Consider the following 57,671-nt stretch of genomic DNA (forward strand, 5'->3'; position numbering starts at 1 on the left):
AGTCGCCGGTGCGCCCGGGAGGGCAGCCCGACTGAAAGCTGTGCGGGCTCTCGCGGCACGTGTATCTGTGCGGTCCGCCGGCAAGGTCGATTATCCTAAGTGCTGGCACACGTCATGAGCGAAAACCAGAGCACAGCCCCCGTACCCACCGTCGCCACCATCGCCTCCCTGGCCCAGCACGAAGGCCAGACCGTCACCCTGCGCGGATGGCTGTACAACATCCGCTCCTCGGGCAAGCTGCTGTTCCCGACCTTTCGCGACGGCACGGGAACCATCCAGGGCATCGTTCCCAAAGCCGCGGTTTCGGAGCAGGTCTTCGAGACCCTCAAAGGCCTGCAGCTTGAATCCTCGCTGACGGTTACAGGCAAGGTGCGCGCCGACTCACGAGCGCCCTCCGGGTACGAGCTCGACGTCGAGGACATTCACGTCCTCTCCGCTGTCCCCGCCGACGAGCCCTTCCCCATCACCCTCAAGGAACACGGCGTTGACTTCCTGATGGAGCATCGCCACCTCTGGCTGCGCACGCCGCGCCAGTCGGCGATCCTGCGCGTCCGCGCCACCATCATGCGTGCTGCCGCTGAGTACTTCGATACCCACGGCTTCGTCCGTACCGATCCGCCCATCCTGACGCCCAACGCCTGCGAAGGCACCAGCGAGCTCTTCGAGATGGACTACTTCGATGACGACAAGGCCTATCTCACGCAGTCCGGCCAGCTCTACATCGAAGCCACTGCACTGGCCCTGGGCAAGGTCTACAGCTTTGGCCCGACCTTCCGTGCCGAGAAGTCGAAGACCCGCCGCCACCTCACCGAGTTCTGGATGATTGAGCCGGAGGTCGCCTTCCTCGAGCTCGATGGCCTGATGGACCTCGCCGAGTCGTTCATCACCCACATCGTTAGCCGCGTGCTCGAGCAGCATCGTGCGGACCTGAAGGTGATCGGCCGCGACGTTGAGAAGCTCGCAGCGATTACCGCAGCCGGTTCTTTTCCACGTCTGTCTTATGAAGAAGCCCACGCGATGCTTGAGAAGGCGTACGCCGAAGGCAAGATCGAGAACCCTCACAAGTACGGCGATGACTTCGGCTCACCCGACGAGACCTACATCAGCTCGCAGTTCGATAAACCGGTGATGGTGCACCGCTACCCTGCGGCTATCAAGGCCTTCTACATGCAGCCCGACCCGCACGACCCCACCAAGGCACTCTGCGTCGACGTGCTCGCTCCCGAGGGCTACGGCGAGATCATCGGCGGCTCACAGCGCGTCGACAGCTACGATCTGCTGAAGCAGCGCATCGAAGACCACAACCTGCCGCTCGCCGCCTTCCAGTGGTATCTCGACCTTCGCAAGTACGGCTCAGTTCCCCACGCCGGATTCGGCATGGGGATCGAGCGAGCCGTAGCTTGGATCTGCGGGCTGGATCACGTCCGCGAGACCATACCGTTCGCCAGGACGCTGAACCGAATCTATCCCTGAGCCGATCCACGGCACAGCAAGCGCCTGAATCTCACTCCGTCCCGGCGATCGCCTTGTTTTGCAGTACTCTCACGACGACACGGCGGTTCTGAGCCTCCGATTCAACCGTCTTGTCGGTGTCCAGCTGGCGACTCTCTCCCATCGCGCCTGGTGCAAGCATGTTGGTCAGGGGAATACTGCACTTCTGCAGCATGAAGCTGGCGACGTTGTTGGCACGCTTCTCGCTGATCACCTGGTTGGTGGAGGCGCTCCCCGTCGCAGAGGCATAGCCCTTCACCTCAATCATGTAGCCACTAACACCCTTCGCCTTCGTCCCCAGAGCCTGAAGCTGGGGGTCGTACTTGGGATCGATCTTGGACGACCCATTCGGAAACAGAACCGTGACCTCGTCCATGATGTAGTAGTCATCCAGTTGCCCGAACCGTGCCGTATTCGCCGCAATCAGAGCCTTGTTGTCGGCGATCTTCTTCTGCTGCTCCGTCAGTTGCTCTCCATGCTCTGCGAGCGCCGCTTTCTGCCTCGCCAACTCTGCTTCATTCTCCGCCGTGGCCACCTTCGTCTCGTGCATTCCGGCATGAATCGCCTGGGCGTGCTGCAGATCGTTGCCTTTGAACTTCACCGACGTGGCCACCATCTGATTCTGAGTGTTGTGGAATCCTTCCACCTTCACAGGCAGGCCCGGGATAAGGGCTGCCATCGACATCGACTTCTGGCGCGCCTTCAACATTCCCTGTACCTGGCCCACCCTCGTAGATTCCGTCAGCTCGACAGCAAGGTTTGGATCTTCCTTGGTCTCCAGAATCATCATTGCTCCACTGCGTGCCTTGATGATGCCTTCAGCCTTGATGTTCTCGTCCTGTGCGTAGCCTACTGTGCTCGCTAACGCAACAATGGCCAGGGCCAGGAGCCCGATCGATGCGGAGATACGTTTCCTGCGTGCTTCCATCATGGCTTCCATCCTTGCCCTTTCGAGGCTGCTTCGCGTTTCGCGTCTTTTTCACTCCAGCGCAGCGAAGATGTTCTGCTATGGAGTAGTGGATAGAGTTGCCGGGCCGGTCGAGTCATCTCTTCCATCCATCCCCGGCAGGAGAAGGCAGCGGCGTTATGAGAGAGCCCGGCGATCCTCCGGGGGGTGCCATATCGTCGATTACTCGGGAGGGTAAGCGTGCCGTGTAAGCCGGTCAATTATCGAAATCCCTAAGTCTCGGGTGACAGGGTCGGAAGAAGACTTCGGCTCACCCGACGAGACCTACATCAGCTCGCAGCTCCTAAGCCCGTGATGGTGCACCACTAACCCGCGGCGATCGAGGTCTTCTACATGCAGCCCGACCCGCACGATCCCACCAAGGCTCTCTGTGTCCACGTGCTCGCCCCCGAAGGCTCCGGCGAGATCATCAGAAGATCACAGCGCGTCGACAGCCATCTGCTGAAGCAGCGCATCGGAGATCGCAACCTCCCACTCGCCGCCTTCCAGTAGTACCTCGACCTGCGCAGCTACGGCTCCGTCCCCCACTCCGGATTCGGCATGGGGATCGAACGCGCCGTAGCGTGGATCTGCGGCCTGGATCATGTGAGAGAGACGATTAAATAGGATCTATCCGTAAAGCACAGGTATGGTTGACTGGAGCTTCTCCAAAAGGGGTATTGACCCCTATCACCTGCGTTGCTAAGTTAAGGCGTCATTATCCTAAACGAGCAGCTAAAGAGTCGATGAAAACCTTCTTGTTGTCCTTCCTTCTTCCTGCCCTCGCTTCGACATCCTTTGCCGCTGCTCCGCAATTCAAATCACGGACGGATATTACAACCGGATTCAAGTACCTCTACGGAATGGTGGTCGCTGACTTCAACGGCGATGGTAAGCCAGATATCGCGGTAACTGACAACAATGTCAAGGCCGTTCAGGTATATCTCAATGACGGAACTGGCGCATTTACTTCGCCGAAGCCGACGCCTATCGTCATGGACGCCTTAGGGCCGGGCCAACTTCTTGCCGGTGATTTCAATGAGGATGGAAAACAGGACCTTATCGTGGATACTGTTGCCGGGCTACAGGCAGATATCCTCCTCATCGGCAATGGTGACGGCACGTTTACACAGAAACAGAATTTGCCAGGCTCATACGGATACGTCTCCGGCATTGCCGTGGACGTGAATGGCGATAAGCATCTCGATCTCATTTTTGGTGGGAACGGGTCTACCTCCTCTTACATCGGAGATGGCAAAGGCGGATTTCAACAGGTGACATCACCCAATCTCGGTGGGGGAAGCCTTTATACCGGAGTCGTTTCTGACGATTTTAATAAAGACGGAAAAAACGATGTTGTAATTGCTTCCCCCGTACCCACTTCAGCGGTTATCTATCATCCCGGTAACGGAGACGGAACTTTCAACACTCCCACAACACTATCGACGAGCAGCTACCCCCAACCTCGATCATTAGCTTCCGCTGATTTCAATGCGGATGGCAATCCCGACCTAATGCTTAGCGCCCAATTCGTTACAGTCGCTTTGTTCGGCAAAGGCGACGGAACCTTTGACACCTCATCGCCTTCATACTTTTACACGCCCATTCCAAGCAAGTTTGACAGCTCGTCCTACGCTGCCGTTGTAGCCGCAGTCGATATGGACGGCGATAAAAAGGTTGATGGTGTTGTCGCCGATGACCTCAGTCAGACCGTTAATATCTTCCTCAATGATGGAACCGGGAAGTTTCTTCAGACCACGCCTGACTTCAGCGCGGCGATCGACCAAGGTGTGGCTGGAATGGCTGTTACCGATCTCAACGGTGATGGGACTCCCGACATCGTTGTCGCGAATAACATCACTCAGAATATCTCCGTGTTCCTCTCCATCAAGCCGAAGATTGCAGCCGCAGCCGCTCTCATTGCAAACGCGAACCCGCAGCTCGTTGGCTCATCGGTCACATTCACGGCAAAGATCACCAGCACCGGCAACAACGTTCCCACCGGCACTGTAACCCTGCTGGACGGAACCAGCTCACTCGGTCAACAGACCCTTGACGCCAATGCACAGGCGACCTTCTCGATGTCCAATCTCTCCGTCGGCCAGCATTCGCTTACCATCAGCTACTCCGGCGACAACAACTTCCTTCCCGCCACGAGCTCTGCCATCACTCAATCCATAGCTGACTTCCAGGTCGCGTTACCCATCGCATCCCAGACCATCACCGCAGGTGGTACTGCTCCCTACAGCCTCACTGTCACTCCTGCAGGTGGACTCACCGGCACAATCTCTATCACCTGCGCTCAACTTCCATCGCTTGCCAGCTGCGATCCGGTAACTGTTCCACTCACTGGCCAACCCGCGACTGCAACACTCACGGTGCATACCACTGCCCCTGTCTCCTCCAAGAATAGATCGAAGATTAACGCCGCAAATCTCAGCCTCACTGCGATTGCTTTTACCATGTTGGTTCCGCTGCGAAGGCGAAGACCGATTCAGCTACTCGCGGTTACGGTAGCGTTGGCTCTTATCGGTTCCACCACCGGATGCAGCGGGGGAAGCACGAAGTCAACCACAACGACTGCGGGAACGCCTCAAGGAACAACACAGTTCACCATCACCTCGTCAGTCACGTTAGGTGGGCAAACCTTGACGCGCACTAGCACGGCAACTCTGGTTGTTCAGTAATGCCGGGTGCTCATTCATGCAGTCTCATTGCATGAATAGGCCATTCGCGCAAAGCGCGAACCTACACTCGATAAGGCACCTTCACCCCCCGCATCCCGCTCGGAAACTCCTTCACATTCCGGTATACACAGATGAAATCACTCTGACGCAGACTAAAAAACCAGCCCGCAACTCCGCATCGTGCTAGAGAAAAAGGAGGCTCTGTCGAGCCTCCCTCTCAACACAAAAAAACAAATCTTACGAAGTTCTGGTCCGGACAGCCGCTGCCTTCGCCTTCAGCACGTCGGCCTTGGCCTGCGCCTGCACGGTCGCGGCCTCGCGTAAGCCCTTAATCTTTTGCATCTGGTTTTGTATCTTGGCATCCAGCTGGCTGACCTTCTCCTGGATCCTTGCCTTCTGGTCAGCTCGGCCCTGGGCTTGCTCTGCCTTCATCTGGGCTAGATCTGCTTTCATGGCGTTCACATTCTCTTCCCAGACCTTGTCCTGCACCTCCGCAAGGGCGCGTCTGAAGACGGTTCCACCGATGGCTTCCATACGGGTATCCACCGGCGCAATCCACTCCTCGTCGATCTCGGCAATCAGCGCGACCTTGTTCGGCTTGAGCACCTTGGTGACGTCGTCAATGAAATCCTCGCCGATGCCAAGGTTTGCAAAGTCTCCTACCGCACCCGCGCTCATTCCAACCGCAGCGCCTGCGAGCATCCCCGCCGGGCCTCCCAACAGGCCGATGAGAGCCCCGAAGGATGTCCCTGCAAGAGTGCCGATCGGTCCGGCATCTTCTCCCTGTTTTACGGTTGCCGTGCCATCTGACTTCTTCGCCAGCACCGCCTGGGCGTACAGCCCTATGCTGCCCTCGTTGGCCAGTTCCTGAAGCGCCTTCTTGCCCTCATACGCCTTGTTTTCGCTGTCGAAGACTACTACTAGCATGCGATCCATAAGTCATCTCCTTGGCTTCGTTACTGAGTTGATTTGGGCCTGTGGACATTCAGAATTATGAATTCCGCAATATTCCGCTCCGCTCGCAATTCATAGGCTGTCCTGTACGGGATAAAGGAGCGGTCACCGCCGAACTCTCATTGGATTGGGCGGCGGTCCCCGAAAACTCTGCGGAGGTCGTTGAGAAACGACTTTGCGAACTTGGAAGGGCATTTTAAGCCGCCACTCATCTTCCTGCAAGCGAGGCCGGTGGTCCATTCGCGCCGCGCGCAAACCCCTTTCTTCACATCATCGGCGCATGGTCCGAATCTAGGTCAGCACAAATTTGGGTGCCCATCTTCGCGATGGCGGCATCGTCGCTAAGGTGGGAGATTCGGCCATCGCGCGAACCGTCCTTCTCCCACCCCTCGCGATTCAGACTTTCCACACCTTCCACTCGCCATCTTCCCTCGAAGGGAGTAACTTATCCCCGCACGCAATTCCGTCGGATGAAGTACCCGGCAGCCCCAACCTCCCCATACCTATCGGCCCACTAAAAGCGACTTAATCGAATCCACTGCCGCGTGCACGCCGAAAACCTCCAGCTTCCAACCCAGATTCATGAGGTGAACATCATGGCAGACAAAGTCTCGTACATTCCCAAGGGCAACAACTCCGTCACGCCCTATCTGGTCGTCAAGGGCGCCGCGAAAGCCATCGATTACTACAAGAAGGTCTTCGGAGCCACGGAGACCATGCGTATGCCCGGGCCTGACGGCACCATCGGTCACGCTGAACTCACAATCGGCGACTCGCACATCATGCTGGCCGACGAATCGCCCAGCATGGGCCCGGGACACATCAGCGCCGACACAGTCGGCGGCAGCCCCGTAAGCCTCTATGTCTACCTTCCAGATGTCGACGATGTCGTGAAGCGCGCAACCGCAGAAGGGGCGAAGCTCCTCAAGCCGGTTCAGGATCAGTTCTATGGAGATCGCTCCGGCTTCATCCAAGATCCCTTCGGACACCTCTGGGGCATCGCTACGCATATCGAAGATGTCTCTCCCAACGAGATGAAAGAACGCATGAAGAAGATCATGCAGCCGGCATAGCCTGATGTGGCAGGAGGCAAGGCCGTCGCGCCCGGCCTCCGCCCAGATCTCATCGCAGTGAGTGAGCCAGTCGCGGAAAGCACGAACACACAACTTCTACTCGCGCGGAGTACCATAGCCATGGGTCACATCACCTCACCAGATCGCGAGGATCGCCCGATGACCACCACCACTCAATCCTCTTCCCCCGAATGCCGCCTCCTCCAGCCGGGCAAGACCTTCACGGGCAAGCAGGGCCTCGAATACGCCGTTGGCATCTCCGCCGAATCCGTCGGCTCCGAGCACATCCACATGCAGCTCGTTACCATTCCTCCCGGCGCCCGCGCCCGCGCCCACAAGCACGCCTCGCACGAGACCGCTATCTATGCGCTCACCGGTGAATCCGGAGTCTGGTACGGCGAGCGGCTGGAGCACCACACGATCGTGCGCCCCGGCGACTTCTTCTACATCCCCGCCAACATGCCGCACCTTCCCTACAACCCCAGCACCACGGAACCGGTCGTCGCCGTCATCGCCCGCACCGACCCCAACGAGCAGGAGAGCGTCATTCTTCTGCCTGAGTTGGAGAGCATTCACCCGGCTGGTTGAGATCCCGGAAAGGCAATCGAAGACAGTGTCAATCTTGCAGGCGGGGTGGCCCCACAGGTCGGTGAGGTACAACTCTGGTGCCTGTATCTTCGCGACGGCCTCGTCGGTAAGCCCGATTAAATAAAGGAACACTGCGTTCGGTAAACATAAATCTTGTCGAAGGACAGCAACTTCTAACGGAAAGGCGCGTTTCAACCTGGAGCGGGTTCATCTTCCGTAGAGGCTCACTTAGACTTGCGATCACGCTTTGACTGCACGACCTGCGTTTTAATTCTTCTGCTTCCAATCCTGCTCAGTGGTTGCTCAAACTCCGGGAAGACGGTCTCATCGATTACATCATCGCCGACGTCTCAGTGGGTCGTAGGCTGGGGAGCCTCGCCGCAAAACGCATTGGCTACGTCCAGCAATCCAGGCGGCAGCGAACAGAGCTTCCGTTTTATCGTCGTCCCGACCTTGGCCGGCAGCCGGGAGCGAGTACGGTTCTCCAACTACTTCGGCGCCACAGCCATCAGCATAGGTTCAGCACGCCTGGCCATCGCGTCAGGCTCGGGCCCTGCGATTGACAAGGCCCACGATGCTGCACTCACCTTCTCCGGCAATCCATCGGTAACGATTCAACCGAACCAGGAGGTCTACTCCGATCCGGTTGACGTTTCCTATACCTATGGTCAAAAACTTGCGATATCCGTTTATATGCAGGGCTCGTTTCCTGCCTTGACGGAGCATGACTCTCAGGTTGAAACGAATTTCACTACACCGATTGGAGCAGGAGATGCAACGAATGACTCCACCGGAGCCTCTTTCACGGAGACCACAACGGAATGGCTCTCCATTTCCAATGTAGACGTCTACGGACCATATGAGGGAACGGTGGCGGTCTTCGGAAGCTCGTCGGTTGATGGTCATAACTCCAACTACGGAGATACAAATTCCTATCCTGCTGCCAACGTTCCTGTTCCCGGGCAGGATAACGAGCGGCCATCTGACTGGCTGGGCAAATCCCTGAATGCAGCAGCCATTCCGGTAGGCGTCCTCAACGCGGGCCTGATGGGAGATGCTGCCGGCACCAGCACTTCTGGCGCTACAAGTGGTCTCGACCGCATTGACCATGACGTTCTGCAGCAGCCCGGAATCAAGGCGGTCGTCATCTATATCGGCGGCATCGACGTGCGCACCTACTGTCTGCCAGCCACCACGGTTGAAGGAACTCTTACCGCCATCGTCGCAAAGGCCCACGCTGCAGGAATTCGGATAATCCTGGCGACGCTTCCTCCTTCCGAATACTGCACGACGGGATCTCCGCTGCCGACGTCCGACAATCCTTATGCCGGTGACGTCAATCCGGGCCCGGAGAACCCCGGCTCGACGCAACGAAGAGCGCTCAATGCCTGGATCCGTGAAACCGGATCGCAGCTCGCAGGGGTTGTCTCGATCGCAGATTTCGACGCTGCACTCGCTGATCCTGCTCACCCCGACTTTATGATTCCGAGCTTGAACTCTGGAGATAACTTTCACCCGAACGGGGCTGGATATGGGGTGCAGAACAGTGCGATTGATATTACGGCGATTCTGGGGAAGTAGATGAGACCGAGTCACTTCATGCCTGTTCCTGCGCCTCGGCACTTGAGTGAGACGTGCGCAGATGCCAGGGAGGTCCTTCTCCGTCCTACTCGGCCTGATGCCGTCCGATGAAAATGTTTTGAAGTCATCTCCCCCACTACCCTCCGGACAGGACAAACGGGCTGCAAAAGCGTCCAAAAGCATTGGGGCACCTGTACCGCTGGAGCAGAACATGGGTTCCACGGCTACCGATACGACATCGAGCAAGACACTGAATGATTCCGTTGTCATTGACCTGGCAACGCATACGATTACCGCCTAACGAAGAGTATTCTCGACCAGCGGCCTTCGAGAGCCAGCGCGCCCATCTACCCAACCATCATCCGGGCCGCGTATCGTAGAAAGCCATGTTGATTCGCGCTGTCTCCCTCGCCTTCACCTTCGTCGCTATTACTCTGCCTGCCATCGCGCAGACTGCTCCCAATACCCTTACCCCGCAGGAAAAAGCGCAGGGCTGGCATCTGCTGTTTGACGGCAAGACCTCGAACGGCTGGCGCGGCGACCACAGCCCGACCTTTCCCACTAGCGGCTGGCAGGTCAAAGACGGCATGATCTCCGTGACCGAGCACGGTGGCGAAGAGGGCGGCAACGCCGGCGACATCATCACCACGCGCAAGTACGCGAACTTCGAGCTGATGGTCGACTTCCGCCTTACTCCCGGCGCAAACAGCGGCATCAAGTACTTCGTCGATCCTGACCTGAACAAGGGTTCGGGGTCAGCGATCGGATTCGAATACCAGATCCTCGACGACGCGCGCCATCCGGACGCGAAGAAGGGCGTCAACGGCGACCGCACGATGGCTTCGCTCTACGACATGATCGCCGCGGCGAAAGACAAGCCCGTCAAGCCGATTGGTGAGTGGAACACCGCCCGCATCGTCGTGCGCGGAGCCCATGGTGAGCACTGGCTGAACGGCGTCAAGGTAGTCGAGTACGAGCGCTTCACCCCGCAGTTCCGCAAGCTGGTGGCCGACAGCAAGTATCACGTTTGGCCCAACTTCGGCGAGGCGCACGATGGCTACCTCCTGCTGCAGGATCACGGCTTCCCGGTATCGTTCCGCAATATCAAGATCCGCGAGCTTCCTGCCGGCAAGTAGGTCTGTCGGGGGTGTTCGCCTTTCGAGGGGAGAACCTACAAGCGCGCACATCTCCCGCTGCCGCAGACATATTGCCTGCGGCGGTCAGAGAAGAAGGTTGGCGGCTACTTCGCCGCTGTCGTTCTCTTGACGTGGGGAATGCGTGTCACTCCGCCGTCGGGCATCACGATGTACTTGTCCCCGGTCGCCTCTTCGATGTAGGAGTTCTTGCTTCCGGCGACAAGCGTTACCTCGCGCGGGTCCGTCTGGCCCGGAGCCGTCAACACGAAGTGCTTCCCGTCTCCCTCATCCTGCACCGGCGACTTCGCAGCAGGCGGCGGAGGCGCTGCGGCGATTGCGGCCGGCGTGGGAGCAGCGGCTCCTGGAAGCTGGCCCGTCTGCCGGAAGTGAACATACTCCGGCCCCTTGATGCCGTTCACGCACTGCTGGTAGGCGTCGACTCCGACCTGCTGGCTGGTCGCGGTCGTGCTGGCCACGTCCTGGCTGTTGCGCTCGGTGCGCTGGGTTGCTCCTGTGGCTCCGGCTGTCTGTGCGCCGTTATTGTTGCCGCCCCACCAGCCCCACCCGTTTCTGCGAGAGACCGCACTGGTCGCCACGCCGGTAGCTCCGGTGACAGCACCTTGTGCCATCTTGTCTTTGTCCTGGCCGTGTTCGCGATCGTGCAGCGCCTTCTGCTCGTCGGTCAACTGCCCTGAGGCCTGCTGGCGACACTGGGTGAGCTGGTCCTGGGTGATCGGCATCATGTCCATCGTGATGCCGTCGGCAGGCGCGGCCGCCGCGGCGTGTTGCTGGGGAGCCTGGCCGAGGACGGAAGCCGTCGCAACGCCCGCAACCAAGGCTGTTTTAATAAGGAATTTGAGAGTCATGTTCCCCCTCCTGGGATGAGTTGGCGTTCCCGGCAATCACTCGATGCGGGCCCCAGAACTCAGAAGTAACGGGAACACGCACATCGTACCCCCAGTTCATGCGTCAGGCAAGGACTTCGGCGGCACGTTTTACGCTGCAAAACGTGGTGCCACGGCAGGCGCAAGACTGCGCGATCTCTAAGGCTCGCCTTTTCATCACGCGAAGGATTGACTGCTGGTCTGGCCCGATACATGACAAAATGCACGCAAAGGCGTCCAATAATGTTGGAGTGAAAAAGCATGGCAATGAACGACTACCGCATGAACGAGTACCGCAGCTATCCCACCATCATTGACGCGCCGCGCGAGGAGACCACCTCGCTGCTGGCCAAGGTGCTTGGGATCACCGCGGTCGGCTTTATCATCACCGCCTTCGGTGTGGTCACCGCTCCCGCCTGGGGAACCCTGCCCGGGATGATCCTGGTCTTCGGACTCGTCTTCGGGATCAGCTTCGCCCGCAAGGCCAATCCGGCGCTCGGGCTCGCGCTGTTCTTCGGGCTCTCCTACTTCATGGGCTGGGAGATCGGGCCTCTGATCCAGCGCTACATCCACGCCTACGGCAGCAGCCTCGTCTTCAACGCCGCTGCAACCACGGGCGCGGGGATGGCTGTCATGGGCTGCATCTCGTACCTGTTCAACATCAACTACCGGCGCGTCGCCGGGGTGGGCATGGCGGCGCTGCTGCTGCTGATCATCGCCGGAATCGCCAGCATGTTCTTCCACTTCCTTACGCCGGATGCGTACTCGTGGCTGACTCTGGGCGTCTTTACCCTGTTGACGGTCGGTGACTTCGCCCGCATCCGCGCTGGCGGCAATGGAGCGTCGGCGGTCTCGCTTGCACTCTCCATCTACCTGGATGCCATCAACATCTTCCTCGCAGTATTGCAGCTGATGGGCGGCCGTCGCAGCCGCGACTAAGCTCTTCCTGCACCTCGTACCGAAAGATCGGATGCCCCGCTCCTGCAGCTTCAGGAGCGGGGCATTTGCACGACAGGGGCCTGCGACATTTCCTCAAAAGCGCCCAAAGTGTCATTCTGGAAGAGATGAAGCGTCTCACATCCCTCCGAACCGCAGCCGTTCCTGCCCTGCTCTTCCTCCTCACCCTCGGCGCCCACGCGCAGGACAAGGGCTACTGGCGCGCGTCCAGCCAGACGGCTCGATCCATCACGGGAGACGTCTCGCTGGCCGACGAGAAGATCATGATCAACTTCTACACCACCACGATGTCGCAAATCCGGACACTCGAGGCCGGTGAGGTCAGCGCGGTCTTCGATGCCGACAGCACCACCCATCCGACAGGCAGTCTGTACCGGCTGAACATCCCCGCGGAGAAGAAGTTCGTGCATAAGAACAACCTCTGCGGCTCTGAAGGCGTGCAGTGGATGGTCACCTATGCTCGCGGAAATGCGATGCAGCTGGCGTTCTTCTCCGGAGCCAAGCCGCCTGTCTTTACCCTCGACGCCATCTCCAACTCCACGGATCTGTGCGGGACATTTTCCTACGTAAGATAGCCTCGCCCCAGGCCTGAATCCACGTGAGTTCCCCTCGCGAGGGAAACAGTTTTCTCTCTTCCGGCTCACGCCGTGAGGAGGCACGTTTCCATCCTTGTTTCGGCGAGCTGCGGAATTGGCGCGGAATGAGTAAGTTACAGAATGATTAACAAATTGGCAGCCTGATTGCTTTCTCGCAGAGACAGGAAACATGAAAACCACCGTCACTGACGTGAGAAAGTAGGTAGCCATGGCGGCGACCGCAACATTTACCTGCACCTGCGGGATTCAGAAGAAGGTCAGCAATCATTGGATCCTCGCAAAATGCAGTGCTTCTCGATTTGAACTGATGCCTTGGGATTATCACCTCGCCTTGCAGGATGACATCGTCGTTCTTTGCGGCGAACGCTGTGCAACTGCTCTACTAAGCCGCTGTCTGGGCGAGTGGAAGCAGGCCGATGCCGGCACCATCTTGAACGAGCCGTACCTGGTGGCCTAGGATCCCTCGGGCTTCGACCGATTGTGAGCCGCGAGATCGCACGACCTGCTGCAGCACGACCGCGGCAGCGATCTCCATCGACAATCGAAGCTGCCGACAACAGCGCCGAGGCCGGAGAAGCAGCGTGCGAGCACCCTTGGTTGTGCTCACGCGCGCTCAGGCCTAGTTCCTTTCAATCGGCGGCGGGGTCCAGTCTCCGCTCGTGATTTCATCCCCCGGCCAGTACATCCGTAGAAACGCGATGTATCCTCCGCTCGCAGGAGTCGGCAACCAGTTGCAGAACTGCTTCGATCCCTTCGGAGGCTCTTCGGCCTGCAGATACAAATCAAGAGAACCGTCATTGTTCAGACAGGGCGCATGTCCCTGAACGGAAGGAATCCCCACCGCATTCCAGTTCGCTGAAACAGGATCGGGACTCGGTACCAGTTTTCCGTCGGCATCGTAGATCGTCAACGACCAGAAGCCGCCCGGATGCACCGGCGGAAGACCCGAGGTTCCGGATTTGTCAAAGTGAATCTTGTAGTTTCTGCGTCCGCTCAGGGGTTGCCCGTGGCCGTTGGTCTGCGTGTAGCCATACACCGCGTCTTCCTTCCTGTTAGCTCCAAGCGCATCTTTGGCGACCTCCGCCCGCAGCAGATATCGCCGGCCGTAGGTGCCTACATCCAGCGAGACAAGCCAACCGGTTGAGGTCGGCTGCGTCGTGGGAACGGTGTCCATAAGCTTCTGGGCCAGCACGACAGACTGTTGCAGATTTGCCAGCCTCTCCGGACGCATCGTGGAGCAATCGAAGTTTGTTCCTGTAATCGGAACACTTCCTTTGGTCGGGTCGCTGTTGCGCGCGACCAGCCCCAGACGCAGCAGAGCAGGGAGCACCGGATCGTCCTGTCCCGGAACCGGAAGGTTGTAGTTCATCATCGCGGCTAGATTCTGAAAGAAGGCACATGCATCCATCGCATTGACCTGGTGCAGGGGAGGAGTAAGGACATCGGCGTATGGCTGCACCGGAAGCTGCTGCGGAGGTATGTACTTCTGCCCCGGAACATACTTGCTCAATGGAGTCAGCGTCAGATCCGGGTAGATCGTGTTGACGACAGTCTGAATATCTGGATCCGTGCCGTCCGTGTAGATACGACCGATGATCCACACGGAGCTGGTCGCGAACGGGATAGTTCCGCGAATATTGGAGGGAATCACAGGCGGGTTGCTGCCAGAACAGGTAGGCCCGACCAGGGCATAGTCACCCTCCTGGCTCGACTTGTCCGATCCCGGCGACAGAGGACTTACCTCAGTCCATCCGTCCAGCATCTGCAGGATAAAGAAGCGGCTGCCCATATTCGGGATGTGCAGAATCACCGGCTCCGGACAAAGATTGAGGAACGACGAGGCATACAGCGTCGACGTGCTTGGAAGCACGACGGCCGTGAACGATGCATTGGGCAGCACCTTCTCTGCACCGAACTGGTTCAGAGGAGCTGCTCCCAGCTTCGTATCGGCGTTCGGCACGGTCGTCGCTGTTCGGCCCGTCACCCCGAACATCATCAACGGATATCCGTAGATGTAGCTGAGCACACCATCGGCGACCACGCCGGGTGCGAAGCGTTGAATGTCTTCCAGCGTCTGGCCATTTCCCTGGATCCCGGTAGCGGCGACAGCTATCAGCAGGGCAACAGCATAAGTGGCTTGGCACAGTCTCTTCATGGGATGTCTCCGTTTGGAAAACGTGAATCGATTCGACACAGGAGGCCGATTGAATTCCCGGGGAGGGGCCGATCACGAGGGGCCGGTAACGAAGAGAGCGGCGTGATTAGACTCGGTGCTGTACTCTGCCGATCTTTCGGGCCTTTAGCGGATCGCCGCGCAGTCGTGACTGCAGACGCGTCCGGCAACACTGAGGGAGACTAACCGCACATCAAGAAGTCAAAGCTCTGCGGAGCCGCGCCATCAATGTAGCTGCCGAGTTACGAAAAGTCCAGTGCTCGCAAAGCGACGTCATCTTGCCGCTGCAGCTTCATACCCTTCGGGAGATTAGAGGCCGGCTCGAGAAAGATAAATTCTTATGAATCCTCCGCCTGACGAGCGCCATCTTCAAGGGCACAACCAGGAGCTTCCATGATTCGCATCTGCGCCGCACACGACTTCGAGCAGATCTACGACATCATCAATGACGGTGCGCAGGCCTATCGAGGAGTCATTCCCTCCGACCGGTGGACTGAGCCCTACATGTCGCGCGAGAAGCTCCGGCACGAGATCGACTCAGGTGTAGTCTTCACCGGCTTCGACGACGGTCGCTCCCTGATTGCCGTCATGGGCCTGCAGCATGTGCAGGACGTCACGCTTATTCGCCACGCCTATGTCCGCTCCTCGCATCAGAAGCGAGGCATAGGGACGCTCTTGCTCTCGCACCTGCGCGAGCTTACGGACAAACCCGTCCTCATCGGTACCTGGGCAGATGCGTCCTGGGCGATCCGTTTTTATCAGCGCCACGGTTTTCGTCTGGTCAGCCCGGAGGAGAAGGCGCCGCTGCTGAGAAAGTACTGGACTGTTCCTGAACGCCAGATCGACAGCTCAGTCGTTCTGGCGGACCTGAACTGGCACTCCTCGCAATAGGATTGCCTACCTTCCGTATGGCGTGGCGGTATCGACCATCGGGCTTCGCGGCAGTGTGAACGCTGGATCCGGATGCGCCGGATCGAACGCCGGGATTCCGGGACGCATCCACTTCACCAGCGGGCTCTTCTGCTCGCGCAACGACTGCACGACACACCGGGCAAGTTCGTAGGCCCCATAGCTGTTGAAGTGCGTATTATCGCTCAGCGCTTCTGTCTGCCCGGGGAAGGTATTAGCCGGGTAATGCACGAATGCCTTCAGCGTGCCATCCGGTCCCATCGTCTCCCACATCACCTTGCTCATCGTATTCAGGTCCACCAGCGGCAACTTCTCCGCTTCCGCAATCTGCCTCAGCGTCTGCGGATAAGGTGCGAGCGAGTCGGTGATCTTCCCCGCATCGTCGAAGGTGCGCCGGTTCATGCTGGTCACCAGGATCGGATGTGCGCCGATCGCCTCTGCCTTTGCTACATACTTCTTCACCAGGGCCGTGTAATCCGTGGCCGCAGGAACGTAGCCGCGACCGGGCTTCTGATCGTTATGCGCAAACTGCAGCATCAGGTAGTCGCCTCGCTTGAGGGTCGAGAAGATCTTCTCCCAGCGCTTCTCCGTCTCAAACGAGCGGATGGTCTCGCCGGACTCCGCGTGATTCGCAATCGCCACCTTCGGGCCGAAGAAGCGCGGCAGCATCTGCCCCCACGCCGCCCACGGCTCCTTATCCTGGTCCACTACTGTCGAGTCTCCGGCAAGGTAGACCGTCGGCACATCGCTCACGGCTTCCACGGAGATCTTCCGCACCGAGGGATGGTCGCCGTTGAACTCAAGCGTCAGCTTATCGTCCCAGTCCAGCGCCCCGATCTCGCGCGGCTTCAGATGCACGCGGTCTCCCCCGGCAATCTCCGGCGTGCGCACGTTCACGACGAAGCTCTCTTTCCTGTACTGCCCCGCCCTCGTCTTCTCCTGCTCGAGCATCAGCCGTCGCGACTCCGCCCTGACCGTGGTATCTGCTGCCGCGTCTCCGCCCAACTCCACAGTCACCCGATAATTTCCATCCGTCGCCGGGAAGGAGATAAAGAAGGGAGCATCACTCGCACAGCCCGCCTTCGTCTGTTGCACGGGAGGTGCTACAAGATCGAATTCCGCCGATGATGCGCTAAACCGCGCAGAGGCCGTCTTCCCACACACCAGCACAACTGGCGCTGCGGATGCACTCATCGCCGCCACACACAACAAACCCGCCGCCCACAGAACCTTCATCCGGAAATCCACTCCCGAGCCAGAGTTGCAACCAGAAAAAGCCTATCACTTTCTATAGAGAACAACTTCTCCCATTGGAAGTAGACCGTATTTTGCTACGTGCGATCGATGGACCTGCCGGCTATGAACGCTACCACGGCTCTCCGCTCTCGCGCGCAGCCAACATCGATCCAGACAGCACTCAGAGACGCATCGACTCAATCGTCTCGCGGAGGGCCGCGGTCATGCCGTAGCGGGTTTGCGGGCCCTGCGCAGGATCAGGTACACGCTCACCAGCACCAGTGCCGCACCGGCGACGACGTGTGCTGTGAGAGGCTCTCCCGCAGCGAAGTATCCCAGCGCAACCGCCACCACGGGGTTTACATAGGCGTAGCTGGCGACGGTGCTCGCCGGCATTCTGCCCAGCAACCAGACGTATGCCGTAAACGCCAGCAGCGAGCCGAACAGAATCAGGTACGCCAGTGCCAGGGCGGCGGATCGCGTGACGTGGGGCCAGGGGCGCAGCTCGCCGAAGGCTCCGGAGAGCAACAGAAGGACCGCTCCGCCAATCATCATGGAACCTCCCGCTGTGACCGGGCGCGACTTGGGCAAGGTCAGCTTGCGGCTGAGCACCGTTCCCAGACACCAGCCCGCGGTTCCAAGCAGGGTCACGACACAGGGAAGCAGCGCCAGCTTCTGGTGAGGATCAGGAAGCAACAGGACGCCTACGCCGCAGAAGCCCAGCAGAACGGCAGCGACAAGGCTCCAGCGAAACGGCTGCATCCGGAACAGAAAGATCTCGAATGCGATGGTCATCAGCGGAACCGTGGCCGAAAGCACCGCCGCAATCCCGGACGGAATGTACTTCTCGGCCCAGAAGAGCGCGCCGTAATCGAGCACGAACATCAGCGATCCCATCAGGGCCAGGTTGCGCCATTCGAGCCTCGTCGGACGCACCGCTCCACGCAGCCGCATAAAGCCCAACAGGATGGATCCGGCAAGAAACATTCTCACCCCGGCGGCAAACAGCGGGGGAACCTGGTGGACCGCAATCCTGATAGCAAAGAAGGTCGTACCCCACAGAAGGTAGATCGCAAGGAAGGCGAAGACGACCCCCACGTCGAAGCCTCGGCGTTCCGCAGTGAGTTCGTTGCTAACCTGTATACCCGGCATAGGTGGTTACTACTTTACGAATCCCCGCATAACCTGTAAACATGCTTTTGGAGGTTACTCGAACAATTGTGACCAAATCCTTCCAACTCGTCGCCGGACACCCCGCAGTCGATCTTGTGAACACGCTGGACTGGAGATTTCGTGAAGCCGGCGCGGAAGAGCTGCTGAACACCTACGAAGATCTTCTGCGCTTTACCGAGCAGACCGGCCTCCTGAGCCAGCGGCAGGCCAAAGCACTGCGCCGTACCGAGGGTCCCACGGCTTCTCGCGCATTGCAGCAGGCCCGGGACCTGAGGGAGAGCGCCGCTCAGGTGTTTTACGCCATGGTTGACCGGGTGGAACCGCCGGTCGAGGGCGTCCTCAGGCTCGACCGGTACATGCACGCCGCGCAGGCAAACCGTACCCTGCGGTGGACGCCGTCGGGGGTGAAGCTCGTGTGGGCCGAGGAGACCGACCCGGCGCTCCCGGTGTGGCTGCTCGGCCAGGCAGCAGCCGATGCGCTGACGTCGGCGAGTGCGGGTAACCTGCGCGCCTGTGCGGACGCAGCCTGCCGCTGGCTCTTTCTGGATATGAGCAAGAACCACATGCGGCGGTGGTGCGATATGAAAATCTGTGGCAACCGCACCAAGGCTCGCCGCTTTCGGGAGCAGCGCAGCGCACGCTGAGCGAAGGGACCGAAACCCGACGCATCGACTATCCTGTAAGAGACAGCTTTTTCCGAGCCATCAAGACCAGCTCGATGAATAGAGGAACCCTTTGCCTTTGAACTGTGGAATCGTCGGCCTGCCCAATGTGGGCAAGTCCACCATCTTTAACGCCCTGACCTCTGCAAAGGCACAGGCAGCGAATTATCCGTTCTGCACCATCGACCCCAATACGGGGACGGTGACCGTGCCCGACGAGCGGCTGGACCAGATCACGAAGCTGGTGGTCCCCAATCGCACCGTCCCGACCACGATGGAGTTTATCGACATCGCCGGCCTGGTAGAGGGAGCAAGCAAGGGAGAGGGTCTCGGCAACCAGTTCCTTGGGCACATCCGCGCTACTGATGCCATCTGTCACGTGGTCCGATGCTTCGACGACCCGGAGGTCGTGCACGTTGCGGGAGGCGTCAATCCCCTGCACGACATGGACATCATCAACACCGAGCTTCTGCTTGCGGACCTCGAGACGGTGGAGAAGCGTGCGCAACGCGTCGAGAAGCTTGCACGCAATACCCAGGACGCAAAGATCAAGGCCGAGGCGTCGGCGGTTGCGAAGTTGAAGGCGGTTCTCGAGGCGGGAAAGCCGGCGCGCACCGCCGATCTGACCGATGACGAATGGATCGCGGCACGCGAGCTCTTCCTGATTACGGCCAAACCGCAGCTCTACGTCGCAAACGTGGATGAGGCTGCGCTGACCATGGGCAACGCCTATACCGAGGCCGTCGAGAAGCGAGCAGCAGAAGAGGGTGCGCAGGTGGTTCGCATCTGCGGTGCGCTCGAGAGTGAGATCGCGCAGCTCGATCCGGCGGAGCGTACAGAGTTCCTGGAATCGGTCGGCCTCACCGAGCCGGGACTGAACCGTCTGATCCACTCGGCCTATCGCCTGCTGGACCTGATCACCTACTTCACGGCAGGCGTGCAGGAGGTTCGGGCGTGGACGATTCGCCGCGGGACCAAGGCCCCGGGCGCTGCAGGGGTGATCCACTCCGACTTCGAGCGCGGTTTCATCAAGGCAGACTGCTACTCCTGCGACGACCTGTTCAAGTACGGCAGTGAGCAGGCGGTCAAAGAGAAGGGTCTGCTGCGGTCGGAAGGCAAGGAGTACGTCGTCAAGGACGGCGACATTCTCTTCTTCAAGTTCAACGTCTGAAGATTATGCCCGCTCCTGTTTTTACAGGTGTCCTTCACTGTGTTTCCTGAAACAGAAGAAACCGGCATAGTCGCCGGTTTCTTTTGCGCAAAGGGCCGAAAGGGACTCAAGGCTCTTACGAAACTCGTTGCTCTCCATCCCGATCAGTCGCTGACGAGAAGCCGACTTATGAGGACTTATCCGCCCTGCTAGCGAAAGGCCGTCTACTCTGATTGGGAACTGAGCAAGCTTCTTCGGTGTCTAAAATGAAGATGCTATCGATATGAAGTTCATCTCAACAAGAATTTGCGCGGGCCTTACGTTCTCGTTTCTAGCCCTTTGCGCCGAGTCGCGTGCCATACACGCGTATTCTTTGCCTTCGGCATTCAGCGGATGTCGAAATTTTGAATCCTGTCTGAGTGCTCTCGATTCGAAAGCTAGAACTTCGGATGGCTCCACCAGCCCGGATGAGGAGGCTATTGCAGCAAAGCTCTCCACATTTGGAGAACCGGCAAAGATCGAGCTTTTAAGACGTGCTGCTGGCGACAATATAGGGTGGCGGAACCTATCTCAAGCGATCCTGTACAACTGGAAAACCTGGTCCCCTTCAGACGTTCCGGAACTTCAGGCGGCTCTTCGACGCGATCCTGGAGGATGGATGGCGAAACCACTTGCCACCATCGCAACTCCTGCCGCGATTGAGGCGCTTGTCGAAGACCTGCCTAAGGGGAGTCAGAACCAGACTGACTTCGCTTTGGAAAAGCTTGGACCTCGAGCAGTTCCTGCGCTAATGCCTCTTTTAGAGAATGCGGGCACCGCTGCACCCGCTATGCGGGTAATCAAATCAATGGGAGAATCCGTGGCATCGCGTCAGGTCGAGTGGGTTCAAACAGCAATCGATGTCACGAAACCACTGCCTGAACGATTGGCAGCACTCCGAGCTATCAGCGCCCTAGGTAGCAGAGCCAGACAATCCGCCGCTTCCATCTCATCACTTGCAGAATCGACGGAGCCCGCGCTACGTCGTCAAACAATATCGACGCTTGAAGCTGTGCAGAGCTTTGAACAGAAGTTCAATGAACGCGCTCAAGATGTCAGCATCATAGAGCTTATTGCGAACCCATTGAAGTACGACGGTAAACAGGTTCAGCTCATTGGCTTCTTGAGGCTTGAATTTGAAGGGAACGCGATCTATCTACACCAAGAAGATTTCGAACACGCGATCTCGAGAAATGCTATCTGGATTGATCGACCTGCGGACCTTTCTGAGAAGCAGGCCCTGGACGTCAACAACAGATACATCATCTGTCAGGGAACTTTCAAAGCCGGAGAACACGGCCATATGGGAATGTTCAGCGGTTCATTGACGCACATCAACAGGCTGGAGCCTTGGGCCGTTCAGTAGCTAACCTGCGACCGAGAGTTGCAGGTTAGCTTTCGGGCGTTACTCCCGATAAACGCCGTTTTCCGGAAGCAGTATATTGCTGAAGAGAAGCCGACATGTCGGTACCAATCACGGGAACGCTTATATTGATTTGTGGATCTGAAAGGCACCATCATGAGAACGGATGGCTGGTCGCTCAAGCCGGCGCTCCTGTCTTTGACTCTGGTCGCCACATTAACCCTCCTCTGCCAGCTTCCCGGATCGGTCAGTTTTTTTCTTATCCCGCTTTCAGTACTCGGTTATGGAATCGCAGCTGCCGTCTTCCTTGCTATAGGCGCATATTGCGTCATCAGGAAACGCCCGCGAAGAGCAGGATCGGTTGTCTTAGTACTTCTCCTGCCTGCATTGTCGTGGCGACCGATCAACTTGGCCGCAGATTTTATACATCTTGGGCTAACCGCAGGATTCGGAGTCGGTCAGCTTGGCAGTTCGTCAAGGTCGAATGATGACAGTTTTGTCGTTTATGACTGGTCCGTGGGAATCGCGGGAGGTCCGAATACATTCTTAATCCATGACGTGTCCGACGAGATTGCATTGCCGATCGCTCAACGCACACACTCGCCAAGTTCAGAAAACGGCTTTGGAGAAGAGTGTGCGGGTAAAGTTCGGCCGTTGATCAATCACTATTACGTCTGCACTATCTGAGGTAAGTACCGAGAAACGCTATTCTCGAAATCTGGGCGACAACAACGAAATTCACCGAAGTAGAAGCGAAAGTGATGGATGTCCTCGCGAGTGCGAGAGCATCGTTGTTATAGCTTATGAATCTGCGTGGACCTTTGAAGCTTTACCTTTATGGTGTTAGAGTCCTTCGCGGAAGCCTTCGCGCCAGCTGCTCCACTTTGGGGTCCACTGGAGTTCGTTGCGGGCCTTTGCGTTGGAGACGCCGCGAACGTCATTCATCAGAGCCACGGCGTGCTCGCCGATAAGCATCTTTGCCAGCACGTTAGGCACATGTCGCGGCGGAGGTGCACCGACACACTGCGCAAGGTGCGGCAGCCAGTCGAGGACGGGTGCGGGATCGTCATCGACGATGTTATAAACCCCGTGCCGTGCCAGGGTGAGCGCGGCCAGAGTGGCCGTTGCGGCGTCATGCAGGTGGATGAAGGACCACGCGCCGGTTCCCTGACCGATCACAGGAACATGATGCTTCCGGATCTCGTCCACCATCGCGCCGTCTTTCGCAAGCGAGCTGTGCGGACCGTAGAAGGAACCGTAGCGCAGCACGACTCCCTTGAAGCCTTGCTCACGCAGTACCATGTGCTCGAGCAGCTCGAGGGCATCCAAGGTCGTCTTCATCTGCGGTGGCGGTGAGGGATCGAGATCGTCCTCTTCGCTCTTCAGCATGATTCCCCGACGAGCATAGGGCCATCCGGCGAAGCTCTGCGCGAGGAAGGTTTCGACACCGGCACGAACGGCAGCGGTGGCGAGATTGCGAGTGCCTTCGGTGCGCAGCTGGTTGGTGGGACCGAACTCACGCTCGAAGTGGCGCAGATCGAGCCTCGCGGGAATCGCGGTGGCCTGATGGATGACCGCCTGCGGTCTGATCTCGGAGAGACGCGAGCCTACCGCGTGGCCGTCGAGAATGTCGACAACCACGGGAGTAGCGCCGAGCGCAGAGACGAGCTCCTGATGCGACGGATTGCGAATGACGCCGAAGACCTCGTGCTTCTGCTCGACGAGGAGAGGGATGAGGGTTCGACCGATGGCTCCGGATGCGCCTGCCAGCAGAATTCTCATGGGCGTAATTCTTCCACAAACTCATCGGGCGGGAGAGAGCCGCCGCTAAAAAAAGAGTTCTCCAGCTCCGCTTATCCGGGCTGTTTTTCTTCATCCAACTCGAGAAGGCTGCGTGCCTCTTCAAGGTTGTAGGCTCTGTCGTCGATGGTCAGCTCATAGTCCCCTGCATTGTCAGGGACGTGGTGAACACCGTGAACGTTGTGTCCTTTAGCCCGCAGCGCGCTTACAAGAAGATCGATATCTACCATGGTGTGTTTAGAGTGACGCGGCCATCATACAGGTTGTGTAAGGATGCGCAAGCAGCTCTCGCTATCGAGACGAAACAACATCGCAGCCACGCGATTGGCTCAAAAAGTGGCAAAGCACCAGGGAGCCAGGAAGGAAGGACTGCATGACTTCAGGAAGCGATCAACACAATCTGGAGCGATTCATCGAGGCACAGGACGGAGTGTATGAACAGGCCTGCGCCGAGCTTCGGGCGGCCCAGAAGCAGACCCACTGGATGTGGTTCATCTTTCCTCAGATTCGCGGCCTCGGTTCAAGCGCGATGGCGACCCAGTATGCCATCTCATCGCTCGAAGAGGCGCACGCCTATCTGGAGCATCCGGTGCTGGGCCAGCGATTACGGGAGATCACGGCCATCGTCACTGGCCTGAAGAACCGCACCGTCGAGCAGATCTTTGGCTATCCCGATGACATGAAATTCCATTCCAGTATGACTTTGTTTGCACAGGCCGCCACGATCTCGCAGGAAGATCTGATCTTTAGCCAGGCGCTCGATAAATATTTCTCCGGACGAGAAGACGCGGCAACGATGGAGCGGCTCTAAGAAAGGACAAGGAGTATCCACGTTGCATTCATGCTCAAAAAACGAAAGTGTGTCACCTGTTCGACTGTCGTTCTTTCTCTCACTGTGATTGCATGGACCGCCGCCACCCTGGGCTGCGGGAAGAAGGAAGAGGCCCATGCGAATCCCGCACCTTCAGCATCGGTGAAGGTGCCTGCGATGAAGCCTGCTCCGGCAACCCCGATTCTGGCCAAGCGGGTGGAGCTGGGCGGCGATACCTGGGACCCGGAGTGGGACAAGATCGTCGAGCTGGCGCTTCCGCCCGAGATGCTCTCTCACAAGGTGCCTCACGATGTACGCCGCTTCTGCCCGAGGTTTTACCAGATGGGAGAGGCGGACAAGCGCGCCTTCTGGGCTTACTTCTTCCAGGCGCTCGCAGGAGCCGAAGCCGGGCTTGATCCCACAACGCGCGTGCGTCACACCCAGCCGGAGGTCGCGGTCGTCGACAAGGTCAGCAAGCGCATGGTTCGCAGCGAGGGATTGTTACAGCTGACCTATGAAGACCAGCAGCGGTACGGCTGCGACTTCGACTGGCAGCACGATAAAGCTCTGAAGCCCGACGATCCGGACAAGACCATCCTGCAGCCGAAGAACAATCTGGAATGCGGCATCAAGATTCTGGATAACCAGATCATCGACCAGCACAAGCCTCTGCTCTCGCAGACAGGCTACTGGTCGACGCTGCGGCCGGGAACGGTAAGCTACCGGGTCTTTGCGAAACAGATGACCAATGTTCCGATCGCCTGCAGGAAGCAGTCCAACGTAGCCTCCCGCTGATCCGGTAGGCTTCGGTCTGCTCCTCTGAAAGAGGAGGGGCTATCTGTGCCCTCCTCCGCCGGAACCTCCGCTGTGCCCTCCCCCACCACCGCCGGAGCCGCCGCTGGTCCCGCCGCCACCGCCGCCGCCATGGATGCCACCACCACCAGCGTTGCCACCTCCACCGCCGCCGCCACCATGGAAACCTCCTCCTCCACCGCTGCCCATGGAGCCGTGAGAACCACCACCGCCACCCATCGCGCCGCCGTGGAAGCCTCCATTGCCTGCTGGTCCGCCTCCATGAGATCCACCAGCCTGAGCGCCGGGGGAACCTCCCGCTGCGCCACCTCCCGGGAAGCCATCGCCGTGATGTTGGCCACTGCCGTTCCAACTGCCTGCAGGACGATCTCCCGAGTGCTCGCCGGTGACGGAAGCGGACTGTCCACGCCAGGCTTCTGAATTCTCCCGCGCCCAGCCGGAATGACCTGAGCGGATGGTGAGGGGAACACCGTTGTGGCTGGTGCTCCCGTTATCGCGAAAGCCTCCCATCGGCTGCGCATAGGCCTGCCGGTTCACGAAGCCGTTGTGTTCGACCTGGCCGGAGAGCCGATGCAGATTCCCCATCTCTCCGCGTGGAACTCCCAGACCCGCGGAGTTCTGCCGGATGACGAAGTTGTCGGGCCGGTCCATTTGAGAGAAGACCAGAGCCGAGCGATTGGAGATGACGAGGGTATTGTGGGGAACTCCCGTGGCGTGTATCGGACCCGGCGGCCGAAGAGGGATGCCGCCGCGGACCTCGCCCTGTCCGGGCTGGCCAGGCTTGCTGGGGATGGGTCGGCTGATGATCGTCGGGCTGGCGTTGGCGAGCCCGAACCAGGAGCCTCCCGGACGCCAACCCCAGCCGACGCCGGGGCAGAAGTTCCATGCTCCCGAGTGGTAGGGCAGCCACCCCCAGGGATAAGGCGAGACCCAGGAGTACCCGGCTCCCTTGTACCAGGCCCATACGCCGTTCGCGTACGGGTCCCAGCCTGCACCGGTGAAGTATGGACGCCACATCGTGCCGCAGCCACCGGCGTTGCTGAAAGCGCCGTAGTAGTTCAGGTCGGATACTCCGTAGGAGTAGCCCGAGCTGCCGAGCGCCTTGAAGTTCATGTAACGGTCGTGGAAGTCTCCGGACCGCTTGTCCCACTCATCGTATGGAATCTCTTCAATCTTTTTGGCCACTTCGACGCTCTGGGGCGGGATGACGGGATTGAAGGTGACGGAGTGCTTTTTACCGACCGACGTCGTCGCCGTGCCCGTCCACATCTCAACGTCGCCGCCAAAAACCGTCAGGTTCGCCTTCCCGTTCGCGGTATCGAGCCTCATGTGAGTGGAGGGCTCGACGGTCATGGCGGAGTTGCCGGTCTCGACGACAAACTCGTTGCCCTTCGTTCCCGCGAGATTTACATAGACTGTGCCTTGGACCAGCCTGATCGTGGTCGCTTTGGCTCCCGTATTGCGAAGAATCAGACGGGGGAAGTCCACCTGGGACTGGGGCGGAAGGCGAAGGGTGCTGCCGTCTTCGAACTCCACCTCGGCGAAGCCATCCCCGGTCGCCAGACGGGAGCGCTCGACGATCGGCATGTTGGGCATGGTCGCCTCAACCTTGCCGGTTCCGCGGTCCAGGACAAGACGGCCCTGTGCCTGGCTAAGGCGCACGATGCGCACGTGGGAGTCTCCCGGGTGAAGTCCATCGCTCTCCCGGACAGCAGCAGTAGGTGCAGGCTGCTCTTCTACAGAAGCGGCAGGCGGGGCAGAAGCCGGGGAGGAGTCCTCGGCTGCCGGAGCAACAGCAGGAGCAGGAGCCACAGCCGGAGAGGCTGGCGGAGCGGGAGCGGGAGCCTCAGGGACGACGCTGGACGGGACGGGCTGCTGTGCGGATAGTCCACCTGCAAGGCAAAGGATCGAAGTCGCCAGAATCACGAAGGCGGTCTTCATGGGAACCTTCCCTTCTGTCTACCGATAGTGGTGCGACTCGGGCGGCGGAAAAAGTATACGCCTGGTTTAGATAAATAGACCGGTCCGAAAAGATGTTTTCTAAGATGCGATTCAGCGACGGCCCGCAAGACCGGATCAATGGGGCGTAACTACATCTGCGGGGGCACAGAAAAGACGGTTAGGGGATGGTCAAAGGTGCGGCCTATAATGCACTATGGCATCCCCAAATTCGGCCTCGACGAAGCCTGGAATCCAGGCGTCCCCTGAGGGCCAGCCATCGATTCCAGCCTCCGGCGACGGGGTTGAGCCGAATTCGGCTCTCCTGCCTGGGGCTGCCGAGGCTGGTGCGCATGGGGGAGTGCCTGTCCCGGAGAAGATTCAGACAGGGAGCGAAAGCTCTGCGTCCCACCTCGCCGGGCTGGCTAAAGGCGACATAGAAGTCATCGACGAAAAGTTCAACAAGCTGCTCGATACCGTCCACGAGAATCGCCCCGGCGACGATCTGGAGATCATCCGCAAGGCCTGGACATTTTGCCTGCAGCAGCATGAGGGACAGAAACGCGCCTCGGGCGAGCCCTACGTCATTCACCCGCTCGAGGTCGGTCAGGTTCTGGCCGAGCTCAAGATGGATTCCACCGCCATCGCAGCCGGTCTGCTGCACGATGCGGTCGAAGATACCGACGTAACCTCGGCGGAGATTGCCAAGCGCTTTGGCGAGCAGGTCGCGCACATCGTCGAAGGCGTCACCAAGCTGGACAAGATCAAGTTCGCCAATCGCGAAGACCACCAGGCCGAGAACATCCGCAAGATGCTGCTGGCCATGGTCACGGACGTTCGCGTCGTCATCATCAAGCTGGCCGACCGGCTGCACAACATGCGCACGCTGGAGCACCTGAAGCCGGAGAAGCAGCAGAAGATCGCCCGCGAGACGCTGGAGATCTACGCTCCGCTGGCCCACCGTCTCGGCATGGGCAAGCTGCGCGGCGAGCTTGAGGATCTGGCCTTCCGCTATACCGACCCCTTCGGCTACGAGCAGGTCTCGACGGAAGTGGATGCGCTGCGCGGGGCGGGCGAGGAGTTCCTCAAAAAGATCGTCACCCGCCTGGAAGAGAAGCTGCGCGAGTTCAAGATATCGGGACGCGTGGAGTGGCGCATCAAGCGTCTCTACTCCATCCAGCAGAAGCTGCAGGAGGGCAAGATTCCTGTAGATCAGGTCTATGACCTGCTGGCCGTGCGAGTGATTACGCAGACAGTGCAGGACTGCTACGCTCTGCTCGGGCTGTTGCACTCGATGTGGCGTCCGGTGCCGGGCAGGATCAAGGACTTCATCGCGATGCCGCGGCCTAATCTGTATCAGTCGCTGCATACGACCCTGATCGCCGAGGGCGGACACCAGTTCGAGGTGCAGATCCGCACCGAAGACATGCACCGCGTGGCCGAAGAAGGCATTGCGGCACACTGGAAGTACAAGGCTGACGATAACGTAAGCGCAAAGGATGAGCAGCGTCTCGCGTGGGTTCGCCAGCTGATGGAATGGCAGCGCGAGATGAGCGATCCCAACGAGTTCATGTCGACGCTCAAGATCGACCTGTACCCGGAGGAGGTCTACACCTTCACCCCCAAGGGCAAGGTGGTCGTTCTGCCCAAGGATGCCAGCCCCATCGACTTTGCGTACGCCATCCACACCGAGGTCGGTAATACGACCGTCGGCGCGAAGGTCAACGGACGCATCGTTCCTCTGCGGACCCGGCTCAAGAACGGGGACATCGTCGAGATCACGACGCAGACGGGACACACTCCCAGCCGCGACTGGCTCAGCTTTACCAAGAGCTCGAAGGCCCGCAACAAGATCAAGCACTGGCTCAACGAGCACCAGCGTCAGCGCGCGATGGAGATTGGCCGCAAGCTGCTGGACCGCGAGGCTCGCAAGTACAAACTGGCGCTGAACAAGTACAGCAGCGCGGACTACGACCGTGTCGCCACCGAATACGGGCTGACCAGCGAAACGGAGCTTCTGGCCGGAGTCGGCTTCGGCAAGTACTCCTCCCGCCAGGTACTGAACAAGCTCGAGCCTGGATCGACCATGACTCCGGAGCCCGCACATCCGGAGCCCGGAACCGTAGGTAACGCCATCGGGCAGATGTCGGAGGCAGTCAAGCGAGTCTTCTTCGGCAAAGGCTCGGAGTCCCTGCAGGTAGAGGGGCAGGACGATCTTCTGGTCTACCGCGCACGATGTTGTAACCCCATCCGCGGCGAAGAGATTATCGGCTACGTCACGCGCGGCAAAGGTGTCGCCGTCCACGCAAGAAGCTGTCCCAACGTGCAGAATCTTCTGTATGAATCCGACCGAAGAATCCAGGTGGAGTGGGCTCCCATGGCCTCTGAATCCAGCACTGCCAAATCTCAGACTTATCCGGTCAAGCTGACCGTCTTTTGCGAAGACCGTACCGGGATGCTCAAGGAGTTCACCGCCATCATCTCCGATGACGGGACCAACATCCGGAGCGTGGATTCGAAGCCCGTCCAAGATGGTCTGGCCGCAGTCGATTTTGTGATCGAGACCGTTGACGTGCGGCACCTGAACCGGCTGGTAGAACGGCTGCGCCGTGTGCCGGGAGTACGCGAGGTCCAGAGAGTCCAGAAGATTTAGCGGAGAACGGAAGTTGATATCGAGGTACGGCAGATTGACGAGGCGGAAGGCTCTGAAGCTTTCCGGGATGGCCGCTATGGCGGCAGGGCTGGACCGGCTTTCCGCAATCGCAGAGACTCCTGCTGATTACACGCTCGACATCGCTCCATACTCGCTGGAGATCTCTCCAGGCCGATTCATCAAGACGATTGCCTACAATCAACAGATCCCCGGGCCGCTGCTGCGCCTGAAGGAAGGCGTGCCTGTCACGATAGGTGTTAGCAATAACAGCGGCAATGACGAGGTGGTCCACTGGCACGGGCTTTTTCTTCCGCCTGAGGTCGATGGTGCGATGGAGGAAGGAACGCCTCATATTCCTGCCGGAAGATCGGCACGGTACACCTTCACACCGACACCCTCGGGATTCCGCTGGTATCACACGCATACCTTCGCAGGACGCGATGTAAAGAAGGGCCTCTACTCCGGCCAGTACGGCTTTTTGTGGATTGAGCCCCGCGAGAATCCGGCGCGCTACGATCAGGAGTTCTTCCTGGCTCTGCACGACTGGAACGCGATGATACTCGGCAGTGACGACGGTTCTATGAGTCCCGTCTACGACTACTCCACCATCAATGGAAAGACCCTCGGTTTTGGAGAGCCGCTGCGCGTTAAAGAGGGGCAACGGATCCTTGTGCACGTCGTTAATACCAGTGCAACGGAACCGCACTGGCTGGCTCTGGCAGGCCACAAGCTGCGCGTGGTCGCGCTCGATGGTCACGCAGTTCCTTCTCCCCAGACCGTGGAGATGATTCACCTTTCGCCGGCGGAGCGCGTATCGGTCGAGGTGGATATGAACCATCCAGGCGTGTGGGTTCTTGGAGAGGTCCGTAAGCACGTCATGTCAGCGGGAATGGGTATCGTGGTCGAGTATGCAGGACGATCCGGAAAGCCTACGTGGAATCAGCCGCAGATGCTCGAGTGGGATTATCGGCGCTTCGGTGCGGAGGATGTGGCGCCGCCAGCAGAATCTTCAGGTGATCTTAAGGAAACTGCGATCCCCTTGACATTCGAGTCGAAGTTCACGGGACACGGCTCCATGGACCGCTGGATGATCAATGGAAGGTCGTTTCCGGATACGGAGACAGTGAGGCTAACGTTCGGCCAGCGGTATCGTCTGGTCTTTAGAAACAAGAGCATGGATGATCATCCCGTCCACCTGCACCGGCACAGCTTCGAGCTGCGCAGGCTGGCAGGCAAGGAGACACGGGGGATTCTGAAAGATACTGTCCTGGTGAAGGCAGGCACAGAGGCGGAGGTTGTGTTCACAGCCAATCAGCCAGGGCTTACGTTGTTCCACTGCCATCAGCAAGACCATATGGATATGGGCTTCATGATGCTGTTCCGCTGTATCTAGAAAGAAAATATCGAACGATGGCTTTATCCCTGTTTCACTCGCGAAAGACAGTCTTTGCTCTCTTTGCCCTGTTGCTTGGCTGCGTTCTGCACGCCAGCGCACAGGGAAACTACGAGATTCAGGTCTACGGCTCAGATACGGTTCTGCCAAAGACCACGATGGTGGAGCTGCACTCGAACTACACCGCAAGAGGTTCTCTCTTTACGACAGATGGAACCTATCCGACAAACCATCAGGAACACGAGACCCTCGAGATTACGCAGGGGCTGACGAGTTGGTCCGAGGTAGGCTTCTATGTCTTCAGCAGCATCCAGGACGGCCACGGCATTCAGTGGGTAGGCGACCATATACGGCCCAGGGTGCGGGTTCCGGATTCGTGGCACTGGCCGGTAGGCGTGAGCCTTTCGACCGAAGTGGGATATCAGCGTCCCGTCTACTCCCCGGACACCTGGACGTGGGAGCTGAGGCCAATCGTAGATAAATCGATAGGACGATGGTATCTCGCTTTCAATCCAGCCCTGGAACGCACGTGGCACGGACCCGACATAAGGCAGGGACTAGGATTTTCTCCCGGCTTCAAAGTCGGCTATGACTTCACGCGCGAGATCAGCGGCGGCCTGGAGTATTACGCTGACTACGGTCGCATCGGCTCCTTCGACAGCTTCAGAAATCAGCAGCAGCAGGTCTTTGCGGTGACTGACTTGAATGTATCCCCAAAATGGGAAATTAACCTGGGCGTTGGAGTGGGATCGACCTCGGCGACAGACCACCTTATCGTCAAAGGCATTCTGGGAAGACGCTTTGACTGGCGGAGGCCGTCGCCGGTCGAGTAGAACGATTAGCGTGGGTTGGTATATTCCGGTTGTTCCGTCTCGCGACGCTCGCGTTTCTTAACGGCCTTGTCCTTGCGCACCTTGTTCGCGATGGCACCTGCACCTGCACCGGCCGCACCGCCGATCAGAGCTCCCTTGCCACCACCCGCCAGCGCGCCCACGACGGCGCCACCTGCCGCTGTACCGCCCACGACCTTCGCTCCCGTGTGCTTGCGATGATCCTGCGCTGTCTGCTCGTGCTCCGCTCGATCGTGCTCTGCCTGCGTAGCCTGCTGCACCATCGGGTATACCTGCACCATTGCGTGTACCGGCAGCGAAAACATGGAAGCTGCCACAAAAGAAGCCACTGCGCGATTCAGGTTCATAAACATCGTTTACTGTCCTCCTGAAGCTCGTACTGCATACCTCATTTCGATGCATAGCGAACTGTCACCTTTGCACAAGCGACGCCTGCCCGCAGAAAGATAAATTCGGGCCCGCAGGAAAAAGGTTGGCTGAAACCATCTGAAAAAAAATCTGCCCGTATAGTCGGATTCCGACTATGCTCATTGCAAACAGCAGGAGTCATCCATGACGGAGCTTGAAGATCGGATCGTTTCGGCAGCGATAGCAGAACAGGACGACGCGGCCTCTCTGCCGGTCTGGCCCATGGTCATCGGGGTCGCAGCGACGGGCGCGGTCCTCGATTTTCTCTGCTCCTGGCTGCGCAGAGGTTCGCTCCCGCCCATCGGTCTGTTCCTCATCGCTGCTTCACTGCTGTTTACGGCAACCATGGTGTGTGGCTTTGTCGTTCGAACGATCTATGTCCGAGTCCTTCATGGCAGCCGGAAGGTTTCAACCCCGGTCGTGCATGCCGCGTGCCTGGTGGCCTTGTGGATTCCTGCGTGGATGCTGTTTATCGAGACGTGGTCGCTGCTGATGATTGCTGCCGGGGTAATCTGTCTTACTTGTCTGGGAGTGTTTTTGAAGCGCTGTGAGATCGAGGCTGCACCGCAGGCGATCTCTACCACGCGACCCGCGCCGGGAACACCCTTCCAGTTTCCCGATGGTCTGCTGGCGCGCAGGCTTCTGCCGTCGCTGTTGCTTGTGCTGTTGCTCGACGGCGTGATCGGACTGGCGGCAGCGCGATGGTTTGTCATGGCTTCGTTGGGAGCAGGAGTCTTCACCGGTCTGCTGGGATGGAGGGCGGTGGCGCGGGCCTCGATTGCCTCCGGAGGAAGGTCGATCCTTTCACGCAGCGGGCAGACCGGGATCGTAGCGGCCGCGTTCCTCTTCACCGTGATCGCGCTCATCCCTTATCTGCGGGCAGGAGTCCTGCGCCGCTTCCACATTCCTCCCGTTCAGGACTTTTCGAAGAACGTTACGCCGAAGCCTGCTACCTCTTCCTCCTCGAGTGCGGGCTACATCGGCATCATTCTGCTGCCGCTCCAGCAGGCGCAAAAGAAGATTATCGCTCCGGTAAAACGAGAGCTGGTTCCCCACTTCGGCGCCAGGCTCACCGACCCGATGGAGATTCCATTCGACGGCCAGTACTGGTACTTCAAGTGGCCCGACAAGCGGCCGCGATCGACGGCGCGGGTGGTGCGAGGAAGTTCGATCAAGACGCAGGTGAGTTCGAGCGATCGCTATCCTCTCCTGATGGAGGCGCACCAGAGATTGGCCAATCCGCTCGACCTCGGCTGCTGCAGCGCCATCGCACTGACGATCGAAGACGCCGACCAGATGGGCGGCCCTATCTCGCTTGAGTTATGGGTGAGGAAGCTGCCCGATCCGAAGCCCGCGACGAAGCAGAGATTCAATGTCGTGGCGCCGGAACAGGCACCCCACTATCTCGGGACAGCAATCATTCCGTCCAGCCAGTTGCCGATCGCGCAGCGCCCCAATGCATCGGGAAAAGTGGAAGAAGAGACTCTTAGCTTCCCGGTTCCGGCAGCCATGGACGGGACGATGTTCGACGAGATCGCGGTCGTGGTGAAGACCTCTCCGGAGCGGGCGAGGATGGGAGCGAAGGTGGCGATCAAGAAGTTTGTGCTGGAGCCTTAGATCTGATGAATCACCGCATTACCGCATCAGCGCGAACAAACGGGTTGCCGGGCGGCGAACACGCATGTATGCTTGAAAGCAAGATGATCTCGCACACCAGCCGATTTATTAGCTTTATTTACCGCTACTGGCATCCGGTAGCGGCATCGGCGGAGTAGGGTCTTCTGACAGATTAGCTTGGCGAAGTAAAGCTGAAGTTCAGAAAAGATTCGAAATCCACACGAGCCGCGACCGATAAAGGTTGCGGCTTTGTTTTGCTCGGAAGGAGCACAGGATGGGCGGAGCGACAGGTTCGACGACGTCAGCGATGGTAAATCCGGCAGGGCCGATACGGTCGGCCACGGGGCGGTTCGGAGTCTACGGGGGGCGGTATGTTCCCGAGACCCTGATGGCCGCGCTCGAAGAGCTGGAGGCGGCCTATGCGGACGCCCAGAAGGATCCCGCCTTTCATGCAGAGCTGGACGATCTGCTGCACAACTACTGCGGCCGGCCCACGCCGCTCTACTACGCAAAGCGACTGAGCGAGCAGCTGGGCGGAGCGAAGATCTACCTCAAGCGCGAGGACCTGCTGCACACCGGGGCCCACAAGATCAACAACGCGCTCGGCCAGGGTCTGCTGGCGCGGCGCATGGGCAAGCAGCGCATCATCGCCGAGACGGGAGCCGGTCAGCACGGCGTCGCCACAGCAACCGTATGCGCTCTGCTGGGCGTGGAGTGCGTGGTCTACATGGGCGAAGAGGACATGCGCCGCCAGGAGCTGAACGTCTACCGCATGCGCCTGCTGGGCGCGGAGGTTCGCGGCGTGAGCGCAGGCTCGGCCACCCTGAAGGATGCGATCTCCGAGGCCATGCGCGACTGGGTCACCAACGTCCGCACCACGTTTTACATTCTCGGCTCTGCCCTGGGAGCACACCCCTACCCCACCATCGTGCGCGACTTTCATCGCGTCATCAGCAAGGAAGCGAAGAAGCAGATCATGGAGCAGGAAGGCAAGCTGCCTACCGCGATCGTGGCCTGCGTGGGCGGAGGATCGAACGCCATCGGAGCCTTCTACGAGTTCCTCAACGACAGCAATGTGCAGCTGATCGGGGTCGAGGCCGGTGGACGCGGAACTGCTCTCGGCGAGCACGCGGCCCGATTCATGAAGGTCGGCGGCGGTGTTCCCGGCGTGCTGCAGGGAACCTATAGCTATGTCCTGCAGGACAACGCGGGGCAGATTGCGCTGACACACTCGGTATCGGCTGGACTTGACTATGCGAGCGTCGGACCGGAGCACGCCATGCTGCACGACTCGGGCCGCGCCACTTACACCTCGGCAACCGACGACGAGGCCCTGAAGGCGACCGTGACGCTCGCACGAACGGAAGGTATTCTGCCGGCGCTTGAGAGTGCACATGCAGTCGCCGAGGCGATCAAGCTGGCACCGACGATGAGCAAGAGCGATGTGCTCATGGTGAACCTCTCCGGACGCGGTGATAAGGACATGGGGATTCTGGCACGAGAGCTCGACCTGACGAGCGTTGCGGCGAAAGGGTAGGCACGATGTCGATTGAGTTCAAGAAGAAACCGGGCCTTGTGGTCTACCTCACCGCTGGCGATCCCGATCTCGCCACAACGCGCGACATCGCACTGGCCGCGATTGACAATGGCGCGGATGTCATCGAGCTGGGAGTTCCCTTCAGCGATCCTCTGGCGGATGGCCCGGTGATTCAGCGTGCCAGTGAACGGGCTGTTGCGAAAGGCACGCGGCTGACGGATGTGCTCGCCGTAGCGGCGGAGCTTCGCAAAGCGAGACCGCAGGCGGGGCTGATCCTCTTCTCCTACCTGAACCCTGTACTGCGGCTTGGCCTCAACGACTTCTGCGCGAAGGCCGCCGAAGCCGGAGCCGACGGTGTGCTGCTGACCGACATGATCGTCGAAGAGGCCGCCGAGTATCTGGAAGCGATGCGCGCGAACAACCTCGGCCCAGTCTTTCTGGCCGCTCCCACCTCGCCCGATGCCCGGCTGAAGGCGATTGCGGAGAACTCTCGCGGCTTCGTCTATGCCATCTCGCGCACGGGAATCACGGGCACGCAGTCCAGCCTGACCAGCGACGCCTCGCAGGTCGTCACCCGGCTGCGGAAGTTTACTGAGCTGCCGATCGCGGTCGGCTTCGGCGTCTCCAATGCGGATCACGTCAAGGCAGTCGGCGAATTTGCTGACGCCGCGGTGATCGGTTCGGCGATCGTGCAGCTGATCGAGAAGACTGGGCCGGAGCAGGCAGCAGCGGCAGTCGGAAAGTTTGTAGCGGGGCTGAGGGCATGAGAACAGCTCTCAGCAACCAGCCAGGGCGTCGAAAACTGCCCGTTTATCATGAGTGGTACCCAAATAACCCGCAGCGGGAGCACGCAACCTGGCTGCAGCGTGAGGATATTCGATGGAGATCTCTGAGTGGCGGCAAAAGATCGACGAACTGGACGAGCAGATCGTTCGCCTTATCAATCAGCGTGCCGAGGCGGCAAAGGCCATCGGTGAGCTCAAGCAGAAGGACAGCCTTCCTGTCTATGAGCCCAAGCGCGAACAGGACGTCTTTGAGCACGTCCGCCGGGCGAACCGAGGACCGTTGTCCAACCCGGAGATCGTCGACATCTACGAGCGCATCATCGACGTGATGCGTGCCATTCAGAAGAACGACTAGCTGCAGGGTTTCCGTACAAAGTTTTGTAACTTATTCCGTTTCATTCTCAAGAAAGCGAAGAAGACGATGATCGTAGCAATGCAGGACTCGGCAACAGAGGAACATATTCAACGTGTCATCGAGCGGATGGTCGAGCTCGGTTTCAACGTCCACCGCACCACGGGAGCTGCCCAGACCATTCTGGCCGGCGTAGGAACTCCGGAGCACTTCGACGTGGCCGAGTTCAAGGTTCTCGGCGGCGTTCACGATGCCTACCGCATCTCCTCGCCCTATAAGCTCGCCGGGCGCAACTTCCGCCCCGAGGGCACGAAGATCAGGTTCGCCAATGGCGTCGTGATCGGCGGCGAAGAGGTTGTCGTGATGGCCGGACCGTGCTCCGTCGAGTCGCGTGAGCAGATCCTTCTCTCCGCCAAGCAGGTTGCTGCCGCAGGCGCGAAGTTCCTGCGCGGCGGAGCCTACAAGCCTCGCAGCTCGCCCTACAGCTTCCAGGGCATGGGAGTCGAAGGCCTCAAGCTGCTCCGCGAAGTCGCGGATGAGACCGGCCTTCTGGTCATCACCGAGGTGATGGAGATCTCGCAGATCGAGATCATGCTGCCCTACATCGACGTCTTCCAGATCGGCGCGCGCAACATGCAGAACTTCAACCTTCTGCGCGAGCTTGGCCACGTGCGCAAGGCCTGCCTGCTGAAGCGCGGAATCTCCGCCACCATCGAAGAGGTTCTGCTGTCGGCCGAGTACATCCTCTCGGGCGGCAACTACGACCTTATGCTCTGCGAGCGCGGCATCCGCACCTACGAGACCGCGACCCGCAACACGATGGACATCTCCGCCATCCCGGTGCTCAAGAAGCTGACGCACCTCCCAGTCCTCGCCGATCCTTCGCACGGCGTCGGCATCCGCGACATGGTTCCGGCCATGGCTCTCGCCTCGGTGGCTGCAGGCACCGACGGCCTGCTGATGGAGATGCACCCCAATCCCGACAAGGCGATGAGCGATGGTGCGCAGAGCATGTACCCCGAGCAGCTTCAGAAGCTGATCGCACAGCTCCGCCAGCTTGCTCCTGTCGTCGGACGTTCGGTGGCATAAGGATGGCTGCAGGCATGATGGAACGCGTCCTCATCATCGGAACGGGCCTGATCGGCGCTTCGACCGGTCTGGCCCTGCGCGCCGCCGGATTCGGCGGACGCATCGACGGATGGGACCAGAGCCTGCTGGAGCTGCGGGCCGCGCTGGAGATGGGAGCCGTCGATGGAGTCGCCGGCAACCAGTGGGGCGCACTCGAGCTTGCCCGCCAGGCCGACGTCATCGTGCTTGCGGTACCTGTGCTTGCCATCAAGGACTGGATGAAGCAGCTGGCTGAGGTCACCGGCCCGACCCAGCTCATCACCGACGTCGGAAGCACCAAGCTCGAGATCACCGAGCTTGCCGCTGAACTCTTCGGCCGCGAGAACCAGGCCTGCTTCCTCGCCGGGCATCCGATGGCGGGTAAGGAGTCCGGCGGCGCCCTGCTGGCAGAGGCTAATCTCTTTCAGGGAGCCATGTGGCTCTTCACTCCCGGTCCGGGCGAGCCTTCCGCGATGGAGAAGGAGTGGCGCAGCTGGGTGAGCTTCTTCGGCACCCGAACCCTCGACATGGATCCCGCACGGCACGATGAGATGTGCGCGTGGGTCAGCCATCTTCCCCAGATGCTCTCGACGGCCTTTGCGGCCCTCCTTCAGGATCGATTCGGCGACGCGCCAGAGATAGCCGCCATCGGTGGCCGTGCTCTGCGCGAGACGACCCGCCTGGGTGCGAGCCCGTACAGCATGTGGCGCGATGTAGCCCTGAGCAACACGGCACCGATCGCCGAGACGCTCCACGCGCTCGAGCAGCGTCTGGCCCATGTGCGCGAGAATCTGCGCACGCCGGGGCTGCGCGAAGAGTTTGCCCTGGCCAACCAGTTTCGCGTGCACCGATAAAGATTCGTGCACCGATAAAGATTTAAGGAGCAGCACCGTGAGTCTGACCGAACAAGCAGCACACAGCACTTCCAGCATCAGCCTCGCTGATGTCACCGCTGCGCGAGAGCGGCTGCGCGACGCCATCTACTACTCGCCGTGCGCGCATTCCAGATTGCTCTCCGCCCTGACCGATCAGCAGATCTTTCTCAAGCTCGAAAACCTGCAGATGACCGGCTCCTTCAAGGAGCGTGGCGCACTCAACCGCATCGCGCTGCTTACTCCCGAAGAGGCATCGCTCGGCGTCGTCGCCGCAAGCGCAGGCAATCACGCGCAGGGCGTGGCCTATCACGCGACCTCGCGCGGCATACGCGCCATCATCGTCATGCCGTTGGCGACTCCGCTGGTCAAAGTCACCGCGACGCGCGGCTTCGGTGCCGAGGTCATCCTGCACGGCGCCAACTACGACGAGGCCTACGAGGAGGCCCGCCGCATCTGCTCCGCGCAGAACATGACCTTCATCCACCCCTTCGACGATCCCGCCGTCATGGCTGGCCAGGGCACCATCGGTCTCGAGCTGCTGGAACAGATTCCCGATCTCGAAGCCGTCGTCGTTCCCATCGGAGGCGGCGGCCTCATCGGTGGAGTCGCCTGCGCCATCAAGGAATCGCGCCCCGAGATCACCGTCATCGGGGTCCAGACCGCGCGCCTTCCTTCGATGGCCGTCGCCGTCGAACAACATCACCCTGTCACCATTCCGCCGGCGACCACCATTGCGGACGGTATCGCCGTTCGACGCGCCGGAGAGGTCACGCTTCCCGTGATCGAGCGCTACGTCGATCAGATCGTCACCGTCGACGAAGACGAGATCGCCTCCGCCATCCTCGTCCTGCTGGAGCGCGAAAAGACCCTCGCCGAGGGAGCAGGCGCAGCCGGACTAGCCGCGCTGCTGCAGAAGCGCACCTCGCTCAAAGGCGCTCGCACCGCCGTCGTCATCGGCGGAGGCAACATCGACGTCACGCTGCTCAGCCGCATCATCGAGCGCGGTCTGGTGCAGGACGGCCGTATGATTCGCCTGCGCATCCACCTGCTCGACAAGCCCGGCGCTCTCGCCGAGTTGACCAAGCTGATCGCACATCACCGCGTCAACATCGTCGATACGCTCTACAACCGCGCCTACTACGGCGTCAACCTGGGCGACACCACGATCGACATCACGCTCGAAACCCGCGGACGCGGACAGGTGGACGAGCTGCTCGGCGCGCTCGACTCCGGCGGCTACGTCTACTCGCGTGTCGTCTAAAGAAACGCATATCGTTTAGCTGGCTGTCATCCTGAGCAACGCGAAGGATCCCTGTATTTTGTCCGCGGCGGCAACCTCGTTCGGGTAGGCCTTCTACCCGTGCCTTTGTCATCCTGAACGCGGTCGAAGGATCTGCGGTTTGCTCGCTCAATCTCAGATCCTGAGCGCACAGCCTCCGACTCCGCTCTGAACCGCCCCACGCCTCAGAGCGGTCTTACATCCATAAATAGGTAGTCTCCATACCAGCCGGTCTTGTAACCATGCTGCCGGACCAAAGTGCCCAGCTGGGCATAATGCCGGATGCTGTGGAAGAGCGCATGAAACAAGATCGTTCTACGCGATGTCAGTAGCACGCCTGCGCTTCTTGTCTGAAACCGGATCTCGTCCCTCCAGTCCAGGTCCGCGGCGAGTGCTTGTGCATACATCTCCATGGCGCGATCGTGCGTCCGGTAGATCGCCTCGCCGGAGTCATACGGAACATCGGCGTAGTCTGTCTCCGGCAGCCCAAGGATGCGTTCGGCGTAGCGAAGCTCAACCGCAACAATGTGCTGCAGAAGCTGCGCTACGGTCGAGGTCTGCATGATGTCGCACGGCAGCGCCAGAACCTGGGGATGCTCCTGGATCAGTCTGCGCCATGCGGCATTTGTGGCCTGATTCCACTTCAGCGCCTCGCTTGCCGTCAGGAAAGGGTCCGTCATCTGTCGTCTCTTTCTTCCTCCAGAGCGCTAGCGGCGCTGCAGCGCCCGGTGCCCGATATCTCTCCGGTACTGCATCCCTTCGAACGAGATCTCCTCCAGCCTCCGGTAGATGCGGTTGAGCGCCTCCTCCAGGTCGTCCGACTCTGCCGAGACCGCCAGCACGCGGCCACCTGCAGTAACCAGTTGTCCGTCCTTCAGCGCGGTTCCCGCATGGAAGACGATCACACCCTCGCGGTCCTCCCCTTCAAGGCCGCTGATCGGAAGACCGGAGGCGTACTTCCCGGGATATCCCCCGCTGGCTGCGATGACCGTGGCGCTCGCGCCCGGCTTCAGCCGGATCGCCAGCCCGTTCGCCCTGCCATCGATGGCGGCGTTGAACAGATCGAGGATGTCGCTCTCCAGGCGAAGCACGATCGCCTCCGTCTCTGGATCGCCCCACCGCGTGTTGAACTCCAGCACCATGGGCCCGCGCGGACTCATCATCAGCCCGATGAAGAGAATCCCCTTGAACGGCGTTCCCTCCGATGCCATGCCATCCACTACCTTCTGGGCGACGTTCTGCGTAATCCACTGCCGCATCGCAGGGGTCAGCAGGCCGTCGGTCGAGTAGGCTCCCATGCCTCCCGTGTTTGGCCCGGTGTCGCCCTCGCCGACGCGCTTGTGATCCTGCGCGGCTGCAATAGGCACGGCATGTTTTCCATCGCACAGCGCAAAAAACGAGATCTCTTCGCCGGTCAGGAACTCCTCCAGCACCACCTCGGTCTCTGTCGCTCCCAGCAGCACCCCTGAGAACATCTGGGCCGCCGCCGCTTCGGCCTCAAGCCGCGTGTTGCAGATAACGACACCCTTGCCCGCCGCCAGCCCGGAGGCCTTGACCACCACAGGCAGCGAAAAATTCAGCAGCGACTCCCGCACCTGGTCCAGCGTCAGGCACAGCGCATGCTCTGCCGAAGGGATTCCGTGGCGCTGCATAAATGACTTCGCGAAGGCTTTGCTCGACTCCAGCTGCGCCGCATCCTTCGTCGGGCCGAAGACACGAAGCCCTCGCCTCTCAAGCTCGTCCACCACCCCGAGAGCCAGCGGAACCTCCGGGCCAATGATCGTCAGATCGGGCGCTTCGATCGAGACCAGGTCGACCATCGCCTCCAGCGTGTTGACGTCGACGGGAATACATCGAGCCAGTGCGCTTATGCCGCCGTTGCCCGGAGCGGCAACGATCTCAGTCACAGAAGAGGACTTCCGCAGCGCCCATACCAGGGCGTGCTCACGCCCTCCACCACCGATTACCAGAACCTTCATTTGCTCTGCCCGTGCTCCCCGAAACTTTTGATTGGCATCTTCGAGGCTAGGCATCGGCAAAGGTGAAGTCAAACCCACCACCGTAGTTGCTCGAGCGGAACCAACTGAGAAGGCGAGCAAAAGCAGAGGGGCCCGCATCCCTGCAGACCCCCTTTGCCGTACATCGCCCTATCTTCCGTGACCTCCACCATGACCCCCGCCACCGCCCTGGGCTCCTCCACCACCATGACCGCCACCACCCGGGTAGCCTCCATGCGGCTGCGGCGTGGATTGGGGCGCCTGGTGAGGCATGGATTGAGGTGCCTGATGGGGCATAGACTGCGGCGACTGCCGATACTCCTGCTGCCGTGGAGCCTGTTGCGGCATAGGCGCAGACCGATATTGGGGCTGCTGCGTCTGCCGTTCGATCGGAGCCGGTCGACTCTGTTGCGGCGAGGGTCGCATCTGCTCCGGCGAAGTCCGTGGTTCGTTCGGTCGCGTCGGCTGCACCGGCCGGACGTTGGGTTCGCCCGGGCGGTATTCCGTACGCGTCTGGGGCTGAGCCGGGCGAACCTGCGGTTGCGTCGGCCTTACGTTCGGCTCAGGCCGCGCAGGCTGTACCTGGGGGCTTCCCGGTTCTCCCTGCCGCACCTCCGGACGCGGCGACTGCACGTTCGGCTGACCGGGATGGACCTGGGGCTGCTGCGGCTGAGCCGGGCGAACCTGCGGATTCGTGGAATGGTTCTGATTCCCTTGGTATTGCCCCGGCCGCTGCTGGTACTGCTGGTTCTGGCCAGGTCGCTGCTGGTACTGTTCCGGTCGCTGCTGATTCTGGCCGGGTCGCTGCTGGTATTCTCCGGCTCGTCCCTGGGACTGCACAGACACAGGCCGCTGTACTCCGCGGTCTGCCTGCACCGGGCGTGCAGTTGCGACCATAGCCGGACGACCGCGATTCGCGCTGTAGAACTGCTGCCGGTTCTGCGCAGCCTGTTGACGCACCTGCAATTGCGTGCTCATGGGAGCAAGCCGAGGCTCGCGACGCGCCGCCATCTCCGCCGGTCGCGGACGCACCTGGAGACCCCCGCGTCCGCCGTTATACGACACGTGAGTATTGTTGATGTACGTGCGGTTGATCACTACCGGCCGGCTGTACACGTTCCTGATCCGTCCCGTGTTGATGTGCGTCACCGAGCGGTTATAGAAGAACTGATTCCCTCTCCAGTAGCCGCCATAGAAGCCGTAGCCCGGATATCCCCAGCCGTAGTTGATTCCGCCGTAGAAGCCGATGTATCGGCCCCAGTAGCCACGGTGATACCGGTAGTGGCCTCCGTAAAAGCCCCAGTATCCGGGCGTCCATAAAGCACCCGGCCAGGGCGCCGCAACCCAAACGCCCGGTACCCAGTAGTAGCCCGCTGGCGCATAGCCCCAGTACCCCGGCGTCCAGAGGTAATCCGGTTCAGGAGCAGGAGGCTGGTCATACGTCGGCAGCGCGGGAGGCGGCTGGCTAGCCTCCAGCTCCTCGTAGTCGGCCTCGTCCTGGTCGGGATCTTCCTGGGAGTCGTAGTAGCCCTGTGCCTGCTGATCGTTGGAGGACTGAGCCTGCGGCTGCGGCTGATACGGTTGTTGCTGATCCTGCTGCTGATCCGGAGGAGGTGCTCCCTGCTGCGCTCCGGTCTGCTGGTACTCCTGCGCGCGCTGGATGCTCTCGTTCTGCGCACCCGAGCTCGGTGGAGGAGCCTGCTGCTGGCTCGTCGCCGGCTCTCCCGGCTGCCTCGCGGCCTGGTCCACATTCGCGTCCCCGCTGAGAGGAGCCATATTCGCGTCGGCCGGGTCAGGGCCCTGGTCCGCCGCCTGCGCCGTGACCATGTGAGTGCCCACAAGCACTGCTCCCCCGCAGAGAGCCAGACCTAAGATTGTGGCTGTAAAGTGTCTCGAAAAAAAGGCCCACATACGATTTTCACCTTGTGCGTTCATCGTCCTACGCGGCTCCTGATACCTATAAACACTGCTTCAGTAATTCAGATGCGGCTTCCGCCCCGAAACCTGAGGTTCCCCTCTCCCTAAATTACCGCGCTGCCGCCTGAGGGCAGGCATCCTTTTGCGGCCATCCGCATCGCATCTCGCCGTACCTGTAACCGAAAGTTGAGAGACGCTAAACGGTGGTCGTAGAATAAAGCCGATGGCACAACGTCGTCCCATCCTCAAGCGCTTCCGTCACGGCCGTCCCGATCGCGGACGGTAGACGCGCTGTCATTCCGACTCTCTCTCACTTTTGATACGCTTTCCCCGTCGGACCGGGGCTGCTTTCGCCAGCCTCAGGCCTCTCAACCAGCGCGCCCGTCGCGCTCCCTCGGAGATAAAAGAGATGTCCAGCTCACCGAATAATCCTGATTCCTTCAAAAGCAAAGCCACCCTGGCTTCCGGATCGAAGAACTACACCATCTTCCGCCTCGATGCCCTGAAGTCCTCGGGCGTCGATCTCGCCCGCCTCCCCTTCTCACTGCGCATCCTGCTTGAGAACCTGCTTCGCCACGAAGACGGCCGCACCGTCACCGCCGACGACATCCAGTTCCTCGCCAAGTGGGAGCCCAAGGCTGAGCCTTCGCGCGAGATCGCCTACATGCCCGCCCGCGTGTTGATGCAGGACTTCACCGGCGTCCCCGCCATCGTCGATCTTGCCGCGATGCGCGATGCCATGCGCGAGCTGGGCGGCGACCCTGAGCGCATCAACCCGCTACAGCCCGCCGAGCTGGTCATCGATCACTCCGTACAGGTCGATCAGTTCGGAACCTCCGGCTCCTACGACCTCAACGCCGCGCTCGAGTTCCAGCGCAACCGCGAGCGCTACGCCTTCCTCAAGTGGGGACAGACGGCCTTCCGTAACTTCTCCGCTGTGCCTCCCGGCATGGGCATCTGCCACCAGGTCAACCTCGAGCACCTCGCCCGCGTCGTCTTCACCACCGAAGACGGCCTCGCCTATCCGGACACCCTCGTCGGAACCGACTCCCACACCACGATGATCAACGGTCTCGGCGTTCTCGGTTGGGGCGTCGGAGGCATCGAGGCAGAGGCCGCCATGCTCGGCCAGCCCGTCTCCATGCTGGTCCCGCAGGTCGTCGGCTTCAAGCTGACCGGCAAGCTAAAGGAAGGCACCACTGCGACCGACCTCGTCCTCACCGTCACCGAGATGCTTCGCAAGCTCGGCGTCGTCGGCAAGTTCGTCGAGTTCTACGGCCCCGGCATCTCCGAGCTCCCGCTCGCCGACCGCGCTACCATCGCCAACATGGCTCCCGAGTACGGCGCCACCTGCGGGATCTTCCCCGTCGACGCTGAGACGCTTCGCTACCTCCGGCTCACCGGCCGCAGCGAAGACCAGATCGCCCTCGTCGAGGCCTACTACCGCGAGCAGGGCATGTTCCACACCGCCGACGCTGCCGAGGCCGAGTACTCCGCGACCATCGCCCTGGATCTCTCCACCGTCGAGCCCTCCGTCGCCGGTCCCAAGCGCCCCCAGGATCGTGTCCTGCTGTCGCAGGCCGGTCCCAGCTTCGCCAAGCAGCTTCCAACACTTCTCGGACCCAACGCCAACCGCAACGAAGTTCGCCAGATGCTTCGCTGGGAAGGCGAGGGCGGTCACGCCTCCCTCGGCGGCGATCTCACCAGCAGCGTCGGCGTTCCTGCTTCCGAGCCGACCGGCGCCGCAGTCGCGACCCTCGAAGCTCCGACCGTGAACATCGGCGAGCGCTTCGGCGTCGATCCCGAGCCCTACCTCGACCACGGCTCCATCGTGATCGCAGCCATCACCTCCTGCACCAACACCTCGAACCCCTACGTCATGCTCGCTGCCGGGCTTCTCGCAAAGAAGGCCGTCGAAAAGGGTCTCAGCACGCCTCCATGGGTCAAGACCTCGCTTGCCCCCGGCTCGCGCGTCGTCACCGACTACTACGACAAGGCCGGCCTGACGCAGTATCTCGAAAAGCTGCGCTTCCAGACGGTCGGCTACGGCTGCACCACCTGCATCGGCAACTCCGGCCCGCTGCCCTCCGACGTCTCAAAGGCGATCGAAGATCATGGCCTGGTCGCCGTCTCGGTCCTCTCCGGAAATCGTAACTTCGAGGGACGCATCTCCCCCGATGTTCGCGCCAACTACCTGATGAGCCCCCCGCTGGTCGTCGCCTACGCCCTCGCCGGTCACATCGCCCACAACTTCGACACCGATCCGCTGGGCAAGGACAAGGACGGCAAGCCCGTCTTCCTGCGCGACATCTGGCCCACCCAGAAGGAGGTCTCGGACGCCGTCGCCAGCTCCATCGACTCCGGGATGTTCGAGGACGAGTACAGCCGCGTCTCCGAGGGCGACCAGAACTGGCGCGGCCTCAAGTTCCCCGAGGGCAAGACCTACGGCTGGGAGCCTGACTCCACCTACATCCGCAAGGCTCCCTACTTCGAGGGCATGAAGGCCCAGCCGGACGCCGTTGAAGACATCCACGGCGCACGCGTCCTTGCGGTCCTCGGCGACTCCGTCACCACCGACCACATCTCGCCCGCAGGCTCCATCAAGCTCAACGGACCCGCAGGCAAGTACCTCACCGACAACGGCGTCAAGCCCGCGGACTTCAACTCCTACGGCTCGCGTCGCGGCAACCACGAGGTCATGGTCCGCGGAACCTTCGCCAACGTCCGTCTGCGCAACAAGCTCGCTCCCGGAACCGAGGGCGGCGTCACCCGCCTGCTGCCGGACGACATCCCGATGTCGATCTACGACGCCTCCGTCGCGTACGCCCAGCGCAATACTCCGCTCGCCATCCTAGCGGGCAAAGAGTACGGCTCCGGCTCGTCGCGTGACTGGGCGGCCAAGGGACCGCGTCTGCTCGGCATCCGCTTCGTCGTCGCTGAGAGCTACGAGCGCATTCACCGCTCCAATCTCGTCGGAATGGGAATCCTCCCGCTGCAATTCCTTCCCGGCCAGAACGTCGAATCTCTCCTGCTCACCGGCGAAGAGGTCTTCCGCGTAGGCCAGCCCGGCGAGTTGAAGGCGATGCTCGACTCCAAGTTCGCCAGCGGCAAGATCATCAGCGTCTTCGCCGAAGACGATCTCGGCAAGACCAAAGAGTTCTCCGCGACCGTCCGCATCGACACTCCGCAGGAGATCCTCTACTACCAGAACGGCGGCATCCTGCAGTACGTTCTCCGTCAGCTCGCCGCGAAGAACTAACTTGCGCTGTTTTGTATAGAAAAAGCCCCGGCATCGTCCCGGGGCTTTTTTCATGCAGCGTCACTCCGCTAACTCAAGCTCCTCGCGCTCTTGCCCCCACTCCCGCCGCGATACTGAGCAAACCAATCGAAAGATCCCTCACCTCGCATGCTCAGGCGACATACGAATCTTCTTGCAACTTTGCAAACTTGCACTATCTTGTCTCCATCCCACAGGAGTGCTGCCATGAACGTCCTGCGCCATCCGACTCAAGGTCGCCCGCTCTCCTCTCTTAAGCTGCCGCCCGACACGCTGGGCAAGCTTCGGAATATCGCCTCAGCAGCCACCCCGGCGATCTCGAACACCGTCCTGCTCGACGGCACTCGCAGGGACGCGGCGAATACTGCCGCCGCCCTCGCCCATGAGACCGGCCGCACCCTCCTCCGCGTCGACCTCTCCGCCGTCGTCTCGAAGTACGGCGAGACCGAAAAGAATCTGAATCGCCTCTTCTCCTCAACCGACTCGGCAAGCACCATCCTCTTCTTCGACGAGGCCGATGCACTCTTTGGCAAACGTACCGAGATCGAGGACAGCCATGACCGCTACGCCGATGCCGACATCTCCTACCTGCTCCAACGTATGGAGTCTTTCCCTGGCCTCGTCATCTTCGCTACCAGTTCGTCCGAAGACACCGCTGCGGTCAGACTTGTCCGCCACCGGGTCCATCTCCCCCACTAGCAAATCGAGGTCCACTGCGGCGTTTGCTTTCACGGTTCGGCATCAAAAAGATTTTTATCTCAGCAGAGAACCCCGCCTCAAATTCCTGCGTCCCATACATATCGGATCAGGGAAATAAGACACCAACCTACTGGTTGATCCGATACCTCCTTGGCCTGGTGGAAGCAGAGTTCTCCCATCCCAACCGGCAAGGACGGGAGGAAGACCATGGCAGTAACTCCTGTATTCACGTGCCTCTGCGGAATTCAGAAGAAGTCCACCAACCACTGGGTTCTCGCCTCGGTGACGCCATCCGGAATCACCTTTATGCCTTGGGACTGGAAGCTCGCCCAGCAGGACGACATCATCGTTCTCTGTGGGGAGGGCTGCTCATCCGCCCTTCTCAGTCGAGCTCTCGGAGAATGGAAACAGCCCGCACAGACGGAACGGCAACTGGCGGTCGCGGTCTAGACCCGCCGCACATCCCTTTTTGTTCTATGCGTCTTCCCCGCCGCTGAGGGACTTTCCTGCGCTCTAGTCGCCTTTCGTGATCACAGCCTCGGGCCGCTGCGCATACTCCGCCCACGATCCGTCGTACAGGCTCACCTGCTTCGCACCCGCAATCTCCAGCCCCAGCGCAATCACCGCCGCCGTCACTCCCGACCCGCAGGTGGTCGTGATCGGCTGCTCGAGATCCACTTCTTTGGCCCCGAACAGCTCGCGCAGCCCCGGCTCATCCTTCATTCTTCCGTCCACCACCAGCTCCGTGAACGGAACCGATCTCGCCCCCGGCATATGTCCCGAGCTCAGCCCCGGCCGCGGCTCCGGAGCCGTTCCTGCAAAGCGGCCCGCCGAACGCGCATCCAGAATCTGGCCTCCGCCTCCAATCATCCGCTGGACCTGCTCGAATCCCTTCACCGCCTCCGCCTTCACGTTTGCCGTAAAGGTTGCCGCGATGCTGCGCTTCACCGGCCCCGCTTCAACCGGCAGCCCTGCTTGCATCCACGCCTCCAGATCGCCATCCAGAATGTGAACCTCGCGCGCTCCAAACGTACGCAGCATCCACCATGCCCGCGGAGCTGAAAACACCCCTGTCTGCTCGTAGATCACGATCGTCATCCCGTCGCTGATCCCCAGCTCTGCCATCTTCCGCGTGAACTCCTCCGCGCTCGGCAGCATGTGCGGCAGCGGCGTCGAGTGGTCCGAAAGCTCATCGATGTCGAAGAACACCGCCCCCGGAATATGTCGCTCCAGGTAGCGCCCTCGCGTATCGACCGGAGGAACCACTCCCACCGGGGGAAGCGTCGCATCCAGCACAACCGTTTGCGGATCTTCGAGACGTTCGGCAAGCCAGGAGACAGAGACGAGAGGATTCATACCCAACAGATTACTTCTTCCACCCCGCCTTCAGCAGCCGTTCGACCCATTGCAGGAGATCTATGGCCCTAAGCGGCGTTCGTCTCCAGCTCAACCTGCCGATGTCCACTGGCAACCGCGCCGGCGGAAGGATCAAGCCCGAGGCTGTCAAAGACCGGTCCTAGCGAAAGCAGCGACATAATCAGAATCGCTACATGGAAGTCTCTCAGGTGCGGAAACGCAGCCGAGTGTCCATTGGCATGCGCGACCAGCCGTAACGTGACCGCACCCACCGCGACCCCCACTCCCATCGACAGCTGCATCACCGCGGAGAGGAAGCCGTTGGCCCGCGACATGCGCTCCGCCGGAATCTCCGTGTACGCGAGTGTCGTCATGCACGTGAACTCCAGCGAGCGGCACGCTCCATGGAACGCCAGGATGGCCACGATGATCGCAGGACGGGTCGACGGGCTGAGCAGCGCGCAGAGCGCCATCGAGCCCGCCGTGATCACTCCGTTCACAATCAGGACGCGGCGGAATCCGAACCGCCGCAGAATCCGCACCACGATCGACTTCATGCTGAAGTCACCCGCAAACAGCGCCAGCAGATAAAGACCTGAGACAAAGGCATTCAGGCCGAACGAGATCTGAAACATCAGCGGCAGCAGGAACGGAAGCACCGCAACCGAGACCCGGAACGCGCTCGCTCCGAAGATCGAGAGCGAGTACGTCTTCAGCTTCATCGACTCGAGATCGATAAGCGAGGTCTCCGGCTTGCGGTGAGCCGAGACAATCGCCAGCGCCGCACTCAACAGGCTGAGCGCGAAGATCACCGCGGACGCCTGCCAGTGCGCTCCGTCTCCCCCCAGCTTCTCCATCCCGTACACCACGCCAGTCGATGCGAACCCGGCGAAGAGAAACGTAATCCAGTCGAAGGGATGCACATCTTCCGTGCGGAAGTTCTCCACCCACAGGATCGTCAGGACCAGCGCGATGATCCCCAGCGGCAGGTTCAGGAAGAAGATCCAGTGCCAGCTTGCATACGTCGTAATAAAGCCGCCGAGTGGTGGTCCGACGACCAGCGCCGTCAGCCCCGGCCACGTGATGTACAGAATGGCCCGAGTCAGGTCCTCTTTGGGAGTCGTCCGCAGGACGATCAGGCGTCCCACCGGAACCATCATGGCTCCCCCGATCCCCTGCAGAATCCGCATCAGCGTGAACTGCGTCAGGGTGTGCGACAGACCGCACAGCACCGACGCAATGGTGAACGTACCGATGGCCGCAGCAAAGACCGACCGCGACCCAAAGCGGTCCGCCACCCATCCGCTGATCGGAATAAACACGGCCAGCGTAATCAGGTAGGCAGTCATGCCTATGTTCAGCCGAACGGCCCCCACATGCAGGCTGCGCGCCATCTGCGGCAGCGCCGTAGCAATAATGGTGCCGTCCAGGTTTTCCATGAAGAAGGCTCCCGCGATCAGCGTGGTCACATAAAACGGGGAGCGCGGTGTGGACATACCTCTAGTTTATCGGGAGCGGACGGACCGCGGAATCATCAGAGACGGTTAAGCCGCGTTCGGACCACTCCGGGTGTCATGCCCGAAGGAGGAAATCGAAGACCTACCCTGAGCTTGTCAAAAATGAGCTGCGGTTCCCAACACCACAACCACTACCACTCCAGCGGCAGTCTCAACCCTCCCCAAAAGAGGGTGTCATCCTGAGCGAAGCCCGGAGGGCGTAGTCGAAGGATCTGCGGTTCTCAGGCGCCGATCTGCCGATCCAAGCTCAGGCGCCCGCCAGCCCCAGCGTTTCGTTTACCCTGGCGATCGCTACCCTCTCCTCGTCGCTGACCAGCGTTCCGCCGAACCCGAGGAAACCGCCCTCCCGAGCCGCCTCGGCCGTCGCCTTCGCTATTCCCGCCAGCCACTGCTTCATCTCCGCGGCCTCCTCCGGAGTGGCCTTCTCGGCCAGCAGCTCAGAGGTCCTGCGAAGAATCTCGGTCGCCGCCTGCTGTACCGCCTCCGCTGTGGCTCCTGGCGGAGGCTTGGGGATCGACATCGACGTCTTCATATCCTCGGCCAGTACCTTCACCAGCGGAGTCTCTGCCGAAGCAGCCTCCTTCAGGATCATCTTCCCCGCCGCAGCAGACTCCTGCACCAGTCCCACCGGCCCGCTCGGGCTCGCCGAGACCACCAGCAGCCCCGCCATCAGGGGCGAGGAACGCAACAGATCCCACTCATCGGCACTGAAATCCGCCTTTGTGCTCATCCTTCTTACCTCCGGCAGTCACGATAGCCTGCGTTTGTCGGCCCGCTGACGAATCAGCATCGAATCTCCATCTCTAACCGACGCCCTGAGGCTACCACCACCCCTCGCCTGTCGATCTTCCACACCGTCCTGTGTCAAGCCAGCATCGAATCTAAGCACCAGATAATGGACAAGTTAGCCAGTGCCGATCTGTCCCCATCCAGTCCCTATAATGAAAAGGACAGCAATTCCAGACGTTGGGCAGGACGTTCCTAAGATATTCCGCTTCCGGGTGAATCATGTGGTCCGGACCTAAGTCCTATCGATGGAAGATTTGCGCAAAAAGGCGGGATGGGGTATACCCCCATATAACCCCTCCAAACTTCCCCACCATTCCTCCGCCGCTTGTCGGAGACTGAAAGAGAAATGAAGAAAAAGCAGCGCATCGGAATCCTGTTCGGAGGACGCTCCGGCGAACACGAGGTCTCCCTCCTCTCCGCCGCATCGATCCTCAAGGCCATCGACAAAAAGAAGTACGACGTCGTCCCCATCGGAATCACCAAGGAAGGCCGCTGGGTGACAGCCTCCGACGCGCACGCCCTTCTCACCGGCAAGCAGGCGCCAGAGAACCCACGGCTCGCAGGCGACCCGGCCAGCACCCCCACCGCAGCCGTGCTCAAGCGCGGCGAGGCGATCATCATTCCGCCGGTACCGGCCGAATCGCTTCAGCCCCTCCAGCTGAGCGCCAGCGCGGTCGCCGCAACCCAGCGTGCACTGGACATCGACGTCATCTTCCCGGTCCTTCACGGCACCTTCGGCGAGGACGGAACCATCCAAGGCCTCTTTGAGCTCGCCGACATCGCCTACGTCGGCTCCGGCGTCCTCGGCTCCTCGGTCGGGATGGACAAGGCCGCGATGAAGAAGGTCTTCGCCGCCGCCGGCCTGCCTCAGACGCCATGGGTCTCGATCCTTCGCAGCGAATGGCGCTCCAACCCGCGAGCGTGCACAAAGAAGATTGAAGCGGAGCTGAAATACCCGCTCTTTGTAAAACCCGCAAACCTCGGCTCCTCGGTCGGAATCAGCAAGGTTCACGACCGCTCCGAGCTGGCCGCCGCGATGGACGAAGCCGCCAGCTTCGACCGCAAGCTCGTCATCGAGCAGGGCGTCGGCGGAGCAGGAGCAAAACCGCGCGAGCTCGAAGTCGCCGTCCTTGGAAACGACTCGCCCGAAGCCTCGGTCGTAGGCGAGATCGTTCCCGGAGCCGAGTTCTACGACTACGAAGCCAAGTACCTCTCCGACGCCAGCGTTCCCATCATCCCGGCCAAACTGACTGCCGCCGAGTCGAAGCAGATTCGCCAGATGGCCATCGAGGCCTTCAAGGCCTGCGACTGCGCCGGTCTGGCCCGCGTCGACTTCCTGATGGAGCCCGCTGCAAAGGGAAAGAAGAGCGCAAATAAGCCGCGCATCTATCTCAACGAGATCAACACGCTTCCCGGCTTCACCAGCATCTCCATGTATCCCAAGCTGTGGGGAGCGACCGGTCTGCCCTATAAGCAGCTGATTGATCGCCTCATTCAGCTGGCCGTTGAGCGCCATGGCGAGAAGCAGGAGACGATCTTCTCGCGCGGGTAACCTGCTCCTTTCATTGACTTGGCGAAACGCGCAGGATAAAGTGGCGCTCGATGAAAAGAGCGTTGGCAGTCGCGTTTCTAATTGCTGCGGGCACGTTCGGCTGGTCGCAGCAGCGTCCGGCGATCACGGGCATCGCCTTCGTTCGTGTCTACGCGAGCGACGCGGCATCTTCCGCGAAGTTCTACGGCAAGACGCTCGGGTTCAGCTCCAGCAAAGACGGCACCATCACGCGCTATCCCGTCAACGATTCGCAGTGGATCGAGGTCGCCCCACTGCCTTCGCCTGCACCGCCCACGCGGCTCGAAGCCGTCGGCTTTATGACACGCGATGCGCGAGCGCTTGCGAGCTACCTGAAAGCGCACTCGGTCGAGATCGTCGACCCTCTCCACAAGGGTCGCTTCAGCGTACGCGATCCCGAGGGCAACCTGATCGTATTCGTCCAGGAGGTCAAGGGTGCAGCCGTTGGGCCGGCCGTTCCATCGACCGCGGTCTCGCACCGCCTGATCCATTCGGGATTCGTTGTCAAAGATCGCGCGAAAGAAGATCGCTTCTACCACGACCTCCTCGGCTTCCGGCCCTACTGGCATGGTGGGCGCAACGACACGACGACGGACTGGGTGAGCCAGCAGGTTCCTGAAGGGTCGGATTGGCTGGAGTACATGCTCAACATAAGTCCGGACGCCACGCTGAAACAAATCGGCGTGTCGGATCATATGTCGCTCGGCGTGAAACACATGAGCGACGCCATCGCTGGGCTGGAGCGCAATCATTGCGAAGGTCCGAACTGTTCCGCGTCGAAGAGCGGCCGCGATGGCAAGGTGCAGCTCAATCTTTACGATCCGGACCTGACGCGGGTGGAGATGATGGAGTTTGAGCCCGCCGGCAAGCCCTGCTGCTCCGAGTTCACCGCAAAGCACCCGACCGAACACGAATCCCGCTAAGAACAGGACGATTGATGACGACACGACGAGAATTTCTTCGCCTCTCCGCCATGGCTGCGGCCGCCGGATGCACGCTGCGCGCCTCCAACGCATTCGCCGGGAATCACGACGGCATGACTTACGGTGTTCAGCTGTACATGGTTCGGAAAGAGGCTCCGGCTGATCTTGCGGGAGTGTTGAAGCGAATTCACCAGATCGGCTTCAGCCAGATCGAACTTTATCCGATCGCCTACAATCACTCGGCCGCGGAGCTGCGCAGCATCGTCAAAGACTCGGGCCTCGCCTCCGATTCCGGGCACTTCGACTACGACACGCTCGAGTCGAAGATCGACTACGCCCATCAGCTTGGGCTGAAGTACATGGTCTGCTCCATCCTGCCCAAAAATCTGTGGGGATCGCCGGAAGGGTTCCACGAAGCAGCGACGAACCTGAACAAGTGGGGCAAAAAGGTGCGCGATGTGGGGATGCAGCTCTGCTTCCACAACCACAACTACGAGTTCAAGCCGATGAACGGCACCACTGGCTTTGACGTGCTGATGAAGAACACTGACCCAGCGTTGGTGAAGCTGGAGTTCGACCTGTACTGGCTGACACAGGCCGGGCAGGACCCGTCGGCGATGATGAAGAAGTACGCCAACCGGCTGGTTCTGATTCACCTGAAGGACCGTGTCGCGAACTCGCCGGTCAACTACGCGCCGACCGACGAGCAGCACATCGTCGAGCTCGGCAAGGGCAGCATCCCGTGGCCTAAGCTGATCTCGCAGGCACGCGCCCAGGGGATCCACCTTGCGCTGCTCGATCAGGACGAGACGAAGCTCCCCGTTTTTGAAAGCTTGAAGGAGAACTTCGAGTATCTGAACTCGGTGAAGCTGACGTAGACGGCTGCCGTCGGACGTGACGGCGGGACCCTGTTGCGCGGACTGGACGACTGGAACCGGCTCTCCTCTGCCCTCATTAAGGTGTCATCCTGAGCGCAGCGCGTCAGCGCGGAGTCGAAGGATCTGCGGGTTGGAGAACGTTCGTTGAGCGAGCAACCGCAGATCCTTCAGATCTTTCGACTCCGCCTCTCCCGATAAAGCCGCGAGAAGCTTCGCTCAGGATGACACCTCAGGAAGGGATGCGGTAATTGCCTGCGGGGACGGACGGACCTGATCTCTGCCGCAATGACTGCCGGCAGACGACCTCATCTCTGCTCATTCAGGACATACGGGGATCAGACCGAAGTCGTTGCCGGCAGGATGTCAGCGACATCGACCCACTGGGTGGGATAGTCGCCGGTGTAGCAGGCGGTGCAGAAGTCTCCTGGCTCAAGGCCCGCGAGCGGTTCCCCGGTGGTGCAGGAGTGGGTGAGCCCCACCAGCGAGAGATATGCCAGCGAGTCCGCCTCGATGAACTTGCAGATCTCTGCGACGCTCTGGTTGGCGGCGATAAGATCCTTCTTGCTGGGAGTATCAACACCGTAGAAACAGGGCGAGATCGTTGGCGGACACGAGATGCGCATGTGAACTTCCGTGGCACCGGCAGCCCGCACCATGCGGACGATCTTGCGCGAGGTGGTTCCACGAATGATGGAGTCGTCGATGAGGATGACGCGCTTGCCCTCAAGCAGCGACCGCATCGGGTTGAGCTTCATGCGGACTCCGAAGTCGCGCACGCGCTGCTCCGGCTGGATGAATGTGCGGCCCACGTAGTGGTTGCGGATGAGACCGAAGTTGAACGGGATTCCTGATTCAGCAGCGTAGCCCAGAGCGGCGGTCACGCCGGAGTCAGGCACGGGAACGACGAGGTCGGCATCAACACCGGACTCGCGCGCGAGCTGGCGACCCATCTCGTCGCGGCTCTTCTGCACCCAGCGACCATAGATGCGGGAGTCGGGACGAGCGAAGTAGACGTGCTCGAAGATGCAGCTTGCCTGCGGGGTCTTGGTGTCGAAGTAGCGTGACGTGACGCCGTCTTCAGAGACCATGACGAGTTCGCCGGGCTCGACGTCGCGTTCGTATTTCGCGTGAAGCAGGTCGAAGGCGCAGGTCTCAGAGGCGAAGACGAAGGTATCGGGCGCGCCGTCTACCCCGGGGATGCGCCCCATCGACAGAGGACGGAAGCCGTGCGGGTCGCGCGCGGCGAAGATGCGGTTGCGCGTCATCATGACGATCGAGAAGGCACCATCGACCTGCGAGAGCGAATCCGCGATGCAGTCGACCAGAGTAGAGCGCGTGGAGTGCGCGATGAGCTGGATGATGATCTCGGAGTCGGAGGTGGTCTGGAAGACGGCGCCGTCGCGCTCGAGGCGCTCTTTGGAGTTGCCGAGATTGACGAGATTGCCGTTGTGCGCGATGGCGATGAGGCCCTTGGTGGACTCGACCGAGATGGGCTGCGCGTTTAGCAGCGCGGAGTCACCGGTCGTCGAGTAGCGCGTGTGCCCGATGGCCATGTGGCCGGGGAGCTTCTGCAGCACGTCATCGGTGAAGATCTCCGACACCAGCCCCATGCCCTTAATGTCGTTGACATTATGGCCATCAGCACTGGCGATACCGGCGGACTCCTGCCCGCGATGCTGGAGCGAATAGAGACCCCAGTAGGTCATGCGCGCAGCGTCGTGATGGTTGTAGACGGCCATGACGCCGCACTCTTCGCGCAGCTTGTCGAAGTGCTCTTCAGCCTCGTGCGGAATTGCGTCGTCTTCGATATCTTCCATCCGACTGTGATCGAGTTCGGTGAGATCGTTCTTCATGCGGTCACCAGTTCCCCTGCAAGCTGTGTCTCCAACGTACTTCTCCATGGATTGCGGAGATCTTCCAGTTGCGCATCGACAACGGTTTCGCCCTTCAGTTCGATGACAACGCGCGGTTCGAAGGTAGTCGCTCCGATCGTCGCCGAGATGGTGCCGTATTTCCGCAGGATCGCCTCAATCTCGTGGAGATCGTCTTCCCTGCAGGTCACCACTGCGATGCCCGCCTCTTCACTGAAGAGTGAATAAGCCGCAGGATTCAGCTCATCGCGCAATGTGACGCTGCACCCGATTCCCGCGGAGAAGCCCGCCTTGGCGAGAGCGACCGCGAGGCCGCCATCCGAGATATCGGCCGCCGACCGAAGCAGAGACTTCGAGGCCAGGTCGGCGAGCGAGCGATGCAGTTCCCTCTCTTCGACGAGTTGCAGGCGGGGTGGACAACCCCAGATTTGTCCGAGTGCTGTTCTGGCGTACTCTGACGATCCGAACGAACGGAGCGCTTCGGTCTCGACGGGACCGCTTGGCGCACTGAGGACAACGATGAGGTCGCCCGGTGCCTGGAAGCTTGCAGGAACAGCCTTTGTCACATCATCAATGATTCCGACGATTCCGAGTACGGGAGTCGGATAGATGCCCACGCCCTTGGTCTCGTTATAGAGCGAGACATTGCCGCCGGTGACCGGGGTTCCGAGAGCCGTGCAGGCCTGTGCGATGCCATCGATTGCGGCTGAGAGCTGCGCCATGATCTCGGGCTTCTCGGGATTGCCGAAGTTCAGGCAGTTGGTCGCAGAGACGGGAGTTGCGCCGGTACAGGCGACCTTGCGAGCTGCTTCCGCTACTGCGTGCATCGCGCCCAGCTTGGGGTCGAGATATGTCCAGCGACCGTTACCTGCGAGAGCCATCGCGAGGCCGCGTTCGCGGCGGGAAGAGGTCGCTGCCGGTCTATCCCAAGGCTCAGATGCGAGACCCGGGGCAGCCGAACTGGTGCCTGATTCATGCCTCGCCGGATCGGGGGCCACAACCGGGTTGGCTGCGTCCTCGTTGCCGGTCGCGATTGTGGCTTCACCCTGAGGGGTAGATG

The 57,671-nt window shown here is 60.4% G+C and carries 51 protein-coding genes and 1 pseudogene (2 of these 52 cut by a window edge); 34 read left to right on the forward strand and 18 right to left on the reverse strand.

The genetic code is table 11. The features are described from left to right. Both JAO29_RS10835 and asnS read left to right on the forward strand, forming a co-directional pair. Positions 1-35, forward strand: partial view of an alpha/beta fold hydrolase gene (locus JAO29_RS10835; protein WP_334268228.1) — the 3' portion only. The gene continues 1,213 nt to the left of window position 1, outside the view; the window shows 35 of its 1,248 coding nt (coding positions 1,214-1,248); its start codon lies beyond the left edge, outside the window; its stop codon occupies positions 33-35. Between the two features lie 79 nt (positions 36-114). Continuing rightward, positions 115-1,473, forward strand: coding sequence for an asparagine--tRNA ligase (asnS, locus tag JAO29_RS10840; RefSeq protein WP_334268229.1), 1,359 nt, complete (start codon positions 115-117; stop codon positions 1,471-1,473). 31 nt (positions 1,474-1,504) lie between these two features. On the opposite strand, the gene JAO29_RS10845 is transcribed toward asnS, so the two are convergent. After that, positions 1,505-2,431, reverse strand: coding sequence for an OmpA family protein (locus tag JAO29_RS10845; protein WP_334268230.1), 927 nt, complete (start codon positions 2,429-2,431; stop codon positions 1,505-1,507). Between the two features lie 265 nt (positions 2,432-2,696). On the opposite strand from JAO29_RS10845, the pseudogene JAO29_RS10850 reads away from it, so the two are divergent. Next, positions 2,697-3,064: pseudogene (locus JAO29_RS10850) on the forward strand (amino acid--tRNA ligase-related protein); the annotation flags it as partial. Between the two features lie 119 nt (positions 3,065-3,183). Beyond that, positions 3,184-5,124: an FG-GAP-like repeat-containing protein gene (locus JAO29_RS10855; protein ID WP_334268231.1), complete on the forward strand. Its 1,941-nt coding sequence runs from the start codon at positions 3,184-3,186 to the stop codon at positions 5,122-5,124. A 237-nt stretch (positions 5,125-5,361) separates the two neighbouring features. On the opposite strand, the gene JAO29_RS10860 is transcribed toward JAO29_RS10855, so the two are convergent. Next, on the reverse strand, positions 5,362-6,060 hold the full coding sequence (locus tag JAO29_RS10860; protein WP_334268232.1) for a DUF1269 domain-containing protein: 699 nt from the start codon (positions 6,058-6,060) through the stop codon (positions 5,362-5,364). A 614-nt stretch (positions 6,061-6,674) separates the two neighbouring features. On the opposite strand from JAO29_RS10860, the gene JAO29_RS10865 reads away from it, so the two are divergent. The 5 genes from JAO29_RS10865 (at position 6,675) to JAO29_RS10885 (ending at position 10,456) form a co-directional block, all read left to right on the forward strand. Beyond that, positions 6,675-7,151, forward strand: coding sequence for a VOC family protein (locus JAO29_RS10865; protein WP_334268233.1), 477 nt, complete (start codon positions 6,675-6,677; stop codon positions 7,149-7,151). Between the two features lie 120 nt (positions 7,152-7,271). After that, positions 7,272-7,739, forward strand: coding sequence for a cupin domain-containing protein (locus tag JAO29_RS10870; RefSeq protein WP_334268234.1), 468 nt, complete (start codon positions 7,272-7,274; stop codon positions 7,737-7,739). Positions 7,740-7,973: 234 nt separating this feature from the next. Then, on the forward strand, positions 7,974-9,320 hold the full coding sequence (locus tag JAO29_RS10875; protein WP_334268235.1) for a GDSL-type esterase/lipase family protein: 1,347 nt from the start codon (positions 7,974-7,976) through the stop codon (positions 9,318-9,320). 118 nt (positions 9,321-9,438) lie between these two features. Continuing rightward, positions 9,439-9,621 (forward strand): hypothetical protein, encoded by a 183-nt coding sequence (locus JAO29_RS10880; protein ID WP_334268236.1) that lies wholly within the window; start codon positions 9,439-9,441, stop codon positions 9,619-9,621. A gap of 85 nt (positions 9,622-9,706) precedes the next feature. Beyond that, positions 9,707-10,456, forward strand: a complete 750-nt coding sequence (locus JAO29_RS10885; protein ID WP_334268237.1) for a 3-keto-disaccharide hydrolase — start codon at positions 9,707-9,709, stop codon at positions 10,454-10,456. A 104-nt stretch (positions 10,457-10,560) separates the two neighbouring features. On the opposite strand, the gene JAO29_RS10890 is transcribed toward JAO29_RS10885, so the two are convergent. Then, positions 10,561-11,322: a hypothetical protein gene (locus JAO29_RS10890; protein ID WP_334268238.1), complete on the reverse strand. Its 762-nt coding sequence runs from the start codon at positions 11,320-11,322 to the stop codon at positions 10,561-10,563. Between the two features lie 279 nt (positions 11,323-11,601). Here JAO29_RS10890 and JAO29_RS10895 point away from each other — a divergent pair, with 279 nt between their 5' ends. From JAO29_RS10895 to JAO29_RS10905, 3 genes are all read left to right on the forward strand, one after another. After that, complete coding sequence (locus tag JAO29_RS10895; RefSeq protein WP_334268239.1) at positions 11,602-12,279, forward strand: Bax inhibitor-1/YccA family protein; 678 nt, start codon at positions 11,602-11,604, stop codon at positions 12,277-12,279. 125 nt (positions 12,280-12,404) lie between these two features. Then, positions 12,405-12,872, forward strand: a complete 468-nt coding sequence (locus JAO29_RS10900; RefSeq protein WP_334268240.1) for a hypothetical protein — start codon at positions 12,405-12,407, stop codon at positions 12,870-12,872. Positions 12,873-13,101: 229 nt separating this feature from the next. Further along, positions 13,102-13,350 carry a hypothetical protein gene (locus JAO29_RS10905; protein ID WP_334268241.1) on the forward strand — a complete coding sequence of 83 codons (249 nt, stop codon included), beginning with the start codon at positions 13,102-13,104 and terminating at the stop codon, positions 13,348-13,350. Positions 13,351-13,512: 162 nt separating this feature from the next. Here the strand turns inward: JAO29_RS10905 and JAO29_RS10910 are convergent, their stop codons facing one another. Further along, positions 13,513-15,048 (reverse strand): DUF1254 domain-containing protein, encoded by a 1,536-nt coding sequence (locus tag JAO29_RS10910; protein ID WP_334268242.1) that lies wholly within the window; start codon positions 15,046-15,048, stop codon positions 13,513-13,515. Positions 15,049-15,459: 411 nt separating this feature from the next. On the opposite strand from JAO29_RS10910, the gene JAO29_RS10915 reads away from it, so the two are divergent. Beyond that, entirely contained in the window at positions 15,460-15,957 is a 498-nt protein-coding gene (locus JAO29_RS10915) for a GNAT family N-acetyltransferase (RefSeq protein ID WP_334268243.1), read from the forward strand. Positions 15,958-15,963: 6 nt separating this feature from the next. Here the strand turns inward: JAO29_RS10915 and JAO29_RS10920 are convergent, their stop codons facing one another. Then, on the reverse strand, positions 15,964-17,211 hold the full coding sequence (locus JAO29_RS10920) for a rhamnogalacturonan acetylesterase (RefSeq protein WP_334268244.1): 1,248 nt from the start codon (positions 17,209-17,211) through the stop codon (positions 15,964-15,966). Positions 17,212-17,433: 222 nt separating this feature from the next. Then, on the reverse strand, positions 17,434-18,363 hold the full coding sequence (locus tag JAO29_RS10925) for an EamA family transporter (RefSeq protein WP_334268245.1): 930 nt from the start codon (positions 18,361-18,363) through the stop codon (positions 17,434-17,436). A 41-nt stretch (positions 18,364-18,404) separates the two neighbouring features. On the opposite strand from JAO29_RS10925, the gene JAO29_RS10930 reads away from it, so the two are divergent. The 3 genes from JAO29_RS10930 to JAO29_RS10940 all read left to right on the forward strand — a co-directional run bounded on the left by JAO29_RS10930 (position 18,405) and on the right by JAO29_RS10940 (position 21,601). Next, entirely contained in the window at positions 18,405-19,028 is a 624-nt protein-coding gene (locus tag JAO29_RS10930; RefSeq protein ID WP_334268246.1) for a CGNR zinc finger domain-containing protein, read from the forward strand. A 91-nt stretch (positions 19,029-19,119) separates the two neighbouring features. Then, a complete protein-coding gene (gene ychF / locus JAO29_RS10935) occupies positions 19,120-20,217 on the forward strand; it encodes a redox-regulated ATPase YchF (RefSeq protein ID WP_334268247.1) in 1,098 nt (365 codons plus the stop codon). 262 nt (positions 20,218-20,479) lie between these two features. Next, positions 20,480-21,601 (forward strand): hypothetical protein, encoded by a 1,122-nt coding sequence (locus JAO29_RS10940; RefSeq protein ID WP_334268248.1) that lies wholly within the window; start codon positions 20,480-20,482, stop codon positions 21,599-21,601. Positions 21,602-22,441: 840 nt separating this feature from the next. Here JAO29_RS10940 and JAO29_RS10945 read toward each other — a convergent pair. Both JAO29_RS10945 and JAO29_RS10950 read right to left on the reverse strand, forming a co-directional pair. Then, entirely contained in the window at positions 22,442-23,380 is a 939-nt protein-coding gene (locus JAO29_RS10945) for an NAD-dependent epimerase/dehydratase family protein (RefSeq protein ID WP_334268249.1), read from the reverse strand. Positions 23,381-23,451: 71 nt separating this feature from the next. After that, the gene (locus JAO29_RS10950; protein ID WP_334268250.1) at positions 23,452-23,628 is read right to left on the reverse strand and encodes a hypothetical protein; all 177 of its coding nucleotides are present in this window, start codon (positions 23,626-23,628) and stop codon (positions 23,452-23,454) included. Between the two features lie 143 nt (positions 23,629-23,771). On the opposite strand from JAO29_RS10950, the gene JAO29_RS10955 reads away from it, so the two are divergent. Together JAO29_RS10955 and JAO29_RS10960 are read left to right on the forward strand one after the other, a co-directional pair. Next, positions 23,772-24,209, forward strand: a complete 438-nt coding sequence (locus tag JAO29_RS10955; protein ID WP_334268251.1) for a DUF1810 domain-containing protein — start codon at positions 23,772-23,774, stop codon at positions 24,207-24,209. A gap of 30 nt (positions 24,210-24,239) precedes the next feature. After that, positions 24,240-25,004, forward strand: a complete 765-nt coding sequence (locus tag JAO29_RS10960) for a hypothetical protein (protein WP_334268252.1) — start codon at positions 24,240-24,242, stop codon at positions 25,002-25,004. A 39-nt stretch (positions 25,005-25,043) separates the two neighbouring features. Here the strand turns inward: JAO29_RS10960 and JAO29_RS10965 are convergent, their stop codons facing one another. Further along, entirely contained in the window at positions 25,044-26,963 is a 1,920-nt protein-coding gene (locus JAO29_RS10965; RefSeq protein ID WP_334268253.1) for a FecR family protein, read from the reverse strand. A gap of 214 nt (positions 26,964-27,177) precedes the next feature. Between JAO29_RS10965 and JAO29_RS10970 the strand changes: the two genes are divergently transcribed. From JAO29_RS10970 to JAO29_RS10980, 3 genes are all read left to right on the forward strand, one after another. Beyond that, a complete protein-coding gene (locus JAO29_RS10970) occupies positions 27,178-29,613 on the forward strand; it encodes a RelA/SpoT family protein (protein WP_334268254.1) in 2,436 nt (811 codons plus the stop codon). 67 nt (positions 29,614-29,680) lie between these two features. Then, the gene (locus JAO29_RS10975; protein ID WP_334268255.1) at positions 29,681-31,006 is read left to right on the forward strand and encodes a multicopper oxidase family protein; all 1,326 of its coding nucleotides are present in this window, start codon (positions 29,681-29,683) and stop codon (positions 31,004-31,006) included. A gap of 17 nt (positions 31,007-31,023) precedes the next feature. Continuing rightward, complete coding sequence (locus JAO29_RS10980; RefSeq protein ID WP_334268256.1) at positions 31,024-31,839, forward strand: hypothetical protein; 816 nt, start codon at positions 31,024-31,026, stop codon at positions 31,837-31,839. A 5-nt stretch (positions 31,840-31,844) separates the two neighbouring features. On the opposite strand, the gene JAO29_RS10985 is transcribed toward JAO29_RS10980, so the two are convergent. Then, complete coding sequence (locus JAO29_RS10985) at positions 31,845-32,210, reverse strand: hypothetical protein (RefSeq protein WP_334268257.1); 366 nt, start codon at positions 32,208-32,210, stop codon at positions 31,845-31,847. A 199-nt stretch (positions 32,211-32,409) separates the two neighbouring features. Between JAO29_RS10985 and JAO29_RS10990 the strand changes: the two genes are divergently transcribed. From JAO29_RS10990 to JAO29_RS11020, 7 genes are all read left to right on the forward strand, one after another. Next, positions 32,410-33,882: a hypothetical protein gene (locus JAO29_RS10990; protein WP_334268258.1), complete on the forward strand. Its 1,473-nt coding sequence runs from the start codon at positions 32,410-32,412 to the stop codon at positions 33,880-33,882. A 307-nt stretch (positions 33,883-34,189) separates the two neighbouring features. Next, on the forward strand, positions 34,190-35,419 hold the full coding sequence (gene trpB, locus JAO29_RS10995; protein ID WP_334268289.1) for a tryptophan synthase subunit beta: 1,230 nt from the start codon (positions 34,190-34,192) through the stop codon (positions 35,417-35,419). A gap of 5 nt (positions 35,420-35,424) precedes the next feature. Then, positions 35,425-36,186 (forward strand): tryptophan synthase subunit alpha, encoded by a 762-nt coding sequence (gene trpA, locus JAO29_RS11000; RefSeq protein WP_334268259.1) that lies wholly within the window; start codon positions 35,425-35,427, stop codon positions 36,184-36,186. A 112-nt stretch (positions 36,187-36,298) separates the two neighbouring features. Beyond that, complete coding sequence (gene pheA / locus JAO29_RS11005) at positions 36,299-36,559, forward strand: chorismate mutase (protein WP_334268260.1); 261 nt, start codon at positions 36,299-36,301, stop codon at positions 36,557-36,559. A 66-nt stretch (positions 36,560-36,625) separates the two neighbouring features. After that, complete coding sequence (gene aroF / locus JAO29_RS11010; protein ID WP_334268261.1) at positions 36,626-37,645, forward strand: 3-deoxy-7-phosphoheptulonate synthase; 1,020 nt, start codon at positions 36,626-36,628, stop codon at positions 37,643-37,645. A gap of 2 nt (positions 37,646-37,647) precedes the next feature. Continuing rightward, positions 37,648-38,517: a prephenate dehydrogenase gene (locus tag JAO29_RS11015; RefSeq protein ID WP_334268262.1), complete on the forward strand. Its 870-nt coding sequence runs from the start codon at positions 37,648-37,650 to the stop codon at positions 38,515-38,517. Between the two features lie 37 nt (positions 38,518-38,554). Further along, complete coding sequence (locus tag JAO29_RS11020; protein WP_334268263.1) at positions 38,555-39,799, forward strand: threonine ammonia-lyase; 1,245 nt, start codon at positions 38,555-38,557, stop codon at positions 39,797-39,799. 203 nt (positions 39,800-40,002) lie between these two features. Here JAO29_RS11020 and JAO29_RS11025 read toward each other — a convergent pair whose 3' ends face one another. The 3 genes from JAO29_RS11025 to JAO29_RS11035 form a co-directional block, all read right to left on the reverse strand. Then, on the reverse strand, positions 40,003-40,497 hold the full coding sequence (locus tag JAO29_RS11025) for a DinB family protein (RefSeq protein ID WP_334268264.1): 495 nt from the start codon (positions 40,495-40,497) through the stop codon (positions 40,003-40,005). 27 nt (positions 40,498-40,524) lie between these two features. Continuing rightward, positions 40,525-41,796 (reverse strand): phosphoribosylamine--glycine ligase, encoded by a 1,272-nt coding sequence (purD, locus tag JAO29_RS11030; protein ID WP_334268265.1) that lies wholly within the window; start codon positions 41,794-41,796, stop codon positions 40,525-40,527. A 168-nt stretch (positions 41,797-41,964) separates the two neighbouring features. Next, on the reverse strand, positions 41,965-43,653 hold the full coding sequence (locus JAO29_RS11035; protein WP_334268266.1) for a YXWGXW repeat-containing protein: 1,689 nt from the start codon (positions 43,651-43,653) through the stop codon (positions 41,965-41,967). Between the two features lie 487 nt (positions 43,654-44,140). On the opposite strand from JAO29_RS11035, the gene JAO29_RS11040 reads away from it, so the two are divergent. From JAO29_RS11040 to JAO29_RS11050, 3 genes are all read left to right on the forward strand, one after another. Next, a complete protein-coding gene (locus JAO29_RS11040; RefSeq protein ID WP_334268267.1) occupies positions 44,141-46,990 on the forward strand; it encodes an aconitate hydratase in 2,850 nt (949 codons plus the stop codon). Between the two features lie 225 nt (positions 46,991-47,215). Further along, the gene (locus JAO29_RS11045; protein ID WP_334268268.1) at positions 47,216-47,707 is read left to right on the forward strand and encodes an AAA family ATPase; all 492 of its coding nucleotides are present in this window, start codon (positions 47,216-47,218) and stop codon (positions 47,705-47,707) included. 207 nt (positions 47,708-47,914) lie between these two features. Then, positions 47,915-48,157, forward strand: coding sequence for a hypothetical protein (locus JAO29_RS11050; protein ID WP_334268269.1), 243 nt, complete (start codon positions 47,915-47,917; stop codon positions 48,155-48,157). Positions 48,158-48,220: 63 nt separating this feature from the next. On the opposite strand, the gene sseA is transcribed toward JAO29_RS11050, so the two are convergent. The 3 genes from sseA to JAO29_RS11065 form a co-directional block, all read right to left on the reverse strand. After that, the gene (gene sseA, locus JAO29_RS11055; RefSeq protein WP_334268270.1) at positions 48,221-49,063 is read right to left on the reverse strand and encodes a 3-mercaptopyruvate sulfurtransferase; all 843 of its coding nucleotides are present in this window, start codon (positions 49,061-49,063) and stop codon (positions 48,221-48,223) included. A 68-nt stretch (positions 49,064-49,131) separates the two neighbouring features. Further along, on the reverse strand, positions 49,132-50,559 hold the full coding sequence (locus tag JAO29_RS11060; protein WP_334268271.1) for an MFS transporter: 1,428 nt from the start codon (positions 50,557-50,559) through the stop codon (positions 49,132-49,134). Between the two features lie 268 nt (positions 50,560-50,827). Then, positions 50,828-51,310 (reverse strand): hypothetical protein, encoded by a 483-nt coding sequence (locus JAO29_RS11065; protein WP_334268272.1) that lies wholly within the window; start codon positions 51,308-51,310, stop codon positions 50,828-50,830. Between the two features lie 405 nt (positions 51,311-51,715). Between JAO29_RS11065 and JAO29_RS11070 the strand changes: the two genes are divergently transcribed. From JAO29_RS11070 to JAO29_RS11080, 3 genes are read left to right on the forward strand one after another with little or no spacing between them, the layout of a single operon-like run. Next, on the forward strand, positions 51,716-52,921 hold the full coding sequence (locus JAO29_RS11070; RefSeq protein WP_334268273.1) for a D-alanine--D-alanine ligase family protein: 1,206 nt from the start codon (positions 51,716-51,718) through the stop codon (positions 52,919-52,921). Positions 52,922-52,971: 50 nt separating this feature from the next. Then, positions 52,972-53,862 carry a VOC family protein gene (locus JAO29_RS11075; protein WP_334268275.1) on the forward strand — a complete coding sequence of 297 codons (891 nt, stop codon included), beginning with the start codon at positions 52,972-52,974 and terminating at the stop codon, positions 53,860-53,862. A gap of 14 nt (positions 53,863-53,876) precedes the next feature. Then, positions 53,877-54,740, forward strand: coding sequence for a sugar phosphate isomerase/epimerase family protein (locus JAO29_RS11080; protein ID WP_334268276.1), 864 nt, complete (start codon positions 53,877-53,879; stop codon positions 54,738-54,740). Positions 54,741-55,075: 335 nt separating this feature from the next. On the opposite strand, the gene purF is transcribed toward JAO29_RS11080, so the two are convergent. Both purF and purL read right to left on the reverse strand, forming a co-directional pair. Beyond that, the gene (gene purF / locus JAO29_RS11085) at positions 55,076-56,557 is read right to left on the reverse strand and encodes an amidophosphoribosyltransferase (RefSeq protein ID WP_334268290.1); all 1,482 of its coding nucleotides are present in this window, start codon (positions 56,555-56,557) and stop codon (positions 55,076-55,078) included. A gap of 32 nt (positions 56,558-56,589) precedes the next feature. Beyond that, positions 56,590-57,671, reverse strand: the 3' end of a protein-coding gene (gene purL, locus JAO29_RS11090) for a phosphoribosylformylglycinamidine synthase subunit PurL (protein ID WP_334268277.1). Its footprint extends 1,579 nt past the window's final position; 1,082 of the gene's 2,661 nt are visible here — the last part of the coding sequence; the start codon falls outside the window, past its right edge; its stop codon occupies positions 56,590-56,592.

Origin of the sequence: Edaphobacter sp. HDX4 (genome assembly GCF_036877565.1) — a bacterium.
Taxonomy (GTDB): Bacteria; Acidobacteriota; Terriglobia; order Terriglobales; family Acidobacteriaceae; genus Edaphobacter.

Excerpts from the sequence above, each read along its gene's own strand:
- asnS (WP_334268229.1), top strand. The coding sequence starts at position 115 with ATGAGCGAAAACCAGAGCACAGCCCCCGTACCCACCGTCGCCACCATC.
- JAO29_RS10845 (WP_334268230.1), bottom strand. The coding sequence starts at position 2,431 with ATGGAAGCCATGATGGAAGCACGCAGGAAACGTATCTCCGCATCGATC.
- JAO29_RS10855 (WP_334268231.1), top strand. The coding sequence starts at position 3,184 with ATGAAAACCTTCTTGTTGTCCTTCCTTCTTCCTGCCCTCGCTTCGACA.
- JAO29_RS10860 (WP_334268232.1), bottom strand. The coding sequence starts at position 6,060 with ATGGATCGCATGCTAGTAGTAGTCTTCGACAGCGAAAACAAGGCGTAT.
- JAO29_RS10865 (WP_334268233.1), top strand. The coding sequence starts at position 6,675 with ATGGCAGACAAAGTCTCGTACATTCCCAAGGGCAACAACTCCGTCACG.
- JAO29_RS10870 (WP_334268234.1), top strand. The coding sequence starts at position 7,272 with ATGGGTCACATCACCTCACCAGATCGCGAGGATCGCCCGATGACCACC.
- JAO29_RS10885 (WP_334268237.1), top strand. The coding sequence starts at position 9,707 with ATGTTGATTCGCGCTGTCTCCCTCGCCTTCACCTTCGTCGCTATTACT.
- JAO29_RS10890 (WP_334268238.1), bottom strand. The coding sequence starts at position 11,322 with ATGACTCTCAAATTCCTTATTAAAACAGCCTTGGTTGCGGGCGTTGCG.
- JAO29_RS10895 (WP_334268239.1), top strand. The coding sequence starts at position 11,602 with ATGGCAATGAACGACTACCGCATGAACGAGTACCGCAGCTATCCCACC.
- JAO29_RS10900 (WP_334268240.1), top strand. The coding sequence starts at position 12,405 with ATGAAGCGTCTCACATCCCTCCGAACCGCAGCCGTTCCTGCCCTGCTC.
- JAO29_RS10905 (WP_334268241.1), top strand. The coding sequence starts at position 13,102 with ATGGCGGCGACCGCAACATTTACCTGCACCTGCGGGATTCAGAAGAAG.
- JAO29_RS10910 (WP_334268242.1), bottom strand. The coding sequence starts at position 15,048 with ATGAAGAGACTGTGCCAAGCCACTTATGCTGTTGCCCTGCTGATAGCT.
- JAO29_RS10915 (WP_334268243.1), top strand. The coding sequence starts at position 15,460 with ATGATTCGCATCTGCGCCGCACACGACTTCGAGCAGATCTACGACATC.
- JAO29_RS10920 (WP_334268244.1), bottom strand. The coding sequence starts at position 17,211 with ATGAAGGTTCTGTGGGCGGCGGGTTTGTTGTGTGTGGCGGCGATGAGT.
- JAO29_RS10925 (WP_334268245.1), bottom strand. The coding sequence starts at position 18,363 with ATGCCGGGTATACAGGTTAGCAACGAACTCACTGCGGAACGCCGAGGC.
- JAO29_RS10930 (WP_334268246.1), top strand. The coding sequence starts at position 18,405 with ATGCTTTTGGAGGTTACTCGAACAATTGTGACCAAATCCTTCCAACTC.
- JAO29_RS10940 (WP_334268248.1), top strand. The coding sequence starts at position 20,480 with ATGAAGTTCATCTCAACAAGAATTTGCGCGGGCCTTACGTTCTCGTTT.
- JAO29_RS10945 (WP_334268249.1), bottom strand. The coding sequence starts at position 23,380 with ATGAGAATTCTGCTGGCAGGCGCATCCGGAGCCATCGGTCGAACCCTC.
- JAO29_RS10950 (WP_334268250.1), bottom strand. The coding sequence starts at position 23,628 with ATGGTAGATATCGATCTTCTTGTAAGCGCGCTGCGGGCTAAAGGACAC.
- JAO29_RS10955 (WP_334268251.1), top strand. The coding sequence starts at position 23,772 with ATGACTTCAGGAAGCGATCAACACAATCTGGAGCGATTCATCGAGGCA.
- JAO29_RS10960 (WP_334268252.1), top strand. The coding sequence starts at position 24,240 with ATGCTCAAAAAACGAAAGTGTGTCACCTGTTCGACTGTCGTTCTTTCT.
- JAO29_RS10965 (WP_334268253.1), bottom strand. The coding sequence starts at position 26,963 with ATGAAGACCGCCTTCGTGATTCTGGCGACTTCGATCCTTTGCCTTGCA.
- JAO29_RS10970 (WP_334268254.1), top strand. The coding sequence starts at position 27,178 with ATGGCATCCCCAAATTCGGCCTCGACGAAGCCTGGAATCCAGGCGTCC.
- JAO29_RS10975 (WP_334268255.1), top strand. The coding sequence starts at position 29,681 with ATGGCCGCTATGGCGGCAGGGCTGGACCGGCTTTCCGCAATCGCAGAG.
- JAO29_RS10980 (WP_334268256.1), top strand. The coding sequence starts at position 31,024 with ATGGCTTTATCCCTGTTTCACTCGCGAAAGACAGTCTTTGCTCTCTTT.
- JAO29_RS10985 (WP_334268257.1), bottom strand. The coding sequence starts at position 32,210 with ATGTTTATGAACCTGAATCGCGCAGTGGCTTCTTTTGTGGCAGCTTCC.
- JAO29_RS10990 (WP_334268258.1), top strand. The coding sequence starts at position 32,410 with ATGACGGAGCTTGAAGATCGGATCGTTTCGGCAGCGATAGCAGAACAG.
- trpB (WP_334268289.1), top strand. The coding sequence starts at position 34,190 with ATGGTAAATCCGGCAGGGCCGATACGGTCGGCCACGGGGCGGTTCGGA.
- trpA (WP_334268259.1), top strand. The coding sequence starts at position 35,425 with ATGTCGATTGAGTTCAAGAAGAAACCGGGCCTTGTGGTCTACCTCACC.
- pheA (WP_334268260.1), top strand. The coding sequence starts at position 36,299 with ATGGAGATCTCTGAGTGGCGGCAAAAGATCGACGAACTGGACGAGCAG.
- aroF (WP_334268261.1), top strand. The coding sequence starts at position 36,626 with ATGATCGTAGCAATGCAGGACTCGGCAACAGAGGAACATATTCAACGT.
- JAO29_RS11015 (WP_334268262.1), top strand. The coding sequence starts at position 37,648 with ATGGCTGCAGGCATGATGGAACGCGTCCTCATCATCGGAACGGGCCTG.
- JAO29_RS11025 (WP_334268264.1), bottom strand. The coding sequence starts at position 40,497 with ATGACGGACCCTTTCCTGACGGCAAGCGAGGCGCTGAAGTGGAATCAG.
- purD (WP_334268265.1), bottom strand. The coding sequence starts at position 41,796 with ATGAAGGTTCTGGTAATCGGTGGTGGAGGGCGTGAGCACGCCCTGGTA.
- JAO29_RS11040 (WP_334268267.1), top strand. The coding sequence starts at position 44,141 with ATGTCCAGCTCACCGAATAATCCTGATTCCTTCAAAAGCAAAGCCACC.
- JAO29_RS11045 (WP_334268268.1), top strand. The coding sequence starts at position 47,216 with ATGAACGTCCTGCGCCATCCGACTCAAGGTCGCCCGCTCTCCTCTCTT.
- JAO29_RS11050 (WP_334268269.1), top strand. The coding sequence starts at position 47,915 with ATGGCAGTAACTCCTGTATTCACGTGCCTCTGCGGAATTCAGAAGAAG.
- sseA (WP_334268270.1), bottom strand. The coding sequence starts at position 49,063 with ATGAATCCTCTCGTCTCTGTCTCCTGGCTTGCCGAACGTCTCGAAGAT.
- JAO29_RS11060 (WP_334268271.1), bottom strand. The coding sequence starts at position 50,559 with ATGTCCACACCGCGCTCCCCGTTTTATGTGACCACGCTGATCGCGGGA.
- JAO29_RS11065 (WP_334268272.1), bottom strand. The coding sequence starts at position 51,310 with ATGAGCACAAAGGCGGATTTCAGTGCCGATGAGTGGGATCTGTTGCGT.
- JAO29_RS11070 (WP_334268273.1), top strand. The coding sequence starts at position 51,716 with ATGAAGAAAAAGCAGCGCATCGGAATCCTGTTCGGAGGACGCTCCGGC.
- JAO29_RS11075 (WP_334268275.1), top strand. The coding sequence starts at position 52,972 with ATGAAAAGAGCGTTGGCAGTCGCGTTTCTAATTGCTGCGGGCACGTTC.
- JAO29_RS11080 (WP_334268276.1), top strand. The coding sequence starts at position 53,877 with ATGACGACACGACGAGAATTTCTTCGCCTCTCCGCCATGGCTGCGGCC.
- purF (WP_334268290.1), bottom strand. The coding sequence starts at position 56,557 with ATGGAAGATATCGAAGACGACGCAATTCCGCACGAGGCTGAAGAGCAC.